This window comes from Pseudomonas moraviensis subsp. stanleyae (genome assembly GCF_036283065.1).
In the GTDB taxonomy this organism is placed as follows: Bacteria; Pseudomonadota; Gammaproteobacteria; order Pseudomonadales; family Pseudomonadaceae; genus Aquipseudomonas; species Aquipseudomonas stanleyae.
The window spans coordinates 230,687-286,692 of the sequence record NZ_JAADJI010000009.1 but is presented as its reverse complement, the minus strand read 5'-3'; the positions used below and the strand labels follow the sequence as shown (position 1 = coordinate 286,692).

General features: G+C 60.9%; 53 protein-coding genes (2 of these 53 running past the window's edge). 23 read left to right on the top strand and 30 right to left on the bottom strand.

From position 1 onward, the window contains the following. On the top strand, positions 1 to 913 hold the 3' portion of the coding sequence (locus GXB78_RS18300; protein ID WP_329516440.1) for an Nramp family divalent metal transporter. Its footprint begins 407 nt before the window's first position; 913 of the gene's 1,320 nt are visible here — the last part of the coding sequence; the start codon falls outside the window, past its left edge; the stop codon is at positions 911 to 913. A gap of 110 nt (positions 914 to 1,023) precedes the next feature. Here the strand turns inward: GXB78_RS18300 and GXB78_RS18295 are convergent, their stop codons facing one another. Then, positions 1,024 to 2,133, bottom strand: coding sequence for a cytochrome P450 (locus tag GXB78_RS18295; protein ID WP_329516439.1), 1,110 nt, complete (start codon positions 2,131 to 2,133; stop codon positions 1,024 to 1,026). Between the two features lie 79 nt (positions 2,134 to 2,212). On the opposite strand from GXB78_RS18295, the gene GXB78_RS18290 reads away from it, so the two are divergent. The 3 genes from GXB78_RS18290 (at position 2,213) to GXB78_RS18280 (ending at position 5,285) form a co-directional block, all read left to right on the top strand. After that, entirely contained in the window at positions 2,213 to 2,965 is a 753-nt protein-coding gene (locus GXB78_RS18290) for an ArsR/SmtB family transcription factor (RefSeq protein WP_329516438.1), read from the top strand. Between the two features lie 200 nt (positions 2,966 to 3,165). Continuing rightward, on the top strand, positions 3,166 to 4,386 hold the full coding sequence (locus tag GXB78_RS18285; RefSeq protein ID WP_329516437.1) for a putative DNA modification/repair radical SAM protein: 1,221 nt from the start codon (positions 3,166 to 3,168) through the stop codon (positions 4,384 to 4,386). Further along, on the top strand, positions 4,383 to 5,285 hold the full coding sequence (locus tag GXB78_RS18280) for a TIGR03915 family putative DNA repair protein (RefSeq protein ID WP_329516436.1): 903 nt from the start codon (positions 4,383 to 4,385) through the stop codon (positions 5,283 to 5,285). The genes GXB78_RS18285 and GXB78_RS18280 overlap by 4 nt, the downstream gene beginning before the upstream one ends. Positions 5,286 to 5,696: 411 nt before the next feature. On the opposite strand, the gene GXB78_RS18275 is transcribed toward GXB78_RS18280, so the two are convergent. From GXB78_RS18275 to GXB78_RS18255, 5 genes are all read right to left on the bottom strand, one after another. Next, a complete protein-coding gene (locus GXB78_RS18275; protein ID WP_041476992.1) occupies positions 5,697 to 6,716 on the bottom strand; it encodes a branched-chain amino acid aminotransferase in 1,020 nt (339 codons plus the stop codon). 230 nt (positions 6,717 to 6,946) lie between these two features. Further along, complete coding sequence (gene lpdA, locus GXB78_RS18270) at positions 6,947 to 8,320, bottom strand: dihydrolipoyl dehydrogenase (RefSeq protein WP_329516435.1); 1,374 nt, start codon at positions 8,318 to 8,320, stop codon at positions 6,947 to 6,949. A 4-nt stretch (positions 8,321 to 8,324) separates the two neighbouring features. Beyond that, positions 8,325 to 9,596, bottom strand: a complete 1,272-nt coding sequence (locus GXB78_RS18265; RefSeq protein ID WP_329516434.1) for a dihydrolipoamide acetyltransferase family protein — start codon at positions 9,594 to 9,596, stop codon at positions 8,325 to 8,327. Then, positions 9,597 to 10,655, bottom strand: a complete 1,059-nt coding sequence (locus GXB78_RS18260; RefSeq protein ID WP_003224000.1) for an alpha-ketoacid dehydrogenase subunit beta — start codon at positions 10,653 to 10,655, stop codon at positions 9,597 to 9,599. It lies immediately after the preceding gene. Between the two features lies 1 nt (position 10,656). After that, complete coding sequence (locus tag GXB78_RS18255) at positions 10,657 to 11,892, bottom strand: 3-methyl-2-oxobutanoate dehydrogenase (2-methylpropanoyl-transferring) subunit alpha (RefSeq protein ID WP_101162558.1); 1,236 nt, start codon at positions 11,890 to 11,892, stop codon at positions 10,657 to 10,659. 185 nt (positions 11,893 to 12,077) lie between these two features. Here GXB78_RS18255 and bkdR point away from each other — a divergent pair, with 185 nt between their 5' ends. Next, positions 12,078 to 12,566 carry a Bkd operon transcriptional regulator BkdR gene (gene bkdR / locus GXB78_RS18250; RefSeq protein WP_039762201.1) on the top strand — a complete coding sequence of 163 codons (489 nt, stop codon included), beginning with the start codon at positions 12,078 to 12,080 and terminating at the stop codon, positions 12,564 to 12,566. 84 nt (positions 12,567 to 12,650) lie between these two features. On the opposite strand, the gene GXB78_RS18245 is transcribed toward bkdR, so the two are convergent. After that, a complete protein-coding gene (locus tag GXB78_RS18245) occupies positions 12,651 to 13,514 on the bottom strand; it encodes an MBL fold metallo-hydrolase (RefSeq protein ID WP_329516432.1) in 864 nt (287 codons plus the stop codon). Between the two features lie 92 nt (positions 13,515 to 13,606). Here GXB78_RS18245 and GXB78_RS18240 point away from each other — a divergent pair, with 92 nt between their 5' ends. The 3 genes from GXB78_RS18240 (at position 13,607) to GXB78_RS18230 (ending at position 16,168) form a co-directional block, all read left to right on the top strand. Further along, positions 13,607 to 13,948, top strand: a complete 342-nt coding sequence (locus tag GXB78_RS18240) for an ArsR/SmtB family transcription factor (RefSeq protein ID WP_008086967.1) — start codon at positions 13,607 to 13,609, stop codon at positions 13,946 to 13,948. Between the two features lie 165 nt (positions 13,949 to 14,113). Continuing rightward, positions 14,114 to 15,358, top strand: coding sequence for an NAD(P)/FAD-dependent oxidoreductase (locus GXB78_RS18235; protein ID WP_329516431.1), 1,245 nt, complete (start codon positions 14,114 to 14,116; stop codon positions 15,356 to 15,358). Positions 15,359 to 15,367: 9 nt separating this feature from the next. Then, positions 15,368 to 16,168, top strand: a complete 801-nt coding sequence (locus GXB78_RS18230; RefSeq protein ID WP_329516430.1) for a sulfite exporter TauE/SafE family protein — start codon at positions 15,368 to 15,370, stop codon at positions 16,166 to 16,168. A 114-nt stretch (positions 16,169 to 16,282) separates the two neighbouring features. On the opposite strand, the gene GXB78_RS18225 is transcribed toward GXB78_RS18230, so the two are convergent. From GXB78_RS18225 to GXB78_RS18200, 6 genes are all read right to left on the bottom strand, one after another. Next, entirely contained in the window at positions 16,283 to 17,563 is a 1,281-nt protein-coding gene (locus GXB78_RS18225; protein ID WP_042609302.1) for a TRAP transporter large permease, read from the bottom strand. Next, on the bottom strand, positions 17,563 to 18,090 hold the full coding sequence (locus GXB78_RS18220) for a TRAP transporter small permease (RefSeq protein WP_329516429.1): 528 nt from the start codon (positions 18,088 to 18,090) through the stop codon (positions 17,563 to 17,565). The genes GXB78_RS18225 and GXB78_RS18220 overlap by 1 nt, the downstream gene beginning before the upstream one ends. 76 nt (positions 18,091 to 18,166) lie before the next feature. Beyond that, positions 18,167 to 19,138: a TRAP transporter substrate-binding protein gene (locus GXB78_RS18215; RefSeq protein ID WP_329516428.1), complete on the bottom strand. Its 972-nt coding sequence runs from the start codon at positions 19,136 to 19,138 to the stop codon at positions 18,167 to 18,169. Positions 19,139 to 19,198: 60 nt separating this feature from the next. After that, the gene (locus GXB78_RS18210; RefSeq protein WP_329516427.1) at positions 19,199 to 20,092 is read right to left on the bottom strand and encodes an SMP-30/gluconolactonase/LRE family protein; all 894 of its coding nucleotides are present in this window, start codon (positions 20,090 to 20,092) and stop codon (positions 19,199 to 19,201) included. Positions 20,093 to 20,136: 44 nt separating this feature from the next. Next, a complete protein-coding gene (locus tag GXB78_RS18205; protein WP_329516426.1) occupies positions 20,137 to 20,961 on the bottom strand; it encodes an NAD-dependent epimerase/dehydratase family protein in 825 nt (274 codons plus the stop codon). 272 nt (positions 20,962 to 21,233) lie between these two features. Next, complete coding sequence (locus GXB78_RS18200; RefSeq protein WP_329516425.1) at positions 21,234 to 22,529, bottom strand: OprD family porin; 1,296 nt, start codon at positions 22,527 to 22,529, stop codon at positions 21,234 to 21,236. Between the two features lie 427 nt (positions 22,530 to 22,956). Between GXB78_RS18200 and GXB78_RS18195 the strand changes: the two genes are divergently transcribed. Beyond that, positions 22,957 to 24,612, top strand: a complete 1,656-nt coding sequence (locus GXB78_RS18195) for an MFS transporter (RefSeq protein WP_253502996.1) — start codon at positions 22,957 to 22,959, stop codon at positions 24,610 to 24,612. Beyond that, on the top strand, positions 24,609 to 25,751 hold the full coding sequence (locus tag GXB78_RS18190; RefSeq protein ID WP_329516424.1) for an HlyD family secretion protein: 1,143 nt from the start codon (positions 24,609 to 24,611) through the stop codon (positions 25,749 to 25,751). The genes GXB78_RS18195 and GXB78_RS18190 overlap by 4 nt, the downstream gene beginning before the upstream one ends. A 125-nt stretch (positions 25,752 to 25,876) precedes the next feature. Here GXB78_RS18190 and GXB78_RS18185 read toward each other — a convergent pair whose 3' ends face one another. Continuing rightward, positions 25,877 to 26,071 (bottom strand): hypothetical protein, encoded by a 195-nt coding sequence (locus GXB78_RS18185; protein ID WP_329516423.1) that lies wholly within the window; start codon positions 26,069 to 26,071, stop codon positions 25,877 to 25,879. Between the two features lie 107 nt (positions 26,072 to 26,178). Here GXB78_RS18185 and thpR point away from each other — a divergent pair, with 107 nt between their 5' ends. Further along, positions 26,179 to 26,718 (top strand): RNA 2',3'-cyclic phosphodiesterase, encoded by a 540-nt coding sequence (gene thpR, locus GXB78_RS18180; RefSeq protein WP_329516422.1) that lies wholly within the window; start codon positions 26,179 to 26,181, stop codon positions 26,716 to 26,718. A gap of 244 nt (positions 26,719 to 26,962) precedes the next feature. Here thpR and GXB78_RS18175 read toward each other — a convergent pair whose 3' ends face one another. The 5 genes from GXB78_RS18175 to GXB78_RS18155 form a co-directional block, all read right to left on the bottom strand. Next, positions 26,963 to 28,060: a polyamine ABC transporter substrate-binding protein gene (locus GXB78_RS18175; RefSeq protein ID WP_329516421.1), complete on the bottom strand. Its 1,098-nt coding sequence runs from the start codon at positions 28,058 to 28,060 to the stop codon at positions 26,963 to 26,965. Between the two features lie 174 nt (positions 28,061 to 28,234). Then, complete coding sequence (locus GXB78_RS18170; protein ID WP_329516420.1) at positions 28,235 to 29,113, bottom strand: ABC transporter permease subunit; 879 nt, start codon at positions 29,111 to 29,113, stop codon at positions 28,235 to 28,237. After that, complete coding sequence (locus GXB78_RS18165) at positions 29,110 to 30,024, bottom strand: ABC transporter permease subunit (protein ID WP_039763290.1); 915 nt, start codon at positions 30,022 to 30,024, stop codon at positions 29,110 to 29,112. The genes GXB78_RS18170 and GXB78_RS18165 overlap by 4 nt, the downstream gene beginning before the upstream one ends. Beyond that, the gene (locus GXB78_RS18160) at positions 30,021 to 31,163 is read right to left on the bottom strand and encodes an ABC transporter ATP-binding protein (RefSeq protein ID WP_039763289.1); all 1,143 of its coding nucleotides are present in this window, start codon (positions 31,161 to 31,163) and stop codon (positions 30,021 to 30,023) included. Before GXB78_RS18160 ends, GXB78_RS18165 begins: the two co-directional genes overlap by 4 nt. A 368-nt stretch (positions 31,164 to 31,531) precedes the next feature. Further along, entirely contained in the window at positions 31,532 to 32,293 is a 762-nt protein-coding gene (locus GXB78_RS18155) for a gamma-glutamyl-gamma-aminobutyrate hydrolase family protein (RefSeq protein WP_329516419.1), read from the bottom strand. A 282-nt stretch (positions 32,294 to 32,575) separates the two neighbouring features. Between GXB78_RS18155 and GXB78_RS18150 the strand changes: the two genes are divergently transcribed. The 6 genes from GXB78_RS18150 to GXB78_RS18125 all read left to right on the top strand — a co-directional run bounded on the left by GXB78_RS18150 (position 32,576) and on the right by GXB78_RS18125 (position 38,898). Then, positions 32,576 to 33,952: a glutamine synthetase family protein gene (locus GXB78_RS18150; RefSeq protein WP_007918694.1), complete on the top strand. Its 1,377-nt coding sequence runs from the start codon at positions 32,576 to 32,578 to the stop codon at positions 33,950 to 33,952. A gap of 271 nt (positions 33,953 to 34,223) precedes the next feature. Then, on the top strand, positions 34,224 to 35,714 hold the full coding sequence (locus GXB78_RS18145; protein WP_329516418.1) for an aldehyde dehydrogenase: 1,491 nt from the start codon (positions 34,224 to 34,226) through the stop codon (positions 35,712 to 35,714). Positions 35,715 to 35,763: 49 nt separating this feature from the next. After that, a complete protein-coding gene (locus GXB78_RS18140; protein ID WP_329516416.1) occupies positions 35,764 to 37,047 on the top strand; it encodes an NAD(P)/FAD-dependent oxidoreductase in 1,284 nt (427 codons plus the stop codon). Positions 37,048 to 37,393: 346 nt separating this feature from the next. Next, positions 37,394 to 37,942, top strand: coding sequence for a cupin domain-containing protein (locus GXB78_RS18135; protein ID WP_011333561.1), 549 nt, complete (start codon positions 37,394 to 37,396; stop codon positions 37,940 to 37,942). Between the two features lie 196 nt (positions 37,943 to 38,138). Then, positions 38,139 to 38,423 (top strand): hypothetical protein, encoded by a 285-nt coding sequence (locus tag GXB78_RS18130; protein WP_329516415.1) that lies wholly within the window; start codon positions 38,139 to 38,141, stop codon positions 38,421 to 38,423. 190 nt (positions 38,424 to 38,613) lie between these two features. Then, complete coding sequence (locus tag GXB78_RS18125) at positions 38,614 to 38,898, top strand: hypothetical protein (RefSeq protein WP_329516414.1); 285 nt, start codon at positions 38,614 to 38,616, stop codon at positions 38,896 to 38,898. Positions 38,899 to 38,968: 70 nt separating this feature from the next. On the opposite strand, the gene GXB78_RS18120 is transcribed toward GXB78_RS18125, so the two are convergent. After that, positions 38,969 to 39,400, bottom strand: coding sequence for a hypothetical protein (locus GXB78_RS18120; RefSeq protein WP_329516413.1), 432 nt, complete (start codon positions 39,398 to 39,400; stop codon positions 38,969 to 38,971). 159 nt (positions 39,401 to 39,559) lie between these two features. On the opposite strand from GXB78_RS18120, the gene GXB78_RS18115 reads away from it, so the two are divergent. Next, a complete protein-coding gene (locus GXB78_RS18115) occupies positions 39,560 to 39,982 on the top strand; it encodes an HD domain-containing protein (RefSeq protein ID WP_329516412.1) in 423 nt (140 codons plus the stop codon). A gap of 164 nt (positions 39,983 to 40,146) precedes the next feature. After that, a complete protein-coding gene (locus GXB78_RS18110) occupies positions 40,147 to 41,166 on the top strand; it encodes an AbrB family transcriptional regulator (RefSeq protein WP_329516411.1) in 1,020 nt (339 codons plus the stop codon). Positions 41,167 to 41,373: 207 nt separating this feature from the next. Here GXB78_RS18110 and GXB78_RS18105 read toward each other — a convergent pair whose 3' ends face one another. Further along, positions 41,374 to 42,150 (bottom strand): NAD(P)H-dependent oxidoreductase, encoded by a 777-nt coding sequence (locus tag GXB78_RS18105; protein WP_329516410.1) that lies wholly within the window; start codon positions 42,148 to 42,150, stop codon positions 41,374 to 41,376. An 86-nt stretch (positions 42,151 to 42,236) separates the two neighbouring features. On the opposite strand from GXB78_RS18105, the gene GXB78_RS18100 reads away from it, so the two are divergent. Beyond that, positions 42,237 to 43,130: a LysR family transcriptional regulator gene (locus tag GXB78_RS18100; RefSeq protein WP_329516409.1), complete on the top strand. Its 894-nt coding sequence runs from the start codon at positions 42,237 to 42,239 to the stop codon at positions 43,128 to 43,130. Positions 43,131 to 43,137: 7 nt separating this feature from the next. Here GXB78_RS18100 and GXB78_RS18095 read toward each other — a convergent pair whose 3' ends face one another. Next, positions 43,138 to 43,302, bottom strand: a complete 165-nt coding sequence (locus tag GXB78_RS18095; protein ID WP_329516408.1) for a hypothetical protein — start codon at positions 43,300 to 43,302, stop codon at positions 43,138 to 43,140. An 83-nt stretch (positions 43,303 to 43,385) separates the two neighbouring features. Here GXB78_RS18095 and GXB78_RS18090 point away from each other — a divergent pair, with 83 nt between their 5' ends. Then, entirely contained in the window at positions 43,386 to 44,171 is a 786-nt protein-coding gene (locus GXB78_RS18090; protein ID WP_329516407.1) for a DeoR/GlpR family DNA-binding transcription regulator, read from the top strand. A gap of 169 nt (positions 44,172 to 44,340) precedes the next feature. On the opposite strand, the gene GXB78_RS18085 is transcribed toward GXB78_RS18090, so the two are convergent. From GXB78_RS18085 to GXB78_RS18065, 5 genes are all read right to left on the bottom strand, one after another. Next, complete coding sequence (locus tag GXB78_RS18085; RefSeq protein WP_329516406.1) at positions 44,341 to 45,624, bottom strand: NAD(P)/FAD-dependent oxidoreductase; 1,284 nt, start codon at positions 45,622 to 45,624, stop codon at positions 44,341 to 44,343. Positions 45,625 to 45,775: 151 nt separating this feature from the next. Next, positions 45,776 to 47,140 carry a glutamine synthetase family protein gene (locus tag GXB78_RS18080; RefSeq protein WP_329516405.1) on the bottom strand — a complete coding sequence of 455 codons (1,365 nt, stop codon included), beginning with the start codon at positions 47,138 to 47,140 and terminating at the stop codon, positions 45,776 to 45,778. Between the two features lie 713 nt (positions 47,141 to 47,853). Further along, positions 47,854 to 48,753, bottom strand: coding sequence for a bestrophin family protein (locus GXB78_RS18075; protein ID WP_329516404.1), 900 nt, complete (start codon positions 48,751 to 48,753; stop codon positions 47,854 to 47,856). Between the two features lie 24 nt (positions 48,754 to 48,777). Then, on the bottom strand, positions 48,778 to 49,776 hold the full coding sequence (moaA, locus tag GXB78_RS18070; protein WP_329516403.1) for a GTP 3',8-cyclase MoaA: 999 nt from the start codon (positions 49,774 to 49,776) through the stop codon (positions 48,778 to 48,780). 119 nt (positions 49,777 to 49,895) lie between these two features. Next, positions 49,896 to 50,747, bottom strand: a complete 852-nt coding sequence (locus tag GXB78_RS18065; RefSeq protein ID WP_329516402.1) for a CAP domain-containing protein — start codon at positions 50,745 to 50,747, stop codon at positions 49,896 to 49,898. Between the two features lie 197 nt (positions 50,748 to 50,944). Between GXB78_RS18065 and GXB78_RS18060 the strand changes: the two genes are divergently transcribed. Then, positions 50,945 to 51,565: a cell wall hydrolase gene (locus GXB78_RS18060; protein WP_329516400.1), complete on the top strand. Its 621-nt coding sequence runs from the start codon at positions 50,945 to 50,947 to the stop codon at positions 51,563 to 51,565. On the opposite strand, the gene GXB78_RS18055 is transcribed toward GXB78_RS18060, so the two are convergent. Beyond that, the gene (locus GXB78_RS18055; RefSeq protein ID WP_064363540.1) at positions 51,562 to 52,275 is read right to left on the bottom strand and encodes a murein L,D-transpeptidase catalytic domain family protein; all 714 of its coding nucleotides are present in this window, start codon (positions 52,273 to 52,275) and stop codon (positions 51,562 to 51,564) included. The genes GXB78_RS18060 and GXB78_RS18055 overlap by 4 nt on opposite strands. 152 nt (positions 52,276 to 52,427) lie before the next feature. Between GXB78_RS18055 and GXB78_RS18050 the strand changes: the two genes are divergently transcribed. After that, complete coding sequence (locus GXB78_RS18050) at positions 52,428 to 54,044, top strand: L,D-transpeptidase family protein (RefSeq protein WP_329516399.1); 1,617 nt, start codon at positions 52,428 to 52,430, stop codon at positions 54,042 to 54,044. 150 nt (positions 54,045 to 54,194) lie between these two features. Here the strand turns inward: GXB78_RS18050 and GXB78_RS18045 are convergent, their stop codons facing one another. Both GXB78_RS18045 and GXB78_RS18040 read right to left on the bottom strand, forming a co-directional pair. Further along, on the bottom strand, positions 54,195 to 55,037 hold the full coding sequence (locus GXB78_RS18045) for an NAD-dependent protein deacetylase (RefSeq protein WP_329516398.1): 843 nt from the start codon (positions 55,035 to 55,037) through the stop codon (positions 54,195 to 54,197). A gap of 161 nt (positions 55,038 to 55,198) precedes the next feature. After that, positions 55,199 to 56,006: the 3' portion of a class I SAM-dependent methyltransferase gene (locus tag GXB78_RS18040; RefSeq protein WP_329516397.1), read on the bottom strand. It continues 239 nt past the right edge of the window; 808 of the gene's 1,047 nt are visible here — the last part of the coding sequence; its start codon lies off the right edge, out of view; it ends in the stop codon at positions 55,199 to 55,201.

The following is a 56,006-nucleotide window of genomic DNA, read 5'->3' as shown; positions in this document are numbered from 1 at the left end:
TCACTTGCTGCTCGGCTGTTCGCTGACCTTTGGCATCGCCCTCACGGCCTTCGACACGCTGCTGGTGCTGGCCCTGCAAAACCGGGGATTCCGCCGTCTCGAAGCGATCATGCTGGTGCTGGTCGCGACCATCGGCGTGTGTTTCTTCGTTGAACTGTTGTTGATCAAACCGTACTGGCCGGACGTGGCGCAGGGTTTCAAACCCTCGCTGGCGGCCATCGGTGATGCCGCACCGCTGTATCTGGCCATCGGCATCCTCGGCGCCACGGTGATGCCGCATAACCTTTATCTGCACACCTCGATCGTGCAGACACGAATGATCGGCAAGGATCTGGCGAGCAAGCAGGACGCGGTGAAACTGGCGCGCATCGACACCATCGGTTCGTTGGCATTGGCGCTGCTGGTCAACGCGGCGATTCTGATTCTCGCAGCGGCGGCGTTTCACCAGTCCGGACACACCGATGTGGTCGACATTCAGGACGCTTACCACCTGCTTGATCCGCTGGTCGGCGGTGCGCTGGCGAGCGTGTTGTTTGGCGTGGCGTTGCTCGCTTCGGGGCAGAGTTCGACCTTCACCGGGACCATCGCCGGGCAAGTGATCATGGAGGGCTATCTGAACCTGCGAATCCCGTGCTGGCAGCGACGCCTGATCACCCGTGGCCTGGCACTGATTCCAGCTTTCATCGGCGTCTGGCTCATGGGCGATAACGCGATCGGCAAGTTGCTGGTGTTGAGCCAGGTGGTGCTCAGCCTGCAACTGCCGTTTGCCTTGTATCCGTTGATCCGCATGACCAACGACCGGCAATTGATGGGGCCCTTTGTGAATCGCTGGCCAACCCGGGTCTTGGCGTGGGGATTGTTTGTGTTGATCAGCGGGGCGAACAGCTGGTTGATCTTGCAGTGGGCGGTTTGACCGCTGAGTTGCGGTGACTGGCAGGGCCTCTCGCGAGCAGGCTCGCTCCCACAATGTTGAGTTCATCACTGGGCCAATGTCGGAGCGAGCCTGCTCGCGAAGACTGATCATCAGCCGCCGCTAATGTTGAACAGTGGAACCCGGCCATTGAGCGATGGCCTGTAATCCCAGCTCAGTCTATTCAGACCAAGGCCGCTGGTAAGGATTTGATTCAAAGTCGCAGCGGCGATAGCCATCGCCAGCTCTTGCCCCGGGCACTCATGCCGGCCGCCGCCAAAACTGAAACTGCGCCGATTCGGCCGATCCGGCAGAAACCGCTCCGGCTGTTCATTCAGCGCCGGATCGCGATTGGCCGCGGCCAACAGCAGCAGAACAGCATCACCCGCTTCAAGCCGCACGCCATCGATTTCGCATGGGGCTGCGACAAAGCGGCGTGTGTTCTGTACGGGCGGGTCGAAGCGCTGAACTTCCGCCAACAGACGCTCTATCGGTGTTGCGCGTAATTCCGGCTGGCGCTGCAACGTTACCAACGCATTGCCGATCAGGCCGGCGCAGGCTTCGAAAGTCTGCGAGCACAGGCCGATCAGGTTGGCGATCAATGTGTCCTGATCGCCTTCGAAACGTTGGGTGATCCCCTGCAATAGCGCGCTGTGTATGTCGGGATCGGCCAACAGTTCGATGAAATGACCGCACAACTGCGTTGCTGCAGCATGCGCGGCGGCGAGTTGCAGGTCATTGCTCAAAGGTGACAGGCACGCGACGAAATCCGCGGTCAGCTCGCTGATCGTCCGGCTCTGCGCCGGCGTGAAACCGAGCGACGTTGCGACCACAGCGACCGGGCCGCGGAACATTGCGTTGTACAGACCGTCGGCATCCGCTGTGAACAGTCGGGCAGCAACCAGCTCACATACCTCGGTCTGATTGATCAGCCCCAGCGCCGGTTCGATGGCCGAGCGCGGACAGCGCTGGCGCTCGCCGTCATTCATGCGCATCAGTCGGCCGAACACCTCGCCGGCCGGATCTTGTGCAATGGCTGGAGGCACCGGTTCCTGCACCGGGCGCACCCGGCAATCGGCATGCGCCAGCACCGCACACACCGCCCGCGCGCTGCTGGCAACCCACAGTTGCAAATCCTGATGAAAGACCAATCCGCCGCCAGCGCGCAGCTCTGAATAATAAGGATAGGGATCGGCGTGAGTCGCAGCGCGGAGCGGGTCCATGGTTGGCAGCCTTGTCAGCAGAGAAAGTGTTGCTACTATCTCCAGTCCTTGCAGGCGACGATTCGTTCGGGAGCGAACTATGCACGCAGAACATCAAGACATCGGCGTCTCGCAAGTAGCCGCCGCCATCGCCGAACCGGCGCGAACGAAAATGCTCTGCTCGCTGATGGACGGCCACGCCCGCACCAGCACCGAACTGGCCGCCGTCGCCGACGTCAGCGCCTCCACCGCCAGCGCGCACCTGAGCAAACTCAAGGAGCTGGCTTTGGTGCGCCTGCATGTGCAGGGCCGCCATCGCTATTACAGCCTGGCCGATACGCGCGTCGCCCAGGCAATGGAAGCGCTGATGGTGATCGGCCAGAACACCGCGCCGACCTTCAAGGCGCACACCCCGGATCGCCTGCAATTCGCCCGCACGTGCTATGACCACATGGCCGGAACGCTGGCGGTGTTGTTGCATGACCGCTTGACTGCAGGCGGTTGGCTGGTGCAAACCGACGAGCACGCGTATCGCCTGAGCGACAGTGGCGAGGCGTTGTTTCTCGGGCTGGGTATCGATGTGCAGGACTTGACGACCCTGCGCCGCAAGTTTGCCTGCCCGTGCCTGGACTGGAGCATGCGCCGGCCGCATCTCGGTGGCTCGCTGGGTGCGGCATTGCTGCAAACGGCGCTGAAGCGCAAATGGGTGACGCAGGATCTGGACAGTCGGGCGTTGACGCTGACGACACTGGGACGCAAGGAGCTCGGTGCGCGGTTCGGCGTTGAATTGCCCGTGGAACAGCAGATCAAAAGATCGCAGCCTTTGCGTTCTGAGGGGTTTCATACTTCCTGACTGTCACCACCATCCCAATGTGGGAGCGAGCCTGCTCGCGAAGGCGCCGTGTCAGTCACTATGATTTTCCATGTGCCGAATCCTCCGCGAGCAGGCTCGCTCCCACAGGATTCACTGGCAGCCGACGAGGGGTCATCCATCGGCTTGTTTCATGGCGGTCGAGCCTATACTGTATATGCACACAGTAAAGAGTCCGTGCCATGCAAATCATCGACAAGCTCAGCATCCTCGCCGACGCCGCCAAGTACGACGCCTCCTGCGCCAGCAGCGGTGCGCCCAAGCGCAGCTCCGAGGGCAAGAGCGGGCTCGGTTCGACGGACGGCATGGGCATCTGTCACAGCTATACGCCGGACGGGCGCTGCGTGTCGTTGCTGAAAATCCTGCTGACCAACTTCTGCCTTTACGATTGCCAATACTGCGTCAATCGCCGTTCCAGCGACGTGCCGCGTGCGCGCTTCACTCCCGAAGAAGTCGTCACGCTGACCATGGATTTCTACCGGCGCAACTGTGTCAGCGGCCTGTTTCTCAGCTCCGGAATCATCCGCTCGGCGGACTACACCATGGAGCAACTGGTGCGGGTGGCGAAGTTACTCCGTGAAGAACATGAATTTCGCGGCTATATCCATCTCAAGACCATTCCGGAAGCCGATCCTGCCTTGATCGAAGAGGCGGGGCGTTACGCTGATCGTCTCAGCGTCAACATCGAATTGCCCACCGACGCCAGCCTGCAGACGCTCGCGCCGGAAAAGGACATTACCTCGATCAAGCAAGCGATGAACACCATCTACACCGGCGTGCAGACCGTGTTGAACGAGCCGCGCTCGGCGAAGTTCGCCCCGGCCGGACAAAGCACTCAGCTGATCGTCGGTGCCGATGACACCGACGACAGCACTATCCTGCACAGCGCCCAATCGCTGTATGGCAACTTCAGTCTGCGGCGGGTCTATTACTCGGCGTTCAGCCCGATCCCCGACAGCCCGAAAAGCGTGCCCCTCGCGGCGCCGCCGCTGATGCGCGAGCACCGTTTGTATCAGGCCGATTTCCTTCTGCGCAGCTACGGCTACCGCGCAGACGAGTTGCTCAAGGGCCCGGGCAATCTGGCGCTTGATATCGATCCTAAATTGGCCTGGGCGCTGGACAATCGCGAGGTGTTCCCGCTGGACCTCAACCGTGCCGATGCGTCTCTGATCGCACGTATTCCCGGCATTGGCTTGCGCACCACCGAACGCCTGGTCGAGCTGCGTCGTCAGCGGCGGATCCGTTACGAAGACGTGGCGCGGATGCGCTGTGTGCTGACCAAGGCCAAGCCGTTCATCATCACCAGCGACTATCACCCGCAACAGGCGGAAGTCACCAGCCACATGCTCTATCAGCAATTGCGCGACCGGCCGATGCCGCAGCAGATGGGGTTGTGGGGATGATCAGTCTCGATTGCGATGATCTGTTCGATACCTGGCGCCAACAGGCGCGCTGGTTGCTCAGCCATGAAGTCGATCCGAGCCTGGTGAGCTGGGCGGCTGAAGGAGTGGGGGATCTGTTTGCCAGTGATGACCCTGTGCCCGAAGGCCAGGGGCCGTTTCAGGCGCGTATCCCGCGCGCGCTGCTCGACACCCTCGAACAGGCGGCGCGCTATCGCGGCGAGCAACGCTGGAGCCTGTTGTATGAAGTGCTGTGGCGCGTCAGCCATGGCGACCGCACGGCGATGATGGCCGGCGACAAGCTTGGCAGTGAGTTGCAGCGACGCATCAAGCAGGTCAGCCGCGAGGCCCATCATCTGCATGCCTTTGTGCGTTTCATCGAGCGCCCAAAGGATCTGCCCGGCCCGCAATATGTGGCGTGGCACGAACCGGCGCATGACATTCTGCACAGCGCCAGCGAGCACTTCATCGGACGCATGGGCCAGCATCGCTGGTTGATCGCCACGCCGCGCGACGGCGTGTACTACGACGGCGAGCAATTGATTCACGAGCGCCAGTGCCCGATCGAGTGGCAGCAACTGGCGCAGAACGTCGACGACCCCCATGGCGATCTGTGGTTGACCTACTACAGCCACATCTTCAATCCGGCGCGGTTGAACCCGAAGGTCATGCAGGGGCATCTGCCGGTGCGGTTCTGGAAGAATCTACCGGAGGGTGAGTTGATCCCGGGATTGATCACCCAGGCGCGGATGGGCAAGCAGCAGAATGGGCAGGCGAGCGGGATTGCCGATCGGACGGGTAAACGCATTACCTCTAAAAATCAAAAGCAAACCCTCACCCCAGCCCTCTCCCAGAGGGAGAGGGAGCCGGCCGAGGTGTTCTCGCGAACTGCATCGACCTGAATGACCGAGTTGAATTCAAGATCAGAAAAACACAATGATCGGCTCCCTTTCCATTTCGCTGGGCTTGAAAGAGGGAGCCGACCGAGGTGTTCTCGCGAACTGCATCGACCTGAATGACCGAGTTGAACTCAAGATCAGAAAAACACAATGATCTGCACCCTTTCCATTTCGCTGGGCTTGAAAGAGGGAGCCGACCGAGTTGTTCTCGCGAACGCCATCGGCCTGAATGACCCGGTTGAACTCAAGTTTTGAAAAGCGTACAAGTCGGCTCCCTTTCCTCCTCGCCCCCTTGGGGGAGAGGGGCTGGGGTGAGGGGGTGACGTTCTTCAGCGCGACACAAAAGCCCAGCCCAACAAAAAGCCCCCCACCAATCACTCGGTGGAGGGCTTTTGAGCATCCGCAGTCGTCAGATCAAACCTTGACGATCCAGCCCGCGGGCGCTTCGATGTCGCCGGTCTGCACGCCAGTCAGCTCTTTGTAGAGCTTCTGGGTCACCGGGCCCACCTCGGTTTCGCTGTGGAACACATGCAGGTGGTCGTTGTAGCTGATGCCGCCAATCGGCGTGATAACCGCTGCGGTACCGCAGGCGCCGGCTTCCTTGAAGTCCGCCAGTTTGTCGATCAGCACATCGCCTTCGACCACTTCCAGGCCCAGACGCGATTTCGCCAGTTCGATCAGCGACAGGCGGGTGATGCCTGGCAGGACCGACGGCGAGTTCGGGGTGACGAACTTGTTGTCGTGGGTGATCCCGAAGAAGTTGGCCGAACCGACTTCTTCGATCTTGGTGTGGGTCATCGGATCGAGGTAAATCGCGTCGGCGAAGTTGGCTTTCTTGGCTTTCGAGCCCGGCATCAGGCTGGCGGCGTAGTTGCCACCGACCTTGGCCGCACCGGTGCCTTGTGGGGCCGCGCGGTCGTAGCTGGAGATCTGGAAGTTGTGCGGGGTCAGGCCACCCTTGAAGTAGGCGCCGACCGGAATGCAGAAAATCGAGAAAATGAACTCGGGCGCGGTGCGAACGCCGATGTTGTCACCGACGCCGATCACGAACGGGCGCAGGTACAGCGCGCCGCCGGTGCCGTACGGCGGGATGAAACGCTCGTTGGCGCGGACTACGGCTTTGCAGGCTTCGATGAACTGTTCGGTGTCGACCGTCGGCATCAGCAGACGCGCGCAGCTGCGTTGCATGCGCAGGGCGTTCTGGTCCGGGCGGAACAGGTTGATCGAGCCGTCCTTGCAGCGATAGGCCTTCATACCTTCGAAGCACTGCTGGCCATAGTGAAGGGCCGTCGAGCCTTCGCTGATGTGCAGGACGTTATCTTCGGTCAGGGTGCCTTTGTCCCACTCGCCATCGCGAAAGTACGACAGATAGCGCTTGTCGGTCTTGATGTAGTCAAAACCCAGCTTGTCCCAATTGATGCTTTCGTTACCCATGACACCCTCTATCACTGAACAACCGCCGAAACGGTTCAAGGCTTCTGACGTTTTTTTGGATGGGCACAACAATACTTCATTCTTGAGCGGTTTCGCAGCCCGGACTATCGGATGAGCGACAGATAAACCGTGTTGGCCTCAGGAATTCGCGAGCAGGTCGAATCGTCGCACCGTCGCTCCCACAGGGGAATGCATTTCAAATGTGGGAGCGAGCCTGCTCGCGAAGGGGCCTACAGATGCAACGCATGCCCCAACGCACGCAACGCCGCTTCCTGCACCGCCTCACCCAAAGTCGGGTGCGCGTGAATGGTGCCGCCGATGTCTTCCAGCCGCGCGCCCATTTCCAGGCTTTGCGCAAATGCCGTCGACAATTCCGACACGCCAACGCCCACCGCTTGCCAGCCGACAATCACATGGTTGTCGCGACGCGCGACCACACGCACGAAGCCGCTTTTCGATTCCAGGGTCATCGCCCGACCATTGGCGGCGAACGGGAAGCTGGAAACGATGCAGTCCAGCCCGGCCACCGTGGCCTCGTCCGGGGTCTTGCCGACTACCACCAGTTCCGGGTCGGTAAAGCACACGGCGGCGATCGCGGTCGGGTTGAATTCTCGGCTCTTGCCACTGATCAGCTCGGCAACCATCTCGCCCTGGGCCATGGCGCGGTGGGCGAGCATCGGTTCGCCGCTGAGGTCGCCAATGGCGTAGACGTTGCGCATGCTGGTCTGGCAGCGGCTGTCGATTTTGATCGCCGAACCGTTCATGTCCAGATTCAGCGCTTCGAGATTGAAGCCTTGAGTGTTGGGTTTGCGCCCGACGGCGACCAGCACCTGATCGGTTTCCAGGTTCAAGGTTTCACCCTCGGGATCGCGCACCTGCAATGTGCCATCGAAGCCCAGCACGCTGTGCTTGAGGTACAGCTTCACGCCAAGCTGCTTCAAGGCGTCATGCACCGGTTGCGTCAGCTCAGCATCGTAAGCGGGCAAGATGCGGTCCTGCGCTTCGACCACACTGACCTCGGCGCCGAGCTTGCGATAAGCGATGCCCAGTTCCAGACCGATGTAACCGCCGCCGACCACGATCAGGCGTTTCGGTACAGACGTCGGCGCCAGCGCTTCGGTGGAGGAGATGATCGGCCCGCCAATCGGCAGGATCGGCAGGTTGACGCTGGTCGAACCGGTGGCCAGCACCAGATGCTCACACTGAATGCGCGTATCGCCGACTTCCACGGTCTTGCCGTCGATGATCTTCGCCCAGCCATTGATGACCTGAACCTTGTTCTTCTTCAGCAGCGCAGCGACGCCGGTGGTCAGGCGATCAACGATGCCGTCCTTCCATTCGACGCTTTTGCCGATGTCGAGGGTCGGCGCGGAAACATTGATGCCCAACGCCGAATGCTGGCTGTGATGCTGCGTCTGGTGAAACTGCTCAGCTACATGAATCAGCGCTTTCGACGGAATGCAGCCGATATTCAGGCAAGTGCCACCCAACGATTGGCCTTCGACCAAAATAGTCGGGATGCCCAATTGCCCGGCACGAATCGCTGTTACATAACCGCCAGGGCCGCCGCCGATGATCAGCAGCGTGGTGTTCAAAGCTTGCATTCCATTACTCCACAAACAGAGTGGCAGGTTGTTCGAGCAAGCCACGGATGGCCCGGATGAAGAGTGCCGCGTCCATGCCATCGACCACGCGGTGATCGAACGAGCTGGAGAGGTTCATCATCTTGCGGATCACTACTTGGCCTTTGACCACCATGGGCCGTTCGACGATTTTGTTCACGCCGACGATGGCCACTTCCGGCAGGTTCAGCACCGGCGTGCTGACAATGCCGCCCAATGCGCCGAGGCTGGTGAGAGTGATGGTCGAACCGGATAGCTCATCGCGGCTGGCCTTGCCATTGCGCGCGGCGTTGGCCAGGCGCGAGATTTCGGCGGCACTGTCCCACAGGCTGCGGGCTTCGGCGTGACGCACGACCGGCACCATCAGGCCGACATCGCTTTGCGTGGCGACACCGACATGCACCGCGCCGAGGCGAGTGATGACCTGGGCTTCGTCGTCATAACGGGCGTTCATCTGCGGGAAGTCGCGCAAGGCGACGACCAGCGCGCGAACAAGGAACGGCAGCAAGGTCAACTTGCCACGGCTGGCGCCGTGCTTTTCATTCAGATGCGCGCGCAATTCTTCGATCGCGGTGACGTCGATTTCCTCGACGTAGCTGAAGTGCGCAGCACGTTGCGTGGCGTCCTGCATGCGCTGGGCGATCTTGCGCCGCATGCCGATAACCTGGATCTGTTCTTCGTCGTTGCGTTGAGCGTAAGCGGCAGCTGCTGGCGCAGACGCGTTCGACTGACCTTGCGCCAGATAAGCCTCAAGGTCTTCGTGCAGCACACGACCGGCCGGGCCGGAACCGCGCACCAGACGCAATTGAATACCCAGATCCAGTGCGTGTTTGCGCACGGCCGGCGAGGCGAGGGGGCGTTCGTCTGCCTCGCGGGCAACTATCGGGCCCTGGCAAACCGCAGCCGGACGCGGGGCGGCTGGAGCAGGTTTGCTCTCAACAACGGCCTCAACTTTCGGCGCAACAGGTGTTTCTTTGACGGCAGCAGGCGCGGCCGATTCCTTCAGATTGCCAGCACCCTCAACCTCGATGCTGATCAGCACACTGCCGACCGCCATCACTTCGCCCGGCTGACCACCGAGCGCAATCACTTTCCCGTGCACCGGCGAAGGAATATCGACCATCGCCTTGTCGGTCATCACGTCCGCCAGCACCTGATCTTCAACCACCAGGTCGCCAACCTTGACGTGCCACTGCGACAGTTCTACTTCTGCGATGCCTTCGCCGATGTCCGGCATCTTGATAACGTGCGTGCCCATTCAGACCTCCATGACCCGTTTCAACGCCGCGCCCACTCGGGACGGCCCTGGGAAATACGCCCACTCTTGCGCGTGCGGGTAAGGGGTGTCCCAACCGGTGACGCGCTCGATCGGCGCTTCCAGGTGATGGAAGCAATGCTCTTGCACCAGCGACACCAGCTCGGCGCCGAAACCGCAGGTGCGCGTGGCTTCGTGAACCACCACGCAGCGACCGGTTTTCTTCACCGACTTGACGATGGTTTCCAGATCCAGCGGCCACAGGCTGCGCAGGTCGATGACTTCGGCATCGACGCCGGATTCTTCGGCCGCGACTTGCGAGACATAAACGGTGGTGCCGTAGGTCAGCACCGTCACGTCCTTGCCCGGACGAGTGATCGCGGCAACGTCCAGCGGCACGGTGTAGTAACCGTCAGGCACCTGGGCTTGCGGGTGCTTCGACCACGGCGTTACCGGGCGGTCGTGATGGCCGTCGAACGGGCCGTTGTACAGGCGTTTCGGCTCAAGGAAGATCACCGGGTCATCGTTTTCGATGGAGGCGATCAGCAGGCCTTTGGCGTCGTAGGGGTTGGATGGCATGACCGTGCGCAGACCGCAGACCTGAGTGAACATCGCCTCGATGCTCTGGCTGTGGGTCTGGCCGCCATAGATGCCGCCGCCGCAGGGCATGCGCAGGGTCATTGGTGCGGTGAACTCGCCAGCGGAGCGATAACGCAGACGCGCCGCTTCGGAAATGATCTGGTCGGAGGCAGGGTAGACGTAGTCGGCGAACTGGATTTCGGCGACCGGGCGCAAACCGTAAGCGCCCATGCCGACAGCCACGCCGACGATGCCGCTTTCCGATATCGGTGCGTCGAACACCCGCGAGGTGCCGTACTTGGTCTGCAGGCCTTCGGTGCAGCGGAACACGCCGCCGAAGTAACCGACGTCCTGCCCGAAGACGACGACGTTGTCATCGCGCTCTAGCATCACATCCATGGCCGAGCGCAGGGCCTGGATCATGGTCATGGTGGTCGTGGTCATGGCGGTTTCCAACTGAATATTGTTGTTGTGATCGTTCATGTCAGATCCCCAACTGCTGACGCTGGCGCTTCAAGTGCTCCGGCATCTCTTTGTAGACGTCTTCGAACATGGTCGCGGCGCTCGGGATCTGGCCGCCGGCGAGGGTGCCGTACTGTTCGGCCTGTTTCTGCGCGGCAATCACTTCGGCTTCGAGTTCGGCGCTGACGGCGGCGTGTTCTTCCTCCGACCAGTGGCCGGCCTTGATCAGGTGCTGTTTCAGGCGCGCGATCGGATCGCCGAGGGGGAAGTGGCTCCAGTCATCGGCAGGGCGGTATTTCGATGGATCGTCGGAGGTCGAGTGCGGGCCGGCGCGGTAGGTGACCCATTCGATCATGGTCGGGCCGAGGTTGCGCCGGGCGCGTTCGGCAGCCCAGGCGGAAGCGGCGTAGACCGCGTAGAAATCATTGCCATCGACCCGCAGCGAGGCGATGCCGCAACCGACGCCGCGCCCGGCGAAGGTGGTGGCTTCACCGCCAGCGATGGCCTGGAAAGTGGAAATCGCCCACTGGTTGTTGACCACGTTGAGGATCACCGGCGCGCGATAGACGTGGGCGAAGGTGAGGGCGGTGTGGAAGTCCGATTCGGCGGTGGCGCCGTCACCGATCCACGCCGAGGCGATTTTCGTATCGCCCTTGATCGCCGAGGCCATGCCCCAGCCGACGCCCTGAATGAACTGGGTGGCGAGGTTGCCGGAAATGGTGAAGAAACCGGCGTCCTTGACCGAGTACATGATCGGCAACTGGCGGCCCTTGAGCGGATCGCGCTCGTTGGACAGCAACTGACAGATCAGGTCGACCAGCGGCACATCGCGGGCCATGAGAATGCTTTGCTGGCGGTAGGTCGGGAAGCACATGTCATCGATGTTCAGCGCCAACGCCTGAGCACTGCCGATGGCTTCTTCGCCAAGGCTCTGCATGTAGAACGACATCTTTTTCTGCCGCTGGGCGACGACCATGCGGTTGTCGTAGATGCGCGTCTTGAGCATCGCACGCATGCCTTTGCGCAGGATCTCGACCGGCACGTTTTCAGCCCAAGGGCCGAGGGCGTTGCCCTGATCGTCGAGCACGCGAATCAGGCCACGGGCCAGGTCGGCGGTGTCAGCCGGTTCTACATCGATTGGGGGTTTACGCACCGTACCGGCATCGGTCAGATGCAGGTAGGAAAAATCGGTTTTGCAGCCGGGACGGCCCGAGGGTTCAGGGACGTGCAGGCGCAGCGGTTCATACGCTTGGGTCATGGCTTCTACGCTCGATCTTGTGAATTTCTTGTAGTGAGCTGGCAGTCATTCCTGGGTAGAGGAAATCTTGTCCTACAACAATCATAGGCGTGGCCAAGAAGAATATTTCTCTGTGTTTCGTTGCGCTGGCGACCATTTGCAGATAGAAATTCTGCATAAACATAAAAAACAGGTGGTTTTGTCTCATGCGCAAACTGGACCGTACCGACATCGGCATTCTCAACAGCCTTCAGGAGAACGCGCGCATCACCAATGCCGACCTCGCTCGCTCGGTGAATCTGTCACCGACGCCATGCTTCAACCGGGTCAAGGCGATGGAGGAATTGGGCCTGATTCGCGAACAGGTCACGCTGCTGGATGCCGACCTGCTGGGGCTGCACGTGAACGTGTTCATTCACGTCAGCCTGGAAAAGCAGGTGGAAGAAGCGCTGCAGCATTTCGAGGAAGCGATCTCCGATCGGCCCGAGGTGATGGAGTGCTATCTGATGGCCGGCGACCCGGACTATCTGATCCGCGTGCTGGTGCCGAGCATTCAGTCGCTGGAACGCTTCATGATGGATTTTCTGACCAAGGTTCCCGGCGTGGCGAATATTCGTTCGAGCTTTGCGCTGAAGCAGGTGCGCTACAAGACCGCATTGCCGTTGCCTGCGAACGGTTTGACGTTGGGGACGTGAAGATCAAAAGATCGCAGCCTTCGGCAGCTCCAGGGGGAACGCATTCCAATTGTAAGAGCTGCCGAAGGCTGCGATCTTTTGACGTTAAAGCTTGTTGAGCGGGATCTTCAGGTAAACCACGCCGTTGTCTTCCGCTTCCGGAAGATCCCCCGCCCGCACATTCACCTGAATCGCCGGCAGCAATAACGTCGGCATGCCCAGCCCGGCATCGCGCTGGGTGCGCATCTCGACGAACGCCGCCTCATCGATCCCGTCATGCACATGAATATTGCTTTTGCGCTGTTCGCCAACAGTGGTCTGGCACTGCGGGGCGCGCCCTTCGGGCGGGTAATCGTGGCAGACGTAAAGCTTCACACTCGCCGGAAACGCCAACAGCTTCTGGATCGACTTGAACAGCTGCTGCGCATTGCCGCCGGGGAAATCACAGCGCGCGGTGCCAACGTCTGGCATGAACAACGTGTCGCCGACGAGAATCTGTTCGCCGTCGATCAGGTAGGCCATGTCCGCTGGCGTATGGCCGGGGACGTGCAGGGCGGTGGCCTTTAGGTTGCCGATCATGAATGACTCGTTCGGCGCAAACAGCTGATCGAACTGCGAGCCATCGACGCAAAATTCCGGCTCCAGATTGAACAGGGACTTGAACACGTTCTGCACTTTGCTGATCGACTCGCCGATGGCGATCTTGCCGCCCAGTTCACGGCGCAGATATGGCGCGGCGGAGAGGTGATCGGCGTGGGCGTGGGTTTCCAGCAACCATTGCACTTGCAGCCGATGCGCACGGACGAAGGCGATGATCTTGTCCGCCTGTGCCGTGCCGGTGCGCCCGGCGGCGCCGTCGTAATCGAGCACCGGGTCGACGATCGCGCACTGGCCGCCGTCGGCTTCATAGACCACGTAGCTGTAGGTCGAGGAGGCGGGGTCGAGGAACGCTTCAATCAGGGCGGGCATGGCTAAAACCTGTGCTGGGGAATTTCGGGTTGCAACACTTTATGTAAAAACATAATGTTCGCAGCTTAAGTGACCTTCAAGGCCTCGTGCAAATGCAATCCAGTCTGACCGAATGTGAAGTCGCCCAACTGCGCGCCTCGGCGTCCAAGGCCTGCGCCTTGCTCAAAGCCTTGGCCAATGAGGATCGCCTGTTGATTCTCTGTCAACTGACCCAGGGCGAACGCAACGTTGGCGAACTGGAAACCATGACCGGTGTGCGCCAACCGACGCTGTCCCAGCAACTGGGCATCCTGCGTGACGAAGGGCTGGTCGCGACCCGCCGCGAAGGCAAATACATTTTCTATGGCCTGGCCAGTCACGAGGTGATTCAGGTGATGAAAACCCTCTCGGGGCTTTATTGCGGAGCGGTGCTCAAGAGCTGGGAACAGCCATAAATGCCAGCCTTCACAAACATCTCCTGTGGGAGCGAGCCTGCTCGCGAAGGCGGCGTGTCAGCCGACGAATAGTTGACTGAGCCACCGCTTTCGCGAGCAGGCTCGCTCCCACATTAGTTGTTGTGGTGAACCAAAAATCCTTGCGTGCAGCAAAAGGAACAAGCAATGAACGATCAACACTGGGGCCCATCCATCAGTGCGGACATCGTGGTCATCGGCGGCGGGACGGCCGGCATCGGTTTTGTCGCCAGTCTGCTCAAGCGTGACCCGCACCTCAAAATTACTGTTATCGAGCCGAGCTCACAGCACTACTATCAACCGGCGTGGACGCTGGTCGGCGGTGGCGCATTTGATGTGAAAGACACCGTCAGGTCGATGAGCAAAGTCATGCCGCGGCAGGCGACGTGGATTCAGGCCAGCGTCAGCGCCATCGACCCGCAAAACCGCCAACTCACCCTCGACGACCAACGCACTGTCAGCTATCAGAACCTGATCGTCTGCCCCGGCCTGCGCCTGGCCTGGGAGAAAGTCGAAGGCTTGCACGAAAGCCTCGGCCAGCATGGCGTCACCTCCAACTACAGCTACCAACACGCCCAGTACACCTGGGATCAAGTGCAGAAACTCCGCGATGGCCGGGCGCTGTTCACCCAGCCGGCGATGCCGATCAAATGTGCTGGCGCGCCGCAAAAAGCCCTGTATCTGTCTTGCGACCATTGGCGCAAATCCGGGGTGCTGCACAACATCAATGTCGAGTTCAATTTGGCCGGCGCCGCGCTGTTTGGCGTGCCGACCTTTGTGCCGCCGCTGATGAAGTACATCGAACAGTACAACGCGCAACTGGCCTTCAACTCGAATCTGGTCAAGGTCGACGGCCCTGCGAAAACCGCGTGGTTCGAGGTCAAGGATGCCGACGGCAACGTCAGCCGCGTAGCGAAAACCTTCGATCTGCTTCACGTCGTGCCGCCACAAGTCTCGCCGGATTTCATCGCACAGAGTCCGCTCGCCGATGCCGCTGGCTGGTGCGAAGTCGATCCGCACAGCCTGCAGCATCCGCGTTATCCCGAAGTGTTTGCACTCGGCGATATCTGCGGCACCAGCAACGCGAAAACTGCCGCGGCGGTGCGCAAGCAGATTGTCGTCGTTGCGCAGAACCTCCTGGCCGCGCGCAAACAACAGCCGCTGCCGCTCAAGTACGACGGCTACGGCTCGTGCCCGCTGACGGTGGAGAAGGGCAAGGTGATCCTTGCCGAGTTCGGCTATGGCGGCAAACTGCTGCCGACCTTCCCGCTGGACCCGACCGTGCCGCGGCGTTCGGCATGGTGGCTGAAGGCGACGCTGCTGCCGTGGTTCTACTGGCACGGCATGCTCAAGGGCCGCGAGTGGCTGACGCGTCTGTCCAGGGTCGACTGAGAAATCCCTATGTTGCTGGCAAGTCTGTTTGGCGTGGTAATGGGGTTGGTGCTCGGCCTGACCGGCGCGGGTGGCGGAATTCTCGCGGTGCCGGCGCTGGTGCTCGGGCTCGGCTGGACGATGACGCAAGCGGCGCCGGTGGCCTTGTTTGCGGTTGGCAGCGCGGCAGCGGTCGGGGCTATCGATGGTTTGCGCCATGGCCTGGTGCGTTACCGTGCGGCACTGTTGATCGCGGCACTGGGCGCGGTGTTTTCGCCGCTGGGGATCTACTTCGCGCATCAGTTGCCGGAAAAGGTTCTGATGATCCTGTTCAGCCTGCTGATGGTCCTGGTCGCCTGGCGGATGTTCAGAAAGGAGCGTCAGCAAGCGGGGCCGAGCGATCACGGCCATGCCAGTTGGGGCCAGAAGAACTGCATGCTCAACGAGCAGACCGGGCGCTTCGACTGGACCGCCAAGTGCACCGCAACTCTCGCCGCGCTGGGAGCGATTACCGGTGTGGTCTCGGGATTGCTTGGCGTCGGGGGCGGGTTCCTGATTGTGCCGGCGTTCAAGCAACTGACCGATGTGCAGATGCGCGGCATTGTCGCCACGTCGTTGATGGTGATCAGTCTGATTTCCGCGATCGGGGTGATCGGCTCGTTTCATGCGGGGGTGCGTATCGACAGCCAGGGCGCGGCGTTCATCATTGCCAGCGTTGTCGGCATGATCGTTGGCCGCAGGCTGTGCGCGCAGGTGCCGGCGCGGGCGTTGCAGGTGGGGTTTGCCAGTGTGTGTCTGGTGGTGGCAGCCTGCATGCTTTTTCGGACCTGAAACACTTCTGTGGCGAGGGAGCTTGCTCCCGCTGGACTGCGCAGCAGGCCCTTATTTTAAAGAGCGACCGCTGCGCGCCCGAGCGGGAGCAAACTCCCCGCCACAGTCACATTGTTACAACACCAGGTGCGGCAGCCACAGCGACAGTGCCGGAATGTAGGTGACCAGCATCAGCACCAGGAACAGCACGGCGTAGAACGGCAGCAGCGCTTTAACGGTGCTTTCGATACTGACCTTGCCGATGGCGGAGCCGACGAATAGCACCGCACCCACCGGCGGTGTTATCAATCCGATCCCCAGGTTCACCAGCATGATCATGCCGAACTGCACCGGATCGACGCCGATGTCCAGAATCACCGGCATCAGGATCGGCGTCAGGATCAGGATCAGCGGCGCCATGTCCATCACCGTGCCCAACAGCAGCAACATGACGTTGATGCACATCAGAATCACGTAACGGTTATCCGACAGAGTCAGGAAAGCCGTGGTGATCTTCGCCGGAATCTGCATCAGCGTCATGATGTAGCCGAAGCTGGCGGCGAAGCCGATCAGGATCATCACGATGGAGATGGTCCGCACCGTGCGATGCATCAGCTTGGGCAGTTCACGCCACTTGTAGTCGCGGTAGATGAACATGGTCACGAAGAACGACCACACAACGGCAATGGCTGCCGACTCGGTCGCGGTGAAGACCCCGGACAGAATACCGCCAAGGATGATCACCATCGCCATCAGGCCCCAGAGGGCTTCGCCGACGATTTTCAGCGCCTGGCGCATCGGGATCACTTCGCCCTTGGGGTAGTTGCGCTTTTTCGCGAAGATCAGGCACAGCACCATCAGGCACGCGCTCATCAGCAGGCCCGGCACGATGCCCGCCATGAACAGCGAGGCGATCGAAACGGTACCGCCTGCGGCCAGCGAGTAGAGCACTGAGTTATGACTTGGCGGGGTCAGCAGGGCTTGCACCGAACCGCTGACGGTCACAGCGGTGGAGAAGTCGCGCGGATAACCCTTGCGCTCCATTTCCGGAATCAGCACCGAACCCACCGACGCAGTATCGGCCACCGACGAACCGGAGATCGCACCGAAGAAGGTCGAGGCGACGATGTTGACCAGTGACAGGCCACCACGGACGAAACCCACCAGCACCCCGGCACACGCCACCAACCGCCGGGACATGCCGCCCTCTGCCATGATCGCGCCGGCGAGGACAAAGAACGGAATGGCCAGCAGTGAGAACTTGTTTACCCCGCCCGCCACTTGGATCATTACCGCCTGGAAGGGGATGTCGATCCACCACGCACCGATCAGCGCGGCGGCGCCGAGGGCGTAGGCGACCGGCATGCCGATCAGGATCAATACGATAAAACTGCCCAGCAGAATCAGAGCGTCCATTAAACGGCACCTTCGCTTTCTTCAACCAGATCGAACTGCACCACCCGACGCTTGCTCTGGTCACCGAGAAACAGTTTTTCCAGGACAAAAACCAGGGTCAGCAAACCGCCCAGGGGAATCGGCAAATAGGTCACGCCCACCCGCAGGGTGGGCAGGGACGCCATGAACTGGTTCCAGGTGGACATGCACAACTTGAATCCCCAGATCGTCATGAAAATGCAGATCAGGGCCATCAGCAATTGGGAAAAAATCGACGCCGCGCTGCGCAGATGCGCCGGCATGCGGTCGGTCACCATGGCCACGGCCATGTGCGCGCCGGCGCGGTAGCTGGCAGCGGCGCCAATAAAGGTGAACACGATCATCAGCAGAATGGCCGTAGGCTCGGGCCAGCTCGAACCGGTACCGAGCACGTAGCGGGCAAACACGCCCCAGGGAATCATCAGGGAAACTGCCAGAACGGAAAGGCCGGCCACCCAGATGCAGGTCATGTAGATCTTGTCGTTGATACGCAGCAGCAAATTCTTCATCGGGTTTCACCGTAACCGGGCGCGCCTCGAACATCAGGCGCGCCGGGCCTTATTCATGAGTACGGAGCGGGAGGCGTTACTGAACGGCTTCGATTTTCTTGATCAGGTCGGCATACGGCGCGCCGTACTTGGCCCGCACCGGTGCAGTGGCGTCGTAGAAGGGTTTTTTGTCGACCGTGATGAACTCGACGCCGGCGGCCTTGAGTTTTTCTTCACTGGCAGCGGACTTCTTGTCCCACAGCTCGCGCTCTTCAGCCTGGGCAGCCTTGGCGGCTTTCTTGACCAGTGTCTGTTGATCCGGAGTGAGTTTCTCCCAGGTGATTTTCGACATCACGATCGGCTCTGGCAGGATCAGGTGACCGGTCAGGCTGTAGAACTTGGCGTTCTGGAAGTGGTTGTGTTCAAGCAGGGTCGGCGGGTTGTTTTCCGCGCCGTCGATCACGCCGGTTTGCAGGGCGCTGAAGATCTCGCCGGTGTCCATGGCGATACCGTTGGCACCCATGGCGTTCATCATCTCGATGAACATCGGGTTGCCTTGCACGCGAATTTTCATGCCCTTGAGGTCTTCGAGCTTGCGCACCGGTTTTTTGGTGTAGATGTTGCGCGTGCCGCCGTCCATCCAGGCCAGGGCCACCAGGCCGAATTCCGAGTTGGTGATCTTGTCGAGGATTTCATCGCCCACCGGCCCATCGATGACATTGCGCATGTGCTGGTGGTCTCGGAAGATGAACGGCATGTTGAAGACGTTCACGTCCGGTACGACAGGGCCGACGATCCCCAGGCTGACCCGGGACATCTGTATTGCGCCGACTTGCATCTGCTCGATGACTTCCTTTTCAGAACCCAGCACACCGCCCGGGAAGTACTTGAAAGTCAGCTCGCCGTTGGTCTCTTTGGTCAGCATTTTGCCCAGGCTTTCTTCCGCCACCGTGGTTGGATAACCCTTGGGGTGGATGTCGGCGACTTTAAGTTCCAGTGCCTGAGCGGCGCCAGCGAGGGTAAATATCAGCGGGAGTGCAGCGGCGAGCAAGGTGCGTTTGAAGTTCATGGGGGTGAGTCTCCAGTCTTGTTATTTTTGTGTTCAAGGCGCAGCGGTGCAGCAGAAGGTCTAAAGCAGATCGTTGAATTCAGGTTCGGCGAGGCCTTTGACGCCGGGCTTCAAGGCGAACACACCGCCGGCCAGGGATTGCGGATCGAGGTCATCGCCGGGGCGAATCGAGGCGACGAACAAGGTGTCCAGATTGCTGCCGCCGAAAGCGCACATGGTCGGTTTCTTCACCGGTACTTCCAGCGAGAAATCGAGGCGACCGTCCGGCGTAAAGCGGTGAATCAGGCCTGCATCGTTGGCGCAGATCCAGTAGCAGCCCTCGGCATCGACGGCGGCGCCGTCAGGGCGGCCGGGGAAATTTTTCATGTCGACAAACACCCGGCGATTAGATGGCGTGCCAGTCTCGGTGTCGTAATCGAAAGCCCAGATCAGTTGCACGTTGGGGTGCGAATCCGACAGGTACATGGTCTTGCCGTCAGGGCTGAAGGCGAGGCCGTTGGGCACGATGAAGCCGTCCAGCTGCGCGTCGATCACGCCAGTCTGCCCGGCGCTGTAGCGATACAACCGGCCTTCTGGTGCGTTCAAGCCCATGTTCAAGACCATGCTGCCAGCCCAGAAACGCCCCTGACGATCGCAGCGACCGTCGTTGAGGCGCATGTCCGCGCGGCTATGTTCTACGGTCGCGAGCAATTCACTGTCGAGGCTGCCGTCGCTGTGCGGATGCAGGCGGAAGAAGCCGCTTTCCATGCCGGCCACCCAGCCCCCGCTGCGGTGACGGGTGATGCAGGCGAGCATTTCCGGAGCTTTCCACGAGGCAACGTGGCCAGTGTCGGCGCTCCAGCGTTGCAGCCCGCCGTTGGGGATGTCGACCCAGTACAGTGCGTTTTCCTGCGGCACCCAGACCGGGCTTTCACCGACCGCGTTGCGGGCGTCGACGATCAATTCGGCTTGCATACTCATTCCCTTGGTTTTTATTGGAGGGGGATCAAGTCGAGCGATCAGTCGCCGAACGGGCCTGCTGCGACGAAGGCGCCGCCCTGATAGATCCGCGCCGGATCATCGTCGGCCGGCATCGGCTGCGCTTCGACCTTGTCGCGGAATATTTCCGAGGTGTCCTTGGCTTCGAAACCGAGATGGCTGGCGTAGCGGTTGTCCCACCAGACGTCTTTGTTGGCGGACATGCCGTAAACCACGGTGTGACCGACGTTCGGCGTGTACAGCGAGCGTTCGAGCAGTTGCGTGAGATCGTCGAAGCTCAGCCAGGTGTGCATCATCCGGCGGTTCTGCGGCTCGGGGAACGAGGAGCCGATGCGGATGCTGACGGTTTCGATACCGTAGCGATCAAAATAGAAGCTGGCCATGTCTTCGCCGTAGGACTTGGACAGACCGTAGTAACCGTCCGGACGGCGAGGGGAGGTAGCGTCGAGTTTTTCATCCTGCTTGTAGAAACCGATGACGTGGTTGGAGCTGGCGAAGATCACCCGCTTCACACCGTGCTTGCGTGCCGCTTCGTAAATGTGGAAGACGCCGCAGATGTTGGCGCCGAGGATTTCTTCGAACGGGCGCTCGACCGAAACGCCGCCGAAATGCAGGATCGCATCGACGCCTTCGACCAGTTGATGCACGGCCTGCTTGTCGGCAAGGTCGCAGAGCACGACTTCTTCGTGTTCATCGACGGCCGGGGCGAGGGCGGCGATATCGGACAGGCGCAGCACATTGGCGTAAGGGCGCAGGCGTTCGCGCAGGACTTTGCCCAGGCCTCCGGCGGCACCGGTCAGCAGCAGGCGGTTGAAGGGGGCGCGGGGGGTAGATGTAGACGTCATGGCAATCCCTGAACACATTGTTGTTAGATTTGTTGTAGGTTGTCGTATGACTGCGCTGAAGTATCGGTAGGGTTTCCGGATCTTGTCAACGCGACTTTTGGTGTAGATGACGGAAGGGGCAGTTCGTTTCTCAACGCCCGATACCTGCCTTGCAATGCAGTTCCCTTGTGGGAGCGAGCCTGCTCGCGAAGGCGGTGTGCCAGTCAGAACAAGTCGACTGGTCCGGCGCTTTCGCGACCAGGCTCGCTCCCACAGTGTGAATCCGCCAACCGTTACAACAACGAAATCGGATAGCTGATAAAGATCCGGTTCTCGTCGAATTCGTTGGTGCTGAAATCCCGGCGAATGGTCGCGTTGCGCCATTTCACGTTGAGATTCTTCAGCGGGCCGCTCTGCACGGTGTAGGCCAGCTCCGATTCGCGGCCCCATTCCTTGCCGTCGTTGGTGGTCGCGGTGTGCACGTTATCGCCGCTGATGTAGCGGTTCATCAGGGTCAGGCCCGGCACGCCCAGCGCGACGAAGTTGTAGTCGTGGCGCAACTGCCAGGAGCGCTCTTTGGCGTTGTCATAACTGGCGTTGTAACTGTCGTTGGCCAGGGTGCCGCCGCTGGTGCCGTTGACGCGCATCCAGGCATCGTCACCGGTGAGTTTCTGCAGGCCGACGTAGAAAGTGTGGCCGCCGTACTTGGCAGAGAGCAGGGCGAAGGCGGTCTTGTTGTCGAGGTCGCCGGCCTGGGCGCTGCCGTCTTCCTTGCCGGTGAAGAAACCGAGATTGGCGCCCAGGGTCCAGTCGCCCATCGGCTGGCTGTGGCTGAGGTTGAAATACTGCTGCTGATAGATATCGGTCAGCTCGGCATACCACACGCCGACCATGGTGCGTTTCTCGTTGAAGGTGTATTCGCCGCCGCCGAAGTTGAAGCGATCGGAGGTGAACGCACCGCGACCGTTCATCGACATGTCTTCCATGCTTGCGTCGTTGCGCGGGCTGTTGCCACGGAACTGGCCGCCGTAAACGGTCAGGCCGTTGATCTCAGTGGAGGTGATCTGGCCGCCGCGAAAGGTCTGCGGCAGGGAACGGCCATCGTCGGAGCGCAGGATCGGCAGTACTGGCATCCATTCGCCAACCTTCAATTCGGTTTTCGAAACTTTGGCTTTCAGGGCTACGCCAAGCCGGCCGAAGTTGTCGGCGGGGCGGCCGTCATCGTGGATCGGCAACAGCTGCGTGCCGCCAGTGCCTTTGCCGCCATCGAGCTTCTGCGAGTACATGCCCAGGATGTCGAGACCGAAGCCGACGGTGCCTTGGGTGAAACCGGATTTGGCGTCGAGGATGAAGTTCTGCGTCCACTCTTCAGCCTTGCCCTGCGGGTAGGCCGGGTTGACGAAGTTGCGGTTGAAGTAGGCGTTGCGCAGGTTCAGCGTGGCTTTGCTGTCTTCGAGAAAGCCTTCGGCGTCGGCGCTCATTGGGAGGGCGAGGGCGAGGCTGCTGCAACCAATCAGACCAAGGGTGGAACGTGGGCGAGAAACGGCAAAACGTGGAGGGCGGACGGAATTGCGGGCGAGTGTGCTCACTGTGACGCTCCCTGAATCATTTGTTGTTTTTATTATTTGTCATACGTCGTCGTACAACATCGAAGCGGATATTTCCCAGATTTTCAGGGATTGTCAACTGGAAGTTATACGATGATGGCCGGTGCTACGCCGCACGCCTCGTAGGAGCTGCGGCACGCTGCGATCTTTTGATCTTGCTTTTGGAAGATCCAGATCAAAAGATCGCAGCCTCGTTTCACTCGACAGCTCCTACAGGGGAGTTGTGTTGTCCATGAGGTAGGAGCTGCGGCACGCTGCGATCTTTTGATCTTGCTTTTGAAAAATCCAGATAAAAGATCGCAGCCTCGTTTCACTCGACAGCTCCTACAGGGGGTTGTGTTGTCCATGGAGTGTGTGTTGCCAGTGAAATTGCGGCAAACTTCCCTCACCCCCAGCACCAGGCCGATCCATGGATAAATACGCCCCGCGCAACTGGCAACCCCACGAAAAGCCCAGCCTGCCCGGTTCCCCGTCGACACCCTTGCACTCCACGCCCAAGCGCCTGGCGTATGCGGCGGTCGGTGTGCTGGTGGCGGTGACTGGTGGGCTGGGGAATTCGCTGGTGGTGGCCAACCTGCCTTATCTGCAAGGTTCGCTCGGCGCGACCACGGCGGAGATGGCCTGGCTGCCGGCGGCGTATGTGATGACCAACGTGTCGATGAACCTGCTGCTGGTGAAGTTTCGCCAGCAGTTCGGCCTGCGCGCGTTCACCGAAGTGTTTCTGGTGCTCTATGCGCTGGTGACCTTCGGCCATCTGTTCGTCAACGATCTCAATTCTGCGGTGGCGGTGCGTGCTGCCCACGGCATGGTCGGCGCGGCGCTGAGTTCGCTGGGGCTGTATTACATGGTCCAGGCGTTCCCGGCGAAGTGGCGACTCAAAGCGCTGGTCCTCGGTCTTGGCACTTCGCAACTGGCGTTGCCGCTGGCGCGGCTGTTTTCCGAAGACCTGTTGCAGATCGCTGAGTGGCGCGGCCTCTACCTGTTCGAATTGGGTATGGCCCTGTTGTCACTCGGCTGTGTCTTGCTGCTGAAGTTGCCGCCCGGTGACCGCTTCAAGACCTTTGAAAAACTCGATTTCCTGACCTTCGCCATCCTCGCCACCGGAGTGGCGTTGTTGTGCGCAGTGCTGTCGCTGGGGCGGATCGACTGGTGGCTGGAGGCCGACTGGATCGGCGTCGCGCTCGCCTGTTCGATCGCGCTGATCATAATGGGCCTGGCCATCGAACATAACCGCAGCAACCCGATGCTGATGACCCGTTGGCTGGGCAGCGGCACGATGATTCGTCTGGCGCTGGCGGTGACCCTGATTCGCATGGTCACTTCGGAGCAATCCACCGGCGCGGTCGGTTTCATGCAGAACCTCAACATGGGCTATGAGCAACTGCACAGTCTGTACGTGGTGATGCTGATCGGCAGTATCGCCGGCCTTGCGACCAGCGCACTGACCATCGACCCCAAACACTTGCTGATGCCGTTGATCATCTCGCTGGCGCTGATGGCCACCGGTTCGGTGATGGACAGTTTTTCCAACAACCTGACCCGCCCGCAAAATCTCTACGTCAGCCAGTTCCTGCTGGCGTTCGGCAGTACGTTTTTCCTTGGCCCGACCATGGTCTTCGGCACGCGCAACGTGCTGACCAATCCGCGCAACCTGGTAAGTTTTTCCGTGCTGTTCGGGATCTGCAACAACCTCGGCGGGCTGCTCGGCGCGGCGTTGCTCGGCACCTTTCAGATCGTGCGGGAGAAGTACCATTCCAGCCACATCGTCGATCATCTGGTGATGTCCGACCCCCTGGTGGCCGCGCGCGTGCAGAGCGGTGGATCGGCCTATGGCGGTTTGCTGGCCGACCCGAGCCTGCGCAATCTGGCCGGGATTCGCAGCCTCGCCAATGCAGCGACACGCGAAGCGAACGTGCTGGCCTATAACGATGTCTTCATGCTGATCGCGGTCATTGCCGTCCTGACCATGATCTGGCTTTCGATTCGCGCGTTGTGGCTGATGAGCACCACCAAAGCCATTGAGCCGACGCCTTCCGTACCATCAAGCGGCGCCATTTCTTCATGACCGAACCGACCACCACAACCACCAATGCCATCGCCGCCACGCCTGAAGGTGAGGCACCGCCGTCGTCAGCCAATACCGCGCCGCGCTCGCTGCGGGTACGGATCATTTCTTCGCTGGGCTTTGCCGCGATCGCCATCGTTGGCGTGCTGATCGTGCTGTATGCCTGGCAGTTACCGCCGTTCAGCAGCGCGGTCGAAACCACTGAAAACGCCTTGGTGCGCGGACAGGTGACGATCATCGGCCCGCAGCTCAGCGGTTATGTGTTCGAGGTGCCGGTGCAGGACTTCCAGTACGTAAAGGCCGGGGACCTGCTGGTGCGATTGGATGACCGCATTTATCAGCAGCGCCTCGACCAGTCGCTGGCACAACTGGCGGTGCAAAAGGCCGGGCTGGCCAACGTCGTGCAGCAGCGCAACAGCGCCGAGGCAACGATCAAATTGCGCCAGGCGGTGTTGGCCGACAGTCAGGCGCAGTTGCGCAAGAGCGAGGCCGATCTGCGCCGTAATCAGGAACTGGTGCGCGACGGTTCGGTGTCGAAACGCGAGTTCGACGTGACCCTCGCCGCCAATGCGCAGAGCACGGCGGCAGTGGCACAGGCCAAGGCCAATCTGGAAATCGCCCGGCAGGACCTGCAAACGGTGATAGTCAATCGCGGCTCGCTGGAAGCTGCGGTGGCCAGCGCCGAAGCGGCGGTGCAACTGGCACGGATCGATCTGTCGAACACGCGGATTGTCGCCCCGCGCGACGGTCAGCTCGGGCAGATCGGCGTGCGCCTCGGCGCCTACGTCAACTCCGGCGCGCAATTGATGGCGTTGGTGCCGGAGCAGAAATGGGTGATCGCCAACATGAAGGAAACCCAAATGGCCAATGTGCGGGTCGGGCAACCGGTGCGCTTCACCGTCGACGCCTTGAACCACCGCCGATTCACCGGCCATGTGCAGCATATTTCCCCGGGCACTGGCTCGGAATTCGCCTTGCTTCAAGCCGATAACGCCACCGGCAACTTCGTCAAGATCGCCCAGCGCGTGCCGGTGCGCATCACCATCGATCCCGATCAGCAGGAAGAGGAACGCTTGCGGCCGGGGATGTCAGTTGTTGTCAGCATCGACACCGCCGCCGGCGACACCCAACCCCACTGATCAATGCATAACCCTGTGGGAGCGAGCCTGCTCGCGAAAGCGTCGTATCAGTAACATTTGTTTATCTGACACACCGCTTTCGCGAGCAGGCTCGCTCCCACAGGATTAGTGCTCACGGACTCTATTCACTCGGGCGCGGGGGTGACCCGGCAACTCTTGCGGTTGCGAATCTGCTCGTCGCTGGGCCTTTCGCGGACGAATTCGAAGCGTGGTTCGCCTTCGCTGTAATGCACCAGCCAGCCCCATTCCAGTTCGCTTTCGTTTTGTCCGGGATGCGGTGGCCGGGCCCACCAGGGTTCTTTGCTGAGGATCTCGCGCATGGCAGCCTCCGGTTGTTGGCAATTCTTGAACTATAGCTTCCTGGCGCGAGTCGTCAGAACAGGCTGCGTAGAATCGGCTCGATCATCACGATAAAAGGGGCAGGGCGATGATGGATGAAGTGCGCAAGGATGAACCGTCGAAACGGCTGTTTTTCGCTTTGGACTGCCCGCCGGCGCAGCGCAAGGCGATCGCCCAGTGGCGCGCGGAGCTGGGTCTGCGGACCGGAAAACCGGTACCAGCGGATAACTTTCATCTGACCTTGCTGTTCCTCGGTGCGGTGCCGCTGGCGCAGATCCATGGTGTTTGCGAAGCCGCAGGCAGTGTGCGTATTCCCGGCGAAGCATTGCGGGTTGCGCTGGATCGTTTGCAGGTCTGGCATCGCACCGGTGTGTTGTCGCTGGCACCGGAACAGGCGCCGCCGGCGTTGTTGCGCCTGGTCTATGCGCTGGAGCAAGCGATGCTGCCGTTTGGTTTTGAGGAGCCCACCCACGAGTTTCGCCCGCACCTGACCCTGGCCCGTGAATACCGGGCGCCGGAGCCGGAAGCGAGCACGCCGCCGGAGTTTTTCCTGCGCGCTGAACGCTTCGCCTTGTTGGAATCGCACAAGGGTCGCTATCGGGTTGTGCAGGACTGGCCGCTGATCTGAGCGGAGAAAAAAGGCGCCCGAAGGCGCCCGCAAATTCACCCGAGCCGAGGGAGCCGGGTGAGGCCGTTCAGAGCAGGGTGCAGCGGTGGTAAGGCGCTGCGTGAACGGAAAATTTTCAGCATTGCATTGCTTCATTGTGGGAGCGAGCCTGCTCGCGAAGGCGTCGGCACATCCAACATTTTCGTCGCCTGTCCTACCGCCTTCGCGAGCAGGCTCGCTCCCACATTTTTGATCATCGGTATTTTTATTTCCCGAGCTTCACCCGCGTCCAGCCGCGGGTCATGATCCGCTGTGTGGCAATCGGCTGATCCGGCACCGCATACAACGTCGCCATCACCGCTTGCGACGGATACGAGCCCGGTTCATTGCGGATCGCTTCGTCCACCAATGGCGTGGCCGCTGCGTTGGCGTTGCTGTAGCCGATGCTGTTGGTGACTTCGGCGATGATGTCCGGGCGCATCAGGAAGTCCATGAACAGGTAGGCGTTGTCGACATTCGCCGCATCACGGGGGATGGCGACCATGTCGTAGAAACTGCCGGCGCCTTCCTTGGGAATGCTGTAGTCGATCACCACGTTGTTGCCCGATTCCACCGCGCGGGCCTTGGCCTGGAGGACGTCGCCGGAGTAACCGACCGCCACGCAGATGTTGCCGTTGGCCAGATCGGAGATGTACTTCGACGAATGGAAATACGCCACGTACGGGCGGATTTTCATGAACAGCGCTTCGGCCTCGGCGATGTGCGCCTTGTCCTTGTCGTTCACCGGATAGCCCAAGTAGTGGAGGGCGGCCGGGAGCATTTCGGTCGGCGAATCGAGGAAACTGATGCCGCAGGCTTTGAGCTTTTCCGCGTTCTCCGGTTTGAACAGCAAGTCCCAGGAATTGGTCGGGGCATTGGCGCCGAGTACTTCCTTGACCTTTGCCGGGTTGAAGCCGATGCCGATCGAGCCCCACATGTACGGGAACGCGTGGGCGTTGTCCGGATCACTGGCAGAGGCATTTTTCAGCAGCACCGGATTGAGATTCTTCCAGTTCGGCAGCTTCGATTTGTCCAGCGGCTGATAGACGCCGGCTTTGATCTGCTTGGCCAGAAAACTGTTCGACGGCACGACGATGTCGTAGCCGGATTTGCCCGCCAGCAGGCGCGCTTCCAGGGTTTCGTTGCTGTCGAAGACGTCGTAGGTCACGCGAATGCCGGTTTCGTCTTCGAACTTCTTCACGGTGTCCGGCGCGATGTAATCGGACCAGTTGTAAACGCGCAGCACCTTGTCGTTGGCCTGGGCGCCCATGACCATTGCGCCCATTAAGGACAGTGTCAGCAGAGTCCTGCCAAACATATTCATCGGTACAACTCCCTTCTTTTTATTCAAAAACCAACACAAAACATGATGTACACGGAACTATTGTGGCGAGGGAGCTTGCTCCCGCTGGGCGCGAAGCGGCCGCAAAATCTTGTGAGCGCTGCGCACTCAAGCGGGAGCAAGCTCCCTCGCCACAGGTTTTTTATAGTCCTTGAGTCAGGCTGTGGCCGCTGCGGCACGTTGCGGCTGCCACGCTTCGTTGGCGGTCTGATCCATCGCTTCCTGAATCGCCCGCTTGCGATTGGCTTCTGCCTTGCGGCCGAAGTACCAGACGAGGAAAGTCACCAGCGACACCGCCAGCAGAATCAGGCTGGCCACGGCGTTGATCTCAGGCTTCACGCCCAGGCGCACCGCCGAAAATACCTCCATCGGCAGCGTCGTCGAGCCCGGCCCGGAGACGAAACTCGCCAGCACCAGGTCATCCAGCGACAAGGCAAACGACATCATCCCGCCCGCCGCCAGCGACGGCGCGATCATCGGAATGGTGATCAGGAAAAACACCTTGAACGGTTTCGCACCGAGGTCCATCGCCGCTTCTTCGATCGACAGATCCAGCTCCCGCAGGCGCGCGGAAACTACCACCGCCACATAAGCGGCACAAAACGTGGTGTGGGCGATCCAGATGGTGACGATGCCACGCTCCTGCGGCCAGCCGATCAACTGCGCCATCGCCACGAACAGCAGCAACAACGACAGACCGGTGATCACTTCCGGCATCACCAGCGGCGCGGTGACCAGGCCGCCAAACAGCGTGCGGCCCTTGAAACGCGTGACGCGAGTCAGGACGAAAGCGGCGAGGGTGCCCAGCGCCACCGCAGCAATCGCGGTGTAGCAGGCGATCTCCAGCGAGCGCACCACCGAACCCATCAGTTGTGTGTTGTCGAGCAGGCCGACATACCACTTGATCGACCAGCCGCCCCACACTGTCACCAGCTTCGAGGCGTTGAACGAGTAGATCACCAGAATCAGCATCGGCAGATAAATGAACATCAGGCCGAAGATCAGCATGAACCTGGAAAAATTGAAGCGTTTCATCCTCGTGCCTCCATCTCTTTGGCCTGGCTGCGGTTGAACAGCAGAATCGGCACAATAAGGATCAACAGCATCACCACCGCCAGCGCAGACGCTACCGGCCAGTCGCGGTTATTGAAGAACTCTTGCCACAGCACGCGACCGATCATCAGCGTCTCCGGGCCGCCCAGCAATTCCGGAATCACGAACTCGCCGACCACCGGAATGAACACCAACATGCAACCGGCAATGATGCCGTTCTTGGCCAGTGGCACGGTGATCTTCCAGAAGTTGTTGAAGTTGCTCGAACCCAGATCCTGCGCGGCTTCCAGCAGGCTGTTGTCGTGCTTGACCAGGTTGGCGTACAGCGGCAGGACCATGAACGGCAAATACGCGTACACGACACCTATATAGACGGCAGTGTTGGTGTTGAGGATCTCGATCGGGTGATCGGTGAGTCCGGTCCACATCAGAAACGCATTGAGCAGACCGTTGTTGCTGAGGATGCCCATCCACGCATATACGCGGATCAGGATCGCCGTCCAAGTCGGCATCATGATCAGCAACAGCAGGACGTTTTGCGTTTCCTTGCCGGTCTTGGTGATTGCGTAGGCCATCGGGAAACCGATCACCAGGCACATCAGCGTGCTCAGTGCTGCGACCTTCAGCGAACCGAGGTACGCAGACAGGTACAGCTCGTCTTCGCCGAGCAGGGTGTAGTTGCCGATGTTCAGCAGCAGCTGGAATTTCTGTTCGGCGAAGGTGTAGATCTCCGAGTACGGCGGGATCGACAGCGCGGCTTCCGAGAAGCTGATCTTCATCACCAGAAAGAACGGCAGCATGAAGAACAGGAACAGCCAGATGAACGGAATGCCGATCACCAGTTTTCGCCCGCTGGGCACCAGGCGCAGGAATTGCTGATTGAAGGTTCTCATGAGCGCAGCACCACGCCGCTGTCGTCTTCCCACCAGACGTAGACCTTGTCGTCCCAGGTCGGCCGCGCGCCACGGCGTTCGGCGTTGGCCATGAACGACTGGACAATCTTGCCGCCAGGCAGCTCGACGTAGAACACCGAGTGGCCGCCGAGGTAGGCGATGTCATGCACCTTGCCTTCGGACCAGTTGTAGCGGAACTCTGGTTGAGTGGTGCTGACGAGCATTTTTTCCGGGCGGATAGCGTAGGTGATCGACTTGTCCTGCACCGAAGTGCTGACGCCGTGACCGACGTAAATCTTCTGCTGCAAATCCGGGCTGTGAATGATCGCGTGGCCTTCCAGATCTTCCACCACGGTGCCATCGAAGGCGTTCACGTTGCCGATGAACTCGCAGACCATGCGGCTGACCGGCGCTTCATAAATGTCCACCGGGCTGCCGATCTGCGCGATCCAGCCCAAGTGCATGATCGCGATGCGCTGAGCCATGGTCATGGCTTCTTCCTGATCATGAGTCACCATCACGCAGGTCACGCCGACGCGTTCGATGATCTCCACAAGCTCAAGCTGCATCTGCGAACGCAGTTTCTTGTCCAGCGCCCCCATCGGTTCGTCGAGCAGCAACAGTTTCGGCCGTTTCGCCAGCGAACGGGCGAGGGCGACGCGCTGCCGCTGACCGCCGGACAACTGGTGCGGGCGGCGTTTGGCGTATTGGGTCATGTGCACCAGACGCAGCATTTCTTCGACGCGGGCATCGATTTCACTGGCAGGCAAACGGTCCTGTTTGAGGCCGAAGGCGATGTTCTGCGCCACCGTCATGTGCGGGAACAACGCGTAGGACTGGAACATCATGTTGATCGGCCGCTCGTACGGCGGCATGTCGGTGATGTCCACGCCATCGAGCAGAATCCGCCCCTCGGTCGGCCGCTCGAAACCGGCGAGCATGCGCAGCAGGGTCGATTTGCCCGATCCGGAGCCACCCAGCAGCGCGAAGATTTCGCCCTGATGGATCTCCAGGGACACATCGTCCACGGCCACGGTTTCGTCGAACTTCTTGGTGACACGGTCGACTTTCACCAACACCTTTTTCGGTTGCTGATGACCTTCGAGTGCCTTGCGGTAAGTGCTGGAGGCGTTTGCCATGTGAAACTCCCAACAGGTTTCGTGTGCCTGGCCAACGTGGCCGGGCTTAAGTGGATTGCGGAGCGGTCCGGAATGCCTGTCAGCTGGCGCAGAACCTGTGGGAGCGAGCCTGCTCGCGAATACGGAGTGTCAGTCGACATCATTGGTTGCTGATACACCGCTTTCGCGAGCAGGCTCGCTCCCACAGGGGACATGCGTTTACCTGACTGGCATTACCCGTACCGATCCGGCTTGTTCGGCGCCGCCGTCCTGGCTGCCTGGGTCGTACTTGTTGTTATCACGGGTGTTGCGGTTCACGACTGACAGGTGTGCAAACGCACACCCGCCAGCCGCGGGGGCAGTAAATCGTTACTTGATTCGTGGTTGCGTCAGCGCTGGTTGCGTCGCGCCGCCCGTTGCCGGCACGCTGCGCCGAACGCCTGGAAAATCCTCAGGTAGTTCGGGTTGTCAAGCACTTGCCACTCCGGGTGCCATTGCACGCCGAGGGCGAAGGTCGGGCTGTGCTCGACCGAGACCGCTTCGATCAAACTGTCCGGCGCCACCGCTTCGGCACGCAGGCCAGGAGCGAGGCGGTCGATGCCCTGGCTGTGAATCGAATTGACCTGAAACTCGTTGGGCAACTCCAGCGCCTCGAACACACCGCCGGCGAGCACGCTGACCGCATGAGCCGGGGCGTATTGCACCGCGACATCCGGGCTGTCCGCTTCGCGGTGATCGAGCATGCCCGCCAGCTCATGGACCTTCTGATGAAGGCTGCCGCCGAAGGCCACGTTCATTTCCTGAAAGCCACGGCAGATGCCGAGCACCGGAACGCCCGCCGCGATGGCTGCACGCAATAAAGGAAGGGTGGTGGCGTCGCGGGCCGGATCGTGATCCGTGCCAGGCGCACTGGCCGGGCCTTGATAGTGGAAGGGCTCCACATTCGAGGGTGAGCCGGTCAGCAACAGACCGTCGAGTTGACCGAGCAGGTCGTCGATTTCAGTCAGGTTGCCGAGAGAAGGAATGACCACTGGCAACCCTTCAGCGCCAACGCTGACAGCACGTAGGTACTTGTCGCCGCTGATGTGATAGGGGTGCAGGCCAATCTGTTTGACGCACGCAGTAACGCCGATCAATGGCTTGAATGCCATTTTTATTCACCTCGAAGTCTGTCACTTGAACGAGCTTTTCCGGAGCTTAGCCTCGTTGATTTTAATTAACAACTGCCATGTAAAAAATTCTAAACGCCGTTCATCAAATCGCTCAGGTTTGCCGGGGTTTGGCGATGGATATGGCACAAGAGTGTTAAGAAAGGCCCGAAAAATAAAGGCTACGGCGCCAGCTGTTCGCTATTGACTTCACTTTGCCTTTCGGATTGACTGGCTGCGCAACACGGTGGTGAACATAATAATTAACAGCTAAATAGGTGCATCATGTCGGTCCCTCTGCGTACCGTTCAACTCAACGAAGCCAACGCATTCCTTAAGAAATATCCTGAGGTTTTGTACGTCGACCTTCTGATTGCGGATATGAACGGTGTGGTGCGCGGCAAGCGCATCGAACGCACCAGTCTTCATAAGGTGTACGAAAAAGGCATCAACCTGCCGGCGTCGCTGTTCGCGCTGGACATCAACGGCTCGACGGTGGAAAGCACCGGTCTGGGCCTGGATATTGGCGATGCCGATCGCATCTGCTACCCGATCCCCGGCACCTTGAGCATCGAGCCGTGGCAGAAGCGCCCGACTGCACAACTGCTGATGACCATGCACGAGATCGAAGGGCAGCCGTTCTTCGCCGACCCGCGTGAAGTGCTGGCCAACGTCGTGCGCAAATTCGATGACCTCGGCCTGACTATTTGCGCGGCGTTCGAGCTTGAGTTCTACCTGATCGACCAGGACAACGTGAACGGCCGCCCGCAGTCGCCGCGTTCGCCGGTATCGGGCAAGCGTCCGGTATCTACGCAGGTCTACCTGATCGATGATCTCGACGAATACGTCGACTGCCTGCAAGACATCCTCGAAGGCGCGAAAGAGCAGGGCATTCCCGCTGACGCAATCGTCAAGGAAAGCGCCCCGGCGCAGTTCGAAGTCAACCTGCATCACGTCTCCGACCCGATCAAGGCCTGTGATTACGCGGTGCTGCTCAAGCGTCTGGTGAAGAACATCGCCTACGACCACGAGATGGACACGACTTTCATGGCCAAGCCCTATCCGGGCCAGGCCGGCAACGGTTTGCACGTGCACATTTCGATTCTGGACAAAGAAGGCAACAACATCTTCGCCAGCGAGGATCCCGAGCAGAACGCCGCACTGCGTCACGCGATCGGCGGTGTGCTCGAGACCCTGCCGGCGCAAATGGCGTTCCTCTGCCCGAACGTCAACTCGTATCGCCGTTTCGGCGCGCAGTTCTACGTGCCGAATTCGCCGAGCTGGGGCATCGATAACCGCACCGTCGCCGTGCGCGTGCCGACCGGTTCAGCGGATGCCGTGCGCATCGAACACCGCGTTGCCGGTGCCGATGCCAACCCGTATCTGCTGATGGCTTCGGTGCTGGCCGGTATTCACCACGGTCTGACTAACCAGATCGAACCGGGCGCTCCGGTCGAAGGCAACAGCTACGAGCAGAACGAGCAGAGCCTGCCGAACAACCTGCGTGACGCCCTGCGCGAGCTCGACGACAGCGAAGTCATGGCGCGCTACATCGACCCGATGTACATCGACGTGTTTGTCGCGTGCAAGGAAAGCGAGCTGGCCGAGTTCGAGAACTCGATTTCTGACCTTGAGTACAACTGGTATCTGCATACGGTTTGATTAGCTGAGGCCCTCAAAATCCGAAGAGCCCCTCACCCTAACCCTCTCCCGGAGGGAGAGGGGACTGACCCAGTTGTCTTGGGATATTCAGCGACCTGAACGATCCAGTCGATTATGGATTCGGTATCGATTTTTCAGGTCGGCGGAAATTCTGAGCATCCCCCAATCGGTCCCCTCTCCCTCCGGGAGAGGGCTAGGGTGAGGGCAGCCATCTCAAGCCAGACACAGCACCCGACACCCCCCCCAATTCCCCCTTGTCGAGCTCAAAACAATGACCAAAACCCGCAACGACTGGGAACAACGCTTCCAGTCCCTGTCCATCGAATCCCGCGCCTTCATCAACGGTGAATACTGCCAGGCGATCAGTGGCGACACCTTCGAATGCCTGAGCCCGGTCGACGGCCGCTTTCTCGCCGCGGTGGCCAGCACCGATGAAGCCGACGCCAACCTCGCCGTCGAAGCCGCGCGCCAATCGTTCAACTCCGGCATCTGGGCGAATAAAGCCCCGGCCGAGCGCAAGCGCATCCTGATCCGCTTCGCCGATCTGATCCTGCAACACCAGGAAGAACTGGCGCTGCTGGAAACCCTCGACATGGGCAAACCGATCAGCGATTCAATGAGCATCGACATCCCGGCCACCGCCAACGCGATCCGCTGGAGCGCCGAGGCCATCGACAAGATCTACGACGAAGTCGCTGCCACCCCGCACGACCAACTCGGCCTTGTCACCCGCGAACCCTCCGGTGTGGTCGCAGCGATCGTGCCGTGGAATTTCCCGCTGATCATGGCCAGCTGGAAGTTCGCTCCGGCGCTGGCGGCGGGTAATTCGTTCATCCTCAAGCCTTCGGAAAAATCACCGCTGACTGCCATCCGCATTGCGCAGCTTGGGCTGGAAGCCGGGATTCCGAAGGGCGTATTCAACGTGCTCCCAGGTTATGGCCATACCGTCGGCAAGGCGCTGGCATTGCACATGGACGTCGACGTGCTGGCCTTCACCGGCTCCACGGCGATCGCCAAGCAACTGATGATTTATGCCGGCCAGAGCAACATGAAACGCGTCTGGCTCGAAGCGGGTGGCAAGAGCCCGAACGTGGTGTTTGCCGACGCACCGGACTTGCGCGCCGCAGCGCAGGCAGCGGCCAGTGCCATCGCCTTCAACCAGGGCGAAGTCTGCACTGCCGGCTCGCGTCTGCTGGTCGAGCGTTCGATTCGCGAGCAGTTCATTCCGCTGCTGGTGGAAGCGCTGCAAGCGTGGAAACCGGGTCACGCACTGGATCCGGCCACCACCGTCGGCGCCGTGGTCGACCAGCGTCAACTCGACAACGTCCTGCGCTACATCAGCATCGGCCGCGAGCAGGGCGCCGAGCTGATTGCCGGCGGCCAGCGCACCCTCGAAGAAACCGGAGGCCTCTACGTGCAGCCAGCGATTTTCGACGGCGTGACCAACGCAATGACCATCGCCCAGGAAGAAATCTTCGGCCCGGTGCTGTCGCTGATCACCTTCGACACCGCCGAAGAAGCGCTGCAAATCGCCAACGACAGCATCTTCGGCCTCGCCGCCGGGGTGTGGACCAGCAACCTGAGCAAGGCGCACACCTTCGCCCGCGGTTTGCGTGCCGGCAGCGTCTGGGTCAACCAGTACGACGGCGGCGACATGACCGCGCCGTTCGGTGGCTTCAAACAGTCGGGCAACGGTCGCGACAAATCGCTGCACGCGTTCGACAAGTACACCGAGCTGAAAGCCACCTGGATCAAGCTCTGACTCTTTTACAGCGGCGGTCGCCCCTGGCCGGCGGCCCTCGGAGAAACCTATGAAACAGCAACACGTAAACAGCTACTACGCCGCCACCCGCAACGAAGTCATCGACTTTCCGATTCTCGAAGAAGCGCTGGACTGCGACGTCTGCATCATCGGCGCCGGCTACACCGGCCTGTCTTCGGCGCTGTTCCTCAGCGAGGCCGGCTATAAAGTCACCGTGCTGGAAGCGGCGAAAGTCGGCTACGGCGCCAGCGGTCGCAACGGCGGTCAACTGGTCAACTCCTACAGCCGCGACGTCGATGTCATCGAAGAGCGCTACGGCGACAAGACTGCAGAAATCCTCGGCAGCATGATCTTCGAAGGCGCCGACATCATTCGCTCGCGCATCAAGGATTACGACATCAAGTGCGACTATCGCCCGGGCGGCATCTTCGCAGCGATGAACAAGAAACAGCTCAATGGCCTGGCCGAGCAGAAGCGCAACTGGGAACGCTACGGCAACCGCAATCTGCAGATGCTCGACGCAGCGGACATCCGCCGTGAAGTCGGTTCCGCTGCCTACGTCGGCGGTTTGCTGGACATGCAGGGCGGTCACGTTCATCCGTTGAATCTGGCGCTCGGTGAAGCCGCCGCGATCGTGGGTTTGGGTGGCAAGATCTACGAGCAATCGGCAGCGGTGGAAATCACCTACGGCGAGCCGATCACGGTGCGAACCGCCAAAGGTCTGGTCCGCGCCAAATATCTGCTGATCGCCGGCAACGCTTATCTGCCGCAGGGCCTCGATAACCGCGTCACCGCGAAAAGCATGCCGTGCGGCTCGCAGATCGTCGTCACCGAACCGCTGACCGAGCAGCAAGCGCGCAGCCTGATCACCAACAATTACTGCGTCGAAGACTGCAATTACCTGCTGGATTACTACCGCCTGACGGCCGACAACCGTCTGCTTTACGGTGGCGGTGTGGTCTACGGCGCGCGGGAGCCGGATGATATCGAACAACTGATCCGGCCGAAGATCCTCAAGACCTTCCCGCAGCTCAAGGACGTAAAAATCGACTACCGCTGGACCGGCAACTTCCTGCTGACCATGTCGCGCATGCCGCAATTCGGCCGCATCGAAAAAAACGCCTACTACATGCAGGGCTACAGCGGCCACGGCGTCACCTGCTCGCACCTGGCCGGCAAGCTGATCTCGGAAATGATCCGCGGCGACGCCGAACGCTTCAACGCCTTCGCCTCGCTGCCGCACATGCCGATGCTCGGCGGCCGCACCTTCTCCGCACCGCTCACCGCCCTCGGCGCCGTCTACTACTCCTTGCGCGACCGCTTCGGCCTCTGACTTACCTCCCGGCGGCGGTTCGAAAGACCCCGCCGGTTTTTCCCATTGAAGAGAACTGATCACCCTTGTGGGAGCGAGCCTGCTCGCGAAGGGGGCATATCAGCCACCATCTCTGTTGGCTGGCACACCGCTTTCGCGAGCAGGCTCGCTCCCACATTGGCTGTATTGCGAAGGTAAGAGGGACTTTCGTCTCACCATCCATCGAACCTGCTGAGCAACACCCGCAAACGTGATTTAATAGCCGCCTTTCACGGTTCCGGGACACGGGAGCAACGTGATCCGCGCGACCTGCGCGTCACCCGCCACCCACCCCCATCGCCCTTTGTCGTTCTCACATAAGGCTGTCATGGATACGGGTTCTCGACTCAAATTAGTACGCGAAAGCTACAAACTCTCCCAGCGCGAGCTCGCCCGGCGTAGCGGCGTGACCAACGCGACCATCTCGCTGATCGAACAGAACCGCGTCAGCCCCTCCGTCAGCTCGCTGAAAAAGCTGCTCGAAGGCATACCGATGTCCCTGGCCGACTTCTTCACCTTCGACCAGCCGCCGCGCGAACATCAATACGTATTCCGCGCCAACGAACAACCCGACCTCGGCCGCCACGGCCTGCGCCTGCTGCTCATCGGCGCCTCCGTGCCCAGCCGCCAGATGCGCCTGCTCCGCGAACAATACGCCCCCGGCGCCAGCTCCGGCGAAGAGCCGATCGTGCATGCCGAAGGCGAAGAGTGCGGGCTGGTCACACGCGGCACCGTTGAGTTGACCGTGGACGGGCAGGTGAGTGTGTTGAGTGCGGGCGATGGGTATTACTTTCCGACGACGTTACCGCACAAGTTTCGCAATATCGGCGCGGATGAGGCTGAGATTATCAGTGCGAATACGCCAGCGAATTTCTGAGGAGCATGCGTTTCCCATAGCTTTATCGAGGTTGGTTTTCCAGGAAACCGCGGGCCGTTTGGGTGTTTTCCTGCGAAGTATTCAGATGTCGACATTTTGCGAGGTCTTTGGCTGATAACCACTCGTCCGACGCATCGCACGTTCGCCGCTCACCTTCTTCCAATGCTGTAACTCACCACGCAAAGGAAGAGCCACCATGCTGAACCATAAAATCGCGGTGTTAACCCTCACGGCGCTGCTGTTCGGCAGTGCGCCGTATGCGCTCGCGGCGGGGGAGACGTCGACCCCGAAGGCGAGCGACGGCAGCAGCCAGACTCGTGAACCGGCGTCTCCAGCCACCAATGCCGACCCGGATGCCGATTCGCTGCCCCCAGGTGGTGATGGTGACAAGACCGATAATGGGCCGGTGCCATCTGCCTCCAAACCCACCCCTGCGGGTCAACCATCCGGTAGCAGCAGTGGCGGGAGCGGCGGTGGTTGATGGGTGTCGCAAACTGAAAGCCCGGTCTTTTGAGCCGGGCTTTTTTCTGCGTGCAAGATTTGTTTTTTGATGACCCGATATCTCTTTCAAGGTGTCGGGTTATTCATTCCTGCCATTCGTCAGCCGCTCCGCATTTTCACCGAACAGCTGTTTCCAATGCGTAACTCACCCCCGCAAAGGAACCATCGACATGCGCCCAGTCAAACTCGCAACATTCACTCTGGCCACTCTGCTGTCCGCCTCCTCGCTTTATGCAACAGCCGCCAGCGACACCCCTGAACCCACCGCAAATGACGGCAACAGCCAAACCAACCCGAGTGCGCCGGAAGACATTCATTCCAATGGCGCCACTGTGCCGAAAGGTACACAGGGCAACACCACCAACAATGATGGCTCAACACCTGCAGGCTCCAAGCCCAGTGGTTCGAAGCAATCGAATGACAGCGGTACCAGTAGCGGTGCTGGTGAAGGTTGAGGCTGTTTGCAGATGCAGCAAGCCCGGCATCCAGCCGGGCTTCTATCAGGCAATCCCCTGGTGACTGGAGCTATTTAGCCTTCCAGTTCCCGCCACTGTTCTCACAATCAATCTTCGCCTGAGCCAGATGCTCACCATCGTAGTAATAGGTGGTGACTTTGGCGTTATCGGGCATGTTCAGCGGTTTGGCGCTTTTGTCCTTGCTGGTCGAGTGCGGGTTGGCCAGGGATTCCTGGGTGAGGCGGGCGGTGCAGGTGGCCTGGTAGTGGTCGTCGCAGCGCTCGACTTTCTTCTTGGTGGCGTTGAGGGTGTCCTTGCTTTCGTTGCTGCATGACCAGTTGATGGAGTCCACAGGCATGCCTTCGTATTCGTAGCAGCTGTGGGTTTCCACGGCGGGCACTGCGGTGCTGGAGGAGCGGGTCTGGACGTCGCAGCCTTCGGCCATGACGCAGGTGGGGATGATGGCGAATGTGGCGATCAGGAGCAGCAGTCGGGTTTTCATCGGCAGTTCCTCTCCAATGGCGCCGCGTCTGATCGGTGATTTGGCGCTTGTCTGGTTTCGAGGCGGCGAGGGCGAGCAAGGTTCAATCGGCTTTGCGCTGCGCGATCTTCGCGTACACTGCGCAACAATCAGAAACATTCAGCGCAGGATTCGATTCCCATGGCTCAATCCCTCGAACGCGCCATTGCCATTGCCGCCAAGGCCCACACCGGGCAGGTGGACAAGGGCGGCGCGCCGTACATTTTGCATCCGCTGAAAGTCATGTTGCGCATGAACACCCTGGAAGAACGCGTCGTCGCCGTGCTGCACGATGTGGTCGAGGATTGCGGGGTGAGTCTGGATGATTTGCGTGGGGAAGGCTTTAGTGAAGAGGTGCTGGCGGCGATTGCAGCGGTGACCAAAGTGCCCGGCGAGTCCTACGAGGACTTTGTTGATCGTGCCGCGCAGAATCCGATCGGTCGGGTGGTAAAACTGGCCGATCTGGAGGAGAACAGCGACATCTCGCGGATCGCCTCGCCGAGTTGGGAGGATCTGGAGCGAGTCGAGAAATATCGGCGGGCGATTGCGCGCCTTCGCGCATAGGAATGCAAATCCCCCTGTAGGAGCTGCCGAAGGCTGCGATCTGATCGTTCCCACGCTCTGCGTGGGAATGCAGCCGGGGACGCTCTGCGTCCCAAAAGATCGCAGCCTTCGGCAGCTCCTACAGGGGACCGTAGTGTGTCAGTTGGATAGCCAGGAAGGCGACTATGAAATCCATTGTGTGCTTGTTGATTGCTGCCGGTTTCGGCGCGTTGTTGCAGTTTGAAGGCGTTCCCCACGGTTTGTTGTTGGGCTCGATTGTTGTGACCGCGTTGTTTGCCAGTAAAACCGGCATCGCCCCGGCAACCCCTTATGGTTTGGGCTACATCCAGGTCACGCTGGGCATTGCCACAGGGCTGATGTTCGAAGCATGGGACAGCGAAACGGCTTCGACAATGTTGCCCAGCCTTGGCGTGTTGCTGATCTGCCTGAGCGTACAAATCGCCCTTGCTGGCTGGTGGCTGACACGCGGCGCCGGCTGGAACCGCACCGATGCACTGTTGGCGGTTTATCCCGGCGCATTGGCCGCGGTGTTCGATTTGCTTGAATCGGAAAAGGCTTCGAGCAAAGTCATCATCGTGCATCTGATGCGGCTGCTGTTGATCACGGTGCTGGTGAGCCTGCTCATTCCCGGACAAGCAGCGGTGGCGGAAGTCGCCAGCGATCCGTTGACCACAGGCATGGCGTTGACCGCACTCTCTGTCATCGCTTTGAGCGTATTGCTCGGGCGTTTGCTGCTGCTGATCGGCGTTCCGGCGCCGTTCATGCTTACCGCGATCCTCATTACCGCGGTGTTTGTGAAGTCAGGATGGCTGCATGGCTTTCACATGCCGGAGTGGAGTTTGAACCTGGCGGCACTGATTCTCGGCGTGCGCATCGGCTCGCGGTTTCAGGGACTCGGCATCGCGGAACTGGCGCGACATGGGCGCACGGCGTTGGTCTCGGTCGGTTTGATGATCGTCGTTGCAGCGGCGTTTGCTGAAGTGGCTGCGCGCTGGCTGGGCAGTGATCCGCTGTCGTTGTGGCTGGCGTACATGCCGGGTGCGATCGAGACGATTGCGATTGTCGCGTTTGGTGGCGGGCTGAATGTGGTGTTTATCCTGACGCATCATCTGAGCCGCATGGTGTTGCTGCATTTTGCCCCGGCGTTGTTGGTGCAGGTCAGGCGGGTGCGCCAGGAAACTTGAAGCAAGCCAGTGGTGCCTGGCGATTGCGGCGTGTCAGTCAGATCCATCCCCCTCACCCCAGCCCTCTCCCCCAAAGGGGGCGAGGGGGAAGGGAGCAGATCGGGGGCTGTTCAAAACTTGAGTTCGGCTCGATATCCCAGGTCGGCGTAATTTGCCAGAACAACTCGGTCAGTCCCCTCTCCCTCTGGAGACGGTTAGGGTGAGGGGCTAGCGGATGTGCGCTGAAAAGCCCTCCACGCCCGGCGCAATCTCATCCTTCAACGTCAATGCCGGAATCTCATACTCCCCACCATTCTGCTGCCGAAACCCGATCGGCCGCGCGCTCCACAATTCATCCAGGCGCAATCCCAGTTCCTCGGTGGTCTGGCCATACAGCGCCTCATCCATCCGACTCGTGCGATACACCACAAACGGCGGCACTACATCAAACCCTGGGTAATACAGGATCCCGTGCTGAATCGGAAACAGCAAATCCTCCATCGGGCCGTTGATCCCGCGGGGGCTGTAGTGCGATTCCCAGCCGCCGGTGGTGACGACCAGCATCGCCCGTTTGCCTTTCATTTTTCCCTCGCCATAACGCTCGCCCCAGCGGCTGTCGGAGTGTTCGCCGACGCCATAGGCAAAGCCGTAGGCGTAGACGCGGTCGATCCAGCCTTTGAGGATCGCCGGCATGCTGAACCACCACATCGGGAATTGCAGGATCAGCGCGTCGGCCCAGAGCAGTTTCTCTTGTTCGCGGGCGATGTCGGCGGCCTGGGTGCCGTCGGCGTAGGCGCGTTTCGAATCGAGTGAGGCGTGGAACGGTTGCGAAGGGTCGCGCTGCGGTGCGTCGTCTGCGTCGAGCACGGGCTTCCAGTTCATCGCGTACAGATCGGAGACCTGCACGGTGTGGCCGGCGGTTTGCAGGCGCTGGACGGTGAAGTCGCGCAGCGAGCCGTTGAGCGAGGTCGATTCGGGATGGGCGTAAACCAGTAATACATTCATGTCGGGTGCTCCGTGAATGGGATGACTGCAGGATCGGCGCTCGCCCGGTATATTTGAAATGAATGTCTGATATGTCTGGTATAGCCATGAATAATTTGAGACGCCTGGATATCAACCTGCTGCTGACCCTCGACGTGTTGCTCGCCGAGCACAACGTCACCCGCGCGGCGCAGCGCCTGCATTTGTCGCAGCCGTCGGTGAGCGTGCACTTGGCCAGACTGCGCGAGATCTTCAACGACCCGCTGTTGCTACCCGGCCCAAGAGGCATGCGCCCGACCGCCCGCGCCGATGAACTGCGCGAGCCGTTGCGTGAAGCGCTGGAGGCGTTGGAGCGGGCGGTGGCGCCGGCCAGTGCGTTTGACCCGGCGCAGGCAACGCACAGCTGGAAAATCGCCGCGACCGACTACGGTGAATCCACCGTCGTGTTGCCAGCGCTCAGCCATTTACGCGAACAGGCGCCGGGCACGCGGCTGGCGATCATCGACCTGACGCCGGCGCAGATGGTCAAGCAGGCCGAGCAGGGCGTATTTGATCTGGCGCTGCATATAAGCGAGGACGCGCCGCCGGAGTTGCATTGGCGACCACTGTTCACCGAACGATATGTGCTGGCCGGGCGCATTGGCCATCCGGGATTAACCCAAGCGCCCAGCCGTGAGCAGTTCTGCGCGCTGGAACATGTGCTGGTGTCGCGCGAGGGTGGGGGCTTTTTCGGCGTGACCGACAAGGCGCTGGCCGAGGTCGGGCTGGCGCGCAGAGTGATGTTGTCGGTGCCGCACTTTCTGATGGCGATGTCGGTACTGGCCAGCACCGATCTGGTGGCGATGCTGCCGTCACGCCTGGTGCGCGGCAATCCGGCGCTGCAAGTGGTTGATGCGCCGTTGCAGGTGCCCGGCTATGAAATGGCGATGTTCTGGGCCGAGCGCGTGCACCGCGATCCGGCGCATAAATGGCTTCGCGAACAATTGCTGGCCTCGGTTTGAGCCATGTTCAGGCGTGGCCCAAGGCAATCGCGAACGACACGACGATCATGCAGGCGAAGGCGAAATTGAGATTCATGGGCTGTTCATCCTGAGCTTTTAAGAGTGGGGCCATTGTGAACAGGCGCAGCGCAAAGAAAAAATTCGCCTTGTTGATTGCAATGATCGAAAGCATTGATAGCCGCTGCGTTTGTATTTGCCCGACACTTTCGCTAGTGTCGCTGAAACCTGCAATTACAAGCACAAACAGGCATAACCATGCACGACCACTCCATCGCTGAACTGCCGTCCCTGCGTCGGCAGAAAATCCTTTTACTTCTTGAGCGTGACGGCAAGGTCATGGCCTCCGAGCTGAGCCAGCATTTTGCAGTCTCCGAAGACACCATCCGCCGCGATCTCGCAGAACTGGACAACGCCGGTCTGGTGCAGCGCGTGCATGGCGGGGCGCTGCCGCGACCGAAGGACTCGGGCAAGGATTATTTCACCCGTCTGGATGAGACGGACGAGGTCAAAGTGCGCCTGGCGCAATTGGCGGCCCAGCACATCGAGAACGGGCAGATTGTGTTGTTCGACTCCGGCTCGACCACCTTGCAGGTAGCGCGCGCGTTACTCGCCGATATCCGCATCACCGCCGTGACCGCATCACCGCTGACGGCGATTGCCTTGTCCGAATACAAGGGTGTGAAAGTTATTCTGGCGGGCGGCGAATTGAATCCTCATTCGATGTCGGCGAGTGGTCAGGAAGCGCTGCGATTGCTCGCGGGAATCAAGGCCGATCTGGCGATTACCGGGGTGTGTGCGATTCATCCCGAGGTCGGCATCACCTCGCTGCATTTCGATGAAGTGCCGATCAAACAGGCGATGCTCAACAGCGCGAAGCGGGTAATTGCGGTGACCACGGCGGACAAGCTGGGGGCGGTGGAGCCGTTTGTGGTGGCGCCGTGTAGTCGACTGCACATGTTGATTACCGAGCGGCATCTGGGGTCGGGGAGTGTCGAGGATTACCAGCGGTTGGGGATTGTGGTGGAGCAGTTGCCGGATTGAATTTTGTGTTGGATTTGAGGGCCTCTTCGCGAGCAGGCTCGCTCCCACAGGGGATCTGCAGTGAATAAATGACTTTGTAGGAGCTGCCGAAGGCTGCGATCTTTTGATTTTGATTTTTAAAAGCAGGATCAAAAGATCGCAGCCTTCGGCAGCTCCTACAGGTAATGGATTAGCGCAACCGCTCAAGCATCTGGTAATACCACATCCCCGCCGCCAGCAACGGGTTGCCGAGCAGGTCGCCCATCGGCACGCGAATGTGCTGGCAAGCGGCGAAGGTGTCGAACTGCTCCATCTGCCCAGTGATCGCCCGGCTCATGATTTCGCCCATGATGTGCGTGGTGGCGATGCCGTGTCCCGAGTAGCCTTGGCAATACCAGACATTGTCCGAGAGCTTGCCCAGTTGCGGGATACGGTTGATGACGATGCCCATTGCGCAGCTCCACTGATAATCGATCGGCACGCCTTTGAGCGCCGGGAACGTACGTTCGATACACGGGCGCAATTCGGCGGCGATGTCCCGTGAATCCTTGCCGCTGTAGTTGGCGCCGCCGCCGAACAGCAAACGGCCATCGGCGGTGAGCCGGTAGTAATCGAGGACGAAGCGGCAGTCGTACACGGCGAGGTCTTCGGGGTTGATCTGTTTTGCCAGATCACCGAGCGGCGCGGTGGTGACAATGCCGCCCATGGCCGGGAAAATCTTGCCCTTGAGCTGACCCGGTTCAAGCTTGTGATAGACATCGCCGGCGAGCATCACCTGACTGGCGTCGATCTGGCCGTGGGCGGTGCGCACGCCGGGGTTGTCGCCGTGAATGATCTCCAGCACTTCGCTGTTCTCGAAGATCAGCGCGCCGAGACTTTCGGCCGCCCGGGCTTCGCCGATGCACAGGTTGAGCGGGTGCAGGTGCATGTTGCGGGTGTTCTTGATCGCGCCGTGGTAGAGCTCGCTTTGCAGCAGGTCGCGAACCTGGCTGCGGTCGAGCAGGCTCACTTCATCGCCCAAACCTCGTCGCACGGCTTCGTCGTAATCCTTGCGCAGGTCGTCCATGTGGCTCGGCTTGTACGCCGCGTGCAGATGGCCGTGTTTGAGGTCGCACTGGATCGCATATCTGTCGACGCGTTCGCGGATGATTTGATGCCCGCGCCAGCGCAAATGCCAGATGAAATTGTCGACGTCATCGCCCAGTTTCGCGCGCATCTGTTTGCGCATCGCACCGTCGCCGGAGAGGCTGCCGGTGACTTGCCCGCCATTGCGCCCGGTCGCGCCCCAGCCGATCTTGTGGCTTTCGACGATGGCGACTTTCAGGCCTTGTTCCGCCAGTTCGACAGCGGTGGCGACGCCGGTGAAACCGCCGCCGATGATCACCACATCGACCTTGTGCCGGCCTTGCAGGGTGGGGTAATCGGTGTCCTGGTTGAGGGTGGCGGTGTAGTAGGAATTGCAGCGAATGGTCATGTCAGCGTCCACAAAAAAATTCTGGGTCGAAGTGCATTCCCTGTGGGAGCGAGCCTGCTCGCGAAGGCGGTGTGTCATTCACAACTAGGGTGACTGACATGGCCCCTTCGCGAGCAGGCTCGCTCCCACAGGAGGTGTGTACTCCCGGGAATCAGGCTTCGGTCAGGTACCACCGCCAATCCTGCTCACCCACTTGCGCCATGAACTGCCGGTATTCGGCACGCTTCACCGCCAGATACACCCCAAGGAATTCCTCCCCGAAAGCCTCCCGCGCCCACGCGGAATTTTCCAGCGCCTGCAACGACGTCAGCCAATCGGTCGGCAGCAATTCTTTCGCCTGGGCATAACCGTTGCCCTCGACCGGCGCGCCCGGATCCAGTTCTTCACGAATGCCACGATGAATGCCGGCAAGAATCGCCGCCGCTGCCAGATAGGGGTTGGCGTCCGCGCCGCAGATGCGGTGTTCGATGTGTCGCGTGGGCGCCGGGCCGCCAGGAACGCGCAGGCTGACCGTGCGGTTGTCGACACCCCAGGTCGGCGCCAGCGGCGCGTAGCTGTTGGCCTGGAAACGCCGGTAAGAGTTGGCGTTGGGGCAGAACAGCAACAGCGAATCGAGCAAGGAGGCGAGCATGCCGCCGATCGCCGTGCGCAACAGCGGCGTGCCGGCCGGGTCTTGCGAGGCGAACAGATTACGCCCCTCGGCATCGGCGAGGCTGACGTGCATGTGCATGCCGGTGCCGGCCAGATCATCGAACGGCTTGGCCATGAACGTCGCCTGCATGCCGTGCTTGTGCGCCACGCCTTTGACCAGACGTTTGTAGCGCACGGCCTGATCCATCGCCAGCAGTGCATCGCCGTGTTCGAGGGTGATTTCCACCTGGCCCGGGGCGTATTCGGAAATCGCCGTGCGCGCCGGAATGCCGTGCAGTTTGCAGGCGCTGTAGAGGTCAGCGAGGAACGGTTCGATCTGTTCCAGCTCGCGCAAACCGTAGACTTGCGTGTGTCGCGGTCGCCCGCCGTCGGCGTCCAGCGCCGGTTGCGGGCGGCCGTTGTGATCGCGTTTGGCGTCGAGCAGATAGAACTCCAGCTCGCAGGCCATGATCGGGTGATAACCCTCGGCCTTGAGCCCGTCGATGACTTTGATCAGCAGGTGCCGCGGGTCAGCGATGCTCGCCGGCAGGCCCTCGGTCGGGTGCATGCTGACCTGCACTGCTGCGGTCGGAATCTGCCGCCACGGCAGGCGCACCAGACTGCCTTGCAGCGGATAGGCGCGGCAGTCGATATCGCCGACGTCCCACACCAGCCCGGAGTTCTCGACATCCTCGCCTTGCACGGTCAGGCCGAGAATGGTGCTTGGCAATGGTCGGCCGCTTTCGTACACGGCGAGCAGTTCTTCGCGGTGCAACAGCTTGCCCCGCGGCACGCCGTTGGCGTCGAGGATGAACAGCTCGATCATGTCGATATCAGGGTTCTGTTCGAGGAACAGGCGTGCCTCTTCGATGGCTGCGAATTTCATGGCAAATCACTCACGATGGCGCCGCACAGGCGCGCAGATTCGGCCGGACACCGACAGGGCGTCCCGACAGGGATTTCATAGGGCGATCAGTCAGAGGACACAGAACCTGTGGCGAGGGAGCTTGCTCCCGCTGAGGCGCGAAGCGGCTCTCGCTTGTTGTTCAAAGGCGGGGCTGCCAGGCAGTCCAGTGGGAGCACCCTCCCTCGCCACAATGGCTTAGTGACCGACAGAAATCAGCAGGCGATATCCGGCGGGCGTGCGGAGTGACGCAGCTTGGAGCGGCGCAGGGCCATGGGCAGATTGACGATGCGGTTCATACGCGGCCCCGTTTGCAGTGGGCGCGTACAGCAGAGACGTGCAACCTTTGCGGTTGTTGTGGTGACGTACTCATAACGCGTGTTTCCGTTGGCGGAAAGCGTCGGCGGCAGGGCAGGCCCGGCGACCGGTGTGCCCGGATAGTAAGGGGGAATTTGCGCGCGTGTAAACGGGAGATTTGCCGGTGGCGCTCTGCGGCGTTTGGGCTGATTGACCGAGTTGCCTTTTTCGCGAGCAGGCTCGCTCCCACAGGAGAGTGCATTTCAACTGTTTTCGCGAGCAGGCTCGCTCCCACATTGGAATGCATTTCAACTGTGGGAGCGAGCCTGCTCGCGAATGGCCGCCCCTCGGTCCAGAGTGAACACGCCGGGCCCTATCGTTGCTTGCCGCCATGCCTTTCAGCGCAGCACGTAATCGTCCGGCTCGGGCGCGGGGGGCAACGGCGAAACGCCGAGTTCGTGCAGCACATCGCGCTCCAAAGTGCGCACCAGTGCATCGGTCGGCAGATCGTTTTCATCGCGGCCGAACGGGTCTTCGAGTTCATCGGCAATCGCGTCGAAGCCGAAGAAGGTGTAGCTGACAATTGCCGTGAACAGCGGCGTCAGCCAACCCAGCGATTGCGCCATGGCGAAGGGCAGCAGCAGGCAGAACAGGTAGATGGTGCGGTGCAGCAACAGGGTGTAAGGGAAGGGCAGCGGCGTGTGCTTGATCCGGTCGCACACGGCCTGGGCCTGGCTCAGGCAAGTCAGGTGATTGGCCAGCAATTGATAGCGCCATGGCGACAGCACGCCAGCCGATTCCAGCTCGGAACACTGGCGCCCGACCTGATGCAGGATCCGCCCGCAGTGGTCCGGCGCAGCCCCATCGATCGGCGGGCTGACCCAGTCGGCACTGGCCTGCGCCTCACTCTCTGCGCGTAGTCGTGCGTTCAATGCATGGGCAAACCCGCACAGGTTGCGCAACAGTTGTTCACGCAGGCTGGCGTCTTCGATGCCTTGGGTTTCGCGCATCACTGCGCGCACCCGCAACAGCACCTCGCCCCAGGCCTTGCGGCCCTCGTACCAGCGGTCGTAACAGGCGTTGTTGCGAAAGCTGAGGAAAATCGACAGCGACAGGCCGAGCAGGGTGAACGGTGTCGCGTTGATCTCGGCGAAGTAGCGCGGCACAAGGATTTCAACCAGCACAATCGCTGCCGCCAGCAGGGTCAGCATCAAGGTACGCACGGCGATGCGTTTGGCGATCGAGCCTCTGAGGGTGAACAGCACGGCGAACTGATTGGGTCTCGGTCTGACGATCATCTCGGGTCCCGGTTGCGCGGCGAATCAGCCGCCGGTCATGTTCATGAAACGCACCACTTGCACGTCGTCGTTGACTTCGAAGTTGTGTCGATACGGCTTGAGTTTCATCGCCTCGATGATCGCGTTTTCCAGGCGTTCCGGATGGCCCGGATGGGCGCGCAAGACGGCTTTGAGATCCATCGAATGCTCGTTGCCCAGGCACAGCAGCAGGCGGCCTTCAACGGTCAGGCGCACGCGGTTGCAGGTGCCGCAGAAGTTGTGACTGTGCGGCGAAATGAAGCCCAGGCGAATGTTCGGCGCCTCGGCAACCCGCCAGTAGCGCGATGGCCCTTGGGTGGATTCGGTGGAGTCGATCAGGGTAAAGCGTTCGGAGATGCGTTCACGCACTTGCGCGCTGGAATAGAACGACTCGGCGCGGCTGTGTTCGGCGATCGCGCCCAGCGGCATTTCTTCGATGAAGGAAATATCCAGATCACGCTCGATGGCGAAACTGACCAGATCGTTTATCTCGTGGTCGTTACGCCCCTGCATCACCACGCAATTGAGCTTGGTGCGAGTGAAACCGGCAGCGCGGGCGGCATCGATGCCTTCGATGACCTGCGCCAGATCGCCGGTGCGGGTCAGTTCCTTGAAACGCTGCGGGTCGAGGCTGTCGAGGCTGATGTTGAGGCGCTTGACCCCGGCGTCGAACAGCGGCTTGGCCAGCCGGCCCAACTGCGAGCCGTTGGTGGTCAGGCACAGTTCGCGCAGGCCGGGCAGGGCGGCAATCTGCTCACACAGCTGCACGACGCCGGGGCGGATCAGCGGCTCGCCGCCAGTGAGCCGGATCTTGCGCGTGCCGAGGGCGACGAAGCTTTGCGCAACCTGAAACAGTTCTTCGAGGGTGAGGATCTGCTGGCGCGGCAGGAACTGCATGTCCTCGGCCATGCAGTAGACGCAGCGAAAATCGCAGCGGTCGGTGACCGAAAGGCGCAGATAATCCACGCGGCGGTTGTGACCATCGATCAATTCACGCTGTGTCATGGGCTCGCCTCGTGGATGTGGAGCGCCGTCAACCGGCGCAGATCGCGCAGGGTAGGCTGCGCTCGCCATGCCGTCCAATCACTCTGGCTGACCGAGTGATTGACGGCGTCGATGATGCCTTACGGTGCGCCAAACATTGCCGTCCAGTAAATGCCTGCGTTGCTTTTCGGATCGGTCGCATACGCGGCGCCCAGCTCCTGGTATTGCGGGTTCATCAGGTTGGCGCAATGGCCGGGGCTGGCGAGCCAGCCGTCGACGACTTTGCCGACGGTGTCTTGCCCGGCGGCGATGTTTTCGCCAACCAGTTGCCCACCGTAACCGGACAGTTCGGCGCGGTCGCCGGGTGTGCGGCCGTCGCGGTCCTTGTGGTCGAGGTAATTATTGTTGGCCATGTCGCGGCTGTGATCCTGGGCAACCGTGCCCAGCGTGGCGTTCCAGGCCAGCGGTGGCGCCGCCGCGAAGGATTGGCCACCGCACTGGCGCGCCAGACTGCGCGCGGTATTGAGTTGCGCCAGCAGCTTTTGCCCTTCGCTTTGCGCATCGCCGAGTTTCGCGGTCAGCAATGGGCGCGCGAGGACGATGCGCCAGTCGCGATCAACGCGGCTGACGCCGACATCGACAAACTGCGGATCGAGCACCACCTGGCAGAAGCTTTCCTTGATCGCCTGCATCGCCGCCGCTGCATCGCGCGGGCCGTTGAGGGTGATCGCCTGCACATTGACCATCGGGTAGTGCGCGCTGGTCATGGCTTGCTGCAGATCGACCGCGCCGCTGGCCGGCAGGCGCAGGCGCGGGTCGGCCGACAGCGGCGGCAACTCGTTCGACGCCTGCGTGCCGCAACGCTGCGGCTGGCTGCGATAGCTGTTGATCGACTCGATCAATTGCAATTCATCGGCGGCCAGCGCCGAGGTGGCGAACACCACGCCCAGCGACAGTGCGGCACAACGCAAAACGGACGGCATGAAGCGCATGGAAATCTCCCTTGAGCTGAATGCGCCCATGATGCGCGAAAGGCCCCCGGAGGGTGAATGTGTTTTTCTTTGCGGCGGATTTTTTCTGCGCTGGTGTGCTCGCGCGTTTGCTCGCTACACTTCGCGAAGGCCCCGCAAACCGGGCGCCTCACCGACGTAACATCATGCCCCGGGCGGGCGCTGACGGAAGAACCGACATGGGATTGAAAGGCTTGGCGGGCGGTTTGTTGTGTATCGTTTTGGCCGGTGCAGCATGGGCTGGCGCTCAGGCCCCGATCGAGGCCAAGGCGGAACAGAAAGCCGAGGTGCTGGAAGAGAAAGCGGCCGATAAGGTCAGTGCTGCGCCGGCGCCGAAATCCGAGGCAATCACCCCCACCGAAGCGCAGGCCGTAGACCCGGCCGGTGCCGCGCCACTGGACGATCCGCTGACCTGTCTGGCGCGCAGCATCTACTGGGAAGCCAAGGGCAAGGACACCCCGGAAATGGAGGCCGTTGCCAGCGTGGTGATGAATCGCCTCGGCCATGATGGCTTCCCCGACACGGTGTGCGCAGTGGTCAAACAGGGTTCGGAAAGCGGCAATTGCCAGTTTTCCTGGTGGTGCGATGGCAAGCCCGATCAGGTCAAGGAAGACGCCGAATACACGTTGGCCAAGGAAATCGCCGGCAAGGCGTTGAACCGCCAACTCAAGGACCGCACTCGCGGCGCCCTGTATTTTCACGATCGCGGCGTCCGCCCGAGCTGGGCCAAGGCCTATCGCAACACCGCGCAGACCGGCAGGTTCCTCTTCTACAAACCTGCCGGCGGCGACGCGCGTTAACTGGCGTGGGTGTTGAGGATGCTCGCCACCTGCTGCGGCTGGCAGTTCAGGTACGGTGACTTTTGCAGCCAGCGCTGATCCGGGTACCAGGAAAACATGAACTGGCCGTTCTTCAGGCGATCGATCACCTGTTTGGCGATTTGCGGCCGCACGGCGGGGCAACCCTGACTGCGGCCGATACGGCCCTGACGCTTGCTCCACAGCGGGTTCACATAACTGGCGGCATGAATCACGATCGCGCGATCGCGGGCCAGATCATTGAAACCGGGTTCCAGACCATCCATGCGCAGCGAATAGCCGTGGGTGCCTTCGTAGCTTTCCTGAGTGCGGAACAGGCCCAGGCTGGACTGATAACTGCCTTCGCGGTTGGAAAACTGCGTGGCGAAATTTTCCCCTGAGTTGGAGCCGTGGGCAACCAGGTCGCGCAGGACCAATTTCTGTTTGCTCAAGTCGAAAATCCACAGACGGCGTTCGGTGGACGGTTGCGAATAGTCGATGATCGCCAGGTGCCGCGAGGGTTTCGCGCCGTTGTTGACCGCGCACTGCATGGCGTTCAATGCACCTTTGAGCGCTTGGGGATTGAGTTCCGGCGCGGCGTGGGCGAGGCTGTTGTAGAGAACCGGCGATGGCTTGCCGGCGGCAAATACTGGGCTGGTCACGGCGACAAGGGTCGCGGTGCTCAACAGAAGTCGGCGCAAAAACGTCAACATTTTATAAAGTGTCCTCAACTTGCTACATAAACGGCACTTTGGCTCCTGACTCCCAGTCAATACCCGCAGGCTCGCGGTTCGAGCCTGACTGTTCAGCGCACCTGATGTAAGGTTGACCGTCATCTGGACGGCCATGGATTGGAGTAAAGCAGTTGTTCAAAAAGTACGCATGCTACTTGAGCATTTGTTTGCTCGCTGCGCCGTTTGTCGCTTGCGCCGATGAGCCGCTGCCCCCGCTCGAAACCCTGCCGACGCCTGAAACGCAACTGCCGGTAGAGCCGCGCAGCCCGTTGCAGGCCGTGTTGATCAGCTTGCCACAGTCGTGCCCGGCGATAGCCGCGCGCCTCAATGGCCCGGCGCTGAGCCAGTTGCAGGCGTTCTATGAGCAGCAGGACTGGATGCCGGTGTGGGCAATTGAATCGGCTCGATTGCCGGTGTTGCGCGAGCAATTGCAGTTGTTGGCCGACGATGGCCTGAACCCGAATCGCTACGCTGTCGCGACCATACCGCCGCAGGATGGCGAGTTGTGCGCCGACATCGACATCAGCCGCAACTACCTGCAGGCCTTGCAGGATCTGCATTACGGCCGTCTGTTGCAATCGCATTTCGAGCCGCTGTGGCGTGTCGACGGCCCGCCGACCGACCGTCAGGCGCAGTTGCTCAGCATCGCCGTGCCGGGCATGCACGACATTGCTGCGGCGTTCAACCTTGCGCGTCCGCATCTGCCGCAGTATCAAAGTCTGCGCCAGCTGTATGCCGCGCAACGCTTGCAGGCCTTGCCGCAATGGCAGCCGGTCGGCAACGGCCCGCTGCTGCGCCCGGCGATGGAAGATGCGCGCGTGCCGGAACTCGCCCGGCGTCTGTACAACGAAGGTTATCTGGCTCAGGCGCTGGTGCCGCCGGACAATGCCTACGACGACGTACTGGTGGAAGCCGTGAAGCATTTTCAGGCCAGTCACTCGTTGCAGGCTGACGGCGTGGTCGGACCGGGCACCATTGCCGAGCTGAACATCAGCCCGCTGACCCGCCGCGATCAGTTGCGCGTCAACCTCGAACGTTTCCGCTGGATGGCCCAGGACATGGAGCCCAGTGGTCTGGTGGTCAACGTTGCCGCCGCCGAGCTGACGCTGTATCAGGGCGGTCAGCCGGTGTGGCAGACCCGCACCCAGGTCGGTCGCGCCGAACGTCAGACCCCGCTGCTCAAATCCCGCGTCACCCGGCTGACACTGAACCCGACCTGGACCGTGCCGCCGACCATCTGGAAAGAAGACAAGCTGCCGGAAATCCGCAAGGACCAGACCTTCCTCAGCCGTCAGAACCTGCAAGTGCTCGACGCCAACGGTCAGCCTCTGGCGGCAGCGGACATCGACTGGGACAACCCCGGCAACATCCTCCTGCGCCAGGACGCCGGGCCGCGCAATCCGTTGGGGCAGATGGTCATTCGTTTCCCCAACCCGTTCTCGGTGTACCTGCACGACACGCCGAGCAAGGCGCTGTTCGACAAAGGCCCACGGGCGTTCAGCTCCGGCTGCGTGCGTGTCGAGCATCCGCTGCAACTGCGCGATCTGCTGCTGTCACCGGCAGAAAAGACCCGCACCGACACATTGCTCGCCAGCGGCACCACCCATGAATTTCGCCTGTCGGCGCCGGTGCCGATCCTGATGACTTACTGGACGGCGCAAGTCGACAGCAGCGGCCACGTGCGTTACGCCCCGGATATCTACAGCCGCGACAGCGCATTATTGGTGGGCCTGGATCGGGCGCATTGAGTCTGGCACCAGCACGGCAATCAAAAACCTGAGTTCGATGAGTGATTTCAGGTCGACGAATCCCGTACAAACACCTCGGTCAGTCCCCTCTCCCTCGGGAGAGGGCTAGGGTGAGGGGCCGATTTCAAGCCGAACCCAATACTCAAAATCTCACCGTTCCAGCTTTTCAGCCAACCACGGCAAAAGCGCCTCACACGACCCTTCAATCTTCAAATCCAGCAGCTCATCCGCCCGAGTCTTGCCCAGATTTATCGCCATCAACGGCTTGCCACGCTCGGCAATCACCCGGCACAAGCGAAACGCCGAATACGCCATCAACGACGACCCTACCACCAGCAACCCCGCTGCATTTTCAGCAGCAGCCAGCGCCCGCGCCGCGGTAGGCTGCGCCACGTTCTCGCCGAAAAACACCACATCCGGCTTCATCCGCTCACCCGCGCAATGCGGGCACTGCGGCACCTGAAAGCGTGCTTCGAAGGCCGGGTCGAGCAAGGTATCGCCATCCGGCGCCTGCACCGCATCAACACCACTGAGATAGGGATTCTGCGCTTCCATCTGCCGCTGGATCTCGTCGCGCTCACTGCGCTGTCCGCAATCCAGACACAGCACCCGATGCAGACTGCCATGCAACTCGATCACATCGTGACTGCCAGCCTGGTCGTGCAAGGTGTCGACGTTCTGCGTGATCAAAGCGCTGATCCGGCCACGCTGCTGCAACGTGGCCAGCGCCTCATGCGCGGCATTCGGTCGGGCCTTTCGCACGCGCGGCCAGCCGAGCATGGCCCGCGCCCAGTAGCGCCGGCGTGATTGCGCGGCAGAAAGGAATTCCTGATACATCATCGGTTGCCGTCCGCGACGCACGCCGTCGCTGTCGCGGTAGTCCGGAATTCCCGATGGCGTGCTGATGCCGGCGCCGGTCAGGACGAGAAACTTATCCTCGGCCATGGCCTGCAACAGCGTATCGAGGTGTTCGCGGATCGGACTATCGAGCATGCTCAGCACTCCAGAATGGGCAGTGCCCGCAGGTTAGCACCAACCACCGTGGCGAGGGAGCTTGCTCCCGCTCGGGCGCGACGCGGCCGCAAAAGAAGGGGCCTGCTGCGCAGTCCAGCGGGAGCAAGCTCCCTCGCCACAGGTTTCGCATTTTCAGTCGGTTACTTGCGCGCCTCCAGAATCAGGTTGAACGGCGTCTGCGTGGCGCGGCGGAACTGCTTGAACCCGGCCTCAGTGAAGACCTTGCGCAAGCGTAGCTCTCCGGCCTGCGCACCGAGTCCGAGGCCGACTTCCTGTGACAGCGAATTGGGCGTGCAGATAAACGTGGAAGCTGCATAGAACAGGCGCCCGACAGTGTTGAGATTATCGTCAAGTTTGTCGTTGGCGAACGGTTCGACCAACAACACCGTGCCGTCGTCTTTCAGTGACGCATAAGCGTGGCGGGCGGCGCCGACCGGGTCGCCCATGTCGTGCAGGCAGTCGAAAAAGCAGATCAGGTCGTAGTCGCCGCCGGGATAGTTTTTCGCCGTGCCCTCGAAGAATCTGGCGCGATTGCCCACGCCACCTTCTTCGGCGCGTTGCGTGGCGACAGTGACTGACGGCGCGTGGAAGTCGAAGCCGACAAACTGCGATTCGGGGAAGGCCTGGGCCATGATCACCGTCGAGGCGCCGTGGCCGCAGCCGATGTCGGCAACCTTGGCGCCGCGTTCCAGCTTGGCTACCACGCCGTCCAGCGCCGGCAGCCATTCGGCTATCAGGTGACCTTTGTAGCCGGGGCGGAAGAAGCGTTCGGTGCCGCTGAACATGCACGGATGGTGATCGCCCCAGGACAGGGCGCCATTGCCGCGCATGGCTTTGACCAGTTTGTCCTTGTCATGGAAAAACGACGCGACCACGCCGAGACCGCCGGCGACGTACACCGGCGAATCCTCTACGGCCAGCGCCAATGCCTGTTCTTCCGGCAGGCGA

What these genes read in the sequence shown, in the direction of transcription:
- GXB78_RS18295 (WP_329516439.1), bottom strand. Translation starts at nt 2,133, where the DNA reads ATGGACCCGCTCCGCGCTGCGACTCACGCCGATCCCTATCCTTATTAT.
- GXB78_RS18290 (WP_329516438.1), top strand. Translation starts at nt 2,213, where the DNA reads ATGCACGCAGAACATCAAGACATCGGCGTCTCGCAAGTAGCCGCCGCC.
- GXB78_RS18285 (WP_329516437.1), top strand. Translation starts at nt 3,166, where the DNA reads ATGCAAATCATCGACAAGCTCAGCATCCTCGCCGACGCCGCCAAGTAC.
- GXB78_RS18280 (WP_329516436.1), top strand. Translation starts at nt 4,383, where the DNA reads ATGATCAGTCTCGATTGCGATGATCTGTTCGATACCTGGCGCCAACAG.
- GXB78_RS18275 (WP_041476992.1), bottom strand. Translation starts at nt 6,716, where the DNA reads ATGGGTAACGAAAGCATCAATTGGGACAAGCTGGGTTTTGACTACATC.
- lpdA (WP_329516435.1), bottom strand. Translation starts at nt 8,320, where the DNA reads ATGCAAGCTTTGAACACCACGCTGCTGATCATCGGCGGCGGCCCTGGC.
- GXB78_RS18265 (WP_329516434.1), bottom strand. Translation starts at nt 9,596, where the DNA reads ATGGGCACGCACGTTATCAAGATGCCGGACATCGGCGAAGGCATCGCA.
- GXB78_RS18260 (WP_003224000.1), bottom strand. Translation starts at nt 10,655, where the DNA reads ATGAACGATCACAACAACAATATTCAGTTGGAAACCGCCATGACCACG.
- GXB78_RS18255 (WP_101162558.1), bottom strand. Translation starts at nt 11,892, where the DNA reads ATGACCCAAGCGTATGAACCGCTGCGCCTGCACGTCCCTGAACCCTCG.
- bkdR (WP_039762201.1), top strand. Translation starts at nt 12,078, where the DNA reads ATGCGCAAACTGGACCGTACCGACATCGGCATTCTCAACAGCCTTCAG.
- GXB78_RS18245 (WP_329516432.1), bottom strand. Translation starts at nt 13,514, where the DNA reads ATGCCCGCCCTGATTGAAGCGTTCCTCGACCCCGCCTCCTCGACCTAC.
- GXB78_RS18240 (WP_008086967.1), top strand. Translation starts at nt 13,607, where the DNA reads ATGCAATCCAGTCTGACCGAATGTGAAGTCGCCCAACTGCGCGCCTCG.
- GXB78_RS18235 (WP_329516431.1), top strand. Translation starts at nt 14,114, where the DNA reads ATGAACGATCAACACTGGGGCCCATCCATCAGTGCGGACATCGTGGTC.
- GXB78_RS18230 (WP_329516430.1), top strand. Translation starts at nt 15,368, where the DNA reads ATGTTGCTGGCAAGTCTGTTTGGCGTGGTAATGGGGTTGGTGCTCGGC.
- GXB78_RS18225 (WP_042609302.1), bottom strand. Translation starts at nt 17,563, where the DNA reads ATGGACGCTCTGATTCTGCTGGGCAGTTTTATCGTATTGATCCTGATC.
- GXB78_RS18220 (WP_329516429.1), bottom strand. Translation starts at nt 18,090, where the DNA reads ATGAAGAATTTGCTGCTGCGTATCAACGACAAGATCTACATGACCTGC.
- GXB78_RS18215 (WP_329516428.1), bottom strand. Translation starts at nt 19,138, where the DNA reads ATGAACTTCAAACGCACCTTGCTCGCCGCTGCACTCCCGCTGATATTT.
- GXB78_RS18210 (WP_329516427.1), bottom strand. Translation starts at nt 20,092, where the DNA reads ATGCAAGCCGAATTGATCGTCGACGCCCGCAACGCGGTCGGTGAAAGC.
- GXB78_RS18205 (WP_329516426.1), bottom strand. Translation starts at nt 20,961, where the DNA reads ATGACGTCTACATCTACCCCCCGCGCCCCCTTCAACCGCCTGCTGCTG.
- GXB78_RS18195 (WP_253502996.1), top strand. Translation starts at nt 22,957, where the DNA reads ATGGATAAATACGCCCCGCGCAACTGGCAACCCCACGAAAAGCCCAGC.
- GXB78_RS18190 (WP_329516424.1), top strand. Translation starts at nt 24,609, where the DNA reads ATGACCGAACCGACCACCACAACCACCAATGCCATCGCCGCCACGCCT.
- GXB78_RS18185 (WP_329516423.1), bottom strand. Translation starts at nt 26,071, where the DNA reads ATGCGCGAGATCCTCAGCAAAGAACCCTGGTGGGCCCGGCCACCGCAT.
- thpR (WP_329516422.1), top strand. Translation starts at nt 26,179, where the DNA reads ATGATGGATGAAGTGCGCAAGGATGAACCGTCGAAACGGCTGTTTTTC.
- GXB78_RS18175 (WP_329516421.1), bottom strand. Translation starts at nt 28,060, where the DNA reads ATGAATATGTTTGGCAGGACTCTGCTGACACTGTCCTTAATGGGCGCA.
- GXB78_RS18170 (WP_329516420.1), bottom strand. Translation starts at nt 29,113, where the DNA reads ATGAAACGCTTCAATTTTTCCAGGTTCATGCTGATCTTCGGCCTGATG.
- GXB78_RS18165 (WP_039763290.1), bottom strand. Translation starts at nt 30,024, where the DNA reads ATGAGAACCTTCAATCAGCAATTCCTGCGCCTGGTGCCCAGCGGGCGA.
- GXB78_RS18160 (WP_039763289.1), bottom strand. Translation starts at nt 31,163, where the DNA reads ATGGCAAACGCCTCCAGCACTTACCGCAAGGCACTCGAAGGTCATCAG.
- GXB78_RS18155 (WP_329516419.1), bottom strand. Translation starts at nt 32,293, where the DNA reads ATGGCATTCAAGCCATTGATCGGCGTTACTGCGTGCGTCAAACAGATT.
- GXB78_RS18150 (WP_007918694.1), top strand. Translation starts at nt 32,576, where the DNA reads ATGTCGGTCCCTCTGCGTACCGTTCAACTCAACGAAGCCAACGCATTC.
- GXB78_RS18145 (WP_329516418.1), top strand. Translation starts at nt 34,224, where the DNA reads ATGACCAAAACCCGCAACGACTGGGAACAACGCTTCCAGTCCCTGTCC.
- GXB78_RS18140 (WP_329516416.1), top strand. Translation starts at nt 35,764, where the DNA reads ATGAAACAGCAACACGTAAACAGCTACTACGCCGCCACCCGCAACGAA.
- GXB78_RS18135 (WP_011333561.1), top strand. Translation starts at nt 37,394, where the DNA reads ATGGATACGGGTTCTCGACTCAAATTAGTACGCGAAAGCTACAAACTC.
- GXB78_RS18130 (WP_329516415.1), top strand. Translation starts at nt 38,139, where the DNA reads ATGCTGAACCATAAAATCGCGGTGTTAACCCTCACGGCGCTGCTGTTC.
- GXB78_RS18125 (WP_329516414.1), top strand. Translation starts at nt 38,614, where the DNA reads ATGCGCCCAGTCAAACTCGCAACATTCACTCTGGCCACTCTGCTGTCC.
- GXB78_RS18120 (WP_329516413.1), bottom strand. Translation starts at nt 39,400, where the DNA reads ATGAAAACCCGACTGCTGCTCCTGATCGCCACATTCGCCATCATCCCC.
- GXB78_RS18115 (WP_329516412.1), top strand. Translation starts at nt 39,560, where the DNA reads ATGGCTCAATCCCTCGAACGCGCCATTGCCATTGCCGCCAAGGCCCAC.
- GXB78_RS18110 (WP_329516411.1), top strand. Translation starts at nt 40,147, where the DNA reads ATGAAATCCATTGTGTGCTTGTTGATTGCTGCCGGTTTCGGCGCGTTG.
- GXB78_RS18105 (WP_329516410.1), bottom strand. Translation starts at nt 42,150, where the DNA reads ATGAATGTATTACTGGTTTACGCCCATCCCGAATCGACCTCGCTCAAC.
- GXB78_RS18100 (WP_329516409.1), top strand. Translation starts at nt 42,237, where the DNA reads ATGAATAATTTGAGACGCCTGGATATCAACCTGCTGCTGACCCTCGAC.
- GXB78_RS18095 (WP_329516408.1), bottom strand. Translation starts at nt 43,302, where the DNA reads ATGCTTTCGATCATTGCAATCAACAAGGCGAATTTTTTCTTTGCGCTG.
- GXB78_RS18090 (WP_329516407.1), top strand. Translation starts at nt 43,386, where the DNA reads ATGCACGACCACTCCATCGCTGAACTGCCGTCCCTGCGTCGGCAGAAA.
- GXB78_RS18085 (WP_329516406.1), bottom strand. Translation starts at nt 45,624, where the DNA reads ATGACCATTCGCTGCAATTCCTACTACACCGCCACCCTCAACCAGGAC.
- GXB78_RS18080 (WP_329516405.1), bottom strand. Translation starts at nt 47,140, where the DNA reads ATGAAATTCGCAGCCATCGAAGAGGCACGCCTGTTCCTCGAACAGAAC.
- GXB78_RS18075 (WP_329516404.1), bottom strand. Translation starts at nt 48,753, where the DNA reads ATGATCGTCAGACCGAGACCCAATCAGTTCGCCGTGCTGTTCACCCTC.
- moaA (WP_329516403.1), bottom strand. Translation starts at nt 49,776, where the DNA reads ATGACACAGCGTGAATTGATCGATGGTCACAACCGCCGCGTGGATTAT.
- GXB78_RS18065 (WP_329516402.1), bottom strand. Translation starts at nt 50,747, where the DNA reads ATGCGCTTCATGCCGTCCGTTTTGCGTTGTGCCGCACTGTCGCTGGGC.
- GXB78_RS18060 (WP_329516400.1), top strand. Translation starts at nt 50,945, where the DNA reads ATGGGATTGAAAGGCTTGGCGGGCGGTTTGTTGTGTATCGTTTTGGCC.
- GXB78_RS18055 (WP_064363540.1), bottom strand. Translation starts at nt 52,275, where the DNA reads ATGTTGACGTTTTTGCGCCGACTTCTGTTGAGCACCGCGACCCTTGTC.
- GXB78_RS18045 (WP_329516398.1), bottom strand. Translation starts at nt 55,037, where the DNA reads ATGCTCGATAGTCCGATCCGCGAACACCTCGATACGCTGTTGCAGGCC.